We start from the raw sequence: 53,287 nt of genomic DNA, 5'->3' as shown, positions 1-53,287 counted from the left end.
TCTATCTGAGGGAAAATTTACCGCCATAGCGGCTTAGGTTTTGGGGAGGAAACTTATGAAAACGATCAAAGGTCCAGCATTGTTTCTTGCACAATTCGCAGGGGACGAAGCACCGTTCAATTCGTGGGACGCGATTACAAAATGGGCGGCTGACTGTGGATACAAGGGCGTCCAGGTTCCCAGTTGGGATGGCCGGTTGTTCGACCTTGAACAGGCCGCGTCCAGCACCGGTTACTGCGATGACTTCAAAGGCAAAGCCAGGGAAAATGGCGTCGAAGTCACTGAACTGTCAACGCACCTTCAGGGTCAGCTTGTGGCCGTTCACCCGGCCTATGACAGCGCCTTTGATGGCTTTGCCGCCGAGAGCGTCAGAGGAAATCCGAAAGCCCGGCAAGAATGGGCCGTAGACCAGGTCAAAAAAGCATTGTCCGCTTCGAAGAACCTGGGCATTTCGGCGCATGCGACATTCTCGGGCGCGTTGGCGTGGCCCTACGTCTATCCCTGGCCACAGCGCCCTGCCGGCTTGATTGAGACGGCATTTGATGAGCTTGCGCGTCGTTGGGTGCCGATCTTGAATCACGCCGAGGAATGCGGCGTCGATGTCTGCTACGAAATTCACCCCGGAGAGGACCTCCACGACGGCGTGACCTACGAGATGTTCCTCGAACGGACAGGCAATCATCCAAGGGCTTGCATGTTGTACGACCCATCGCACTACGTGCTGCAATGCCTCGACTATTTGGACAATATTGACATCTACAAGGATCGGATCCGGATGTTCCATGTCAAAGATGCCGAGTTCAACCCGACCGGGCGGCAAGGGGTTTATTCAGGATACCAAAGCTGGGTGGATCGTGCCGGCCGGTTCCGGTCGCTTGGTGATGGCCAGGTGGATTTCGGGGCAGTCTTCTCAAAAATGGCGGCGAACGACTTTGATGGCTGGGCTGTGGTCGAATGGGAATGCTGTCTCAAACACCCCGAGGATGGAGCGCGTGAGGGCGCTCAGTTTGTGTCGGATCACATCATCCGTGTGACCGAGAAAGCCTTTGATGATTTCGCGGACGGTGGTGCTGACGAAGCCGCCAATCGCAAAATGCTGGGGATCGAATAATGGTTACTGGACGCAGTGAAGAAGCCTCGGGTCGCATTCGGCTTGGCATGGTCGGCGGCGGAAATGACGCCTTCATAGGCGGCGTTCATCGCATAGCAGCACGATTGGACGACAGGTTCGAGCTGGTTGCAGGCGCTTTGTCTTCGACGCCTGAAAAATCCATTGAAAGCGGCCGGGCATTGGGTCTCGAACGGGTCTATGAAGACTTCAAACAAATGGCGATCCGGGAAGCCCGGCTCAAAACCGGGATCGAGGCGGTCTCAATCGTCACGCCAAATCACGTCCACTATACCGCCGCGCGTGAATTCCTGAAACGCGGGATTCACGTCATTTGCGACAAACCACTCACCTCGACCCTTGCCGATGCAAAAAAACTGGTCAAAGCGGCGGAAAGCGCGAATGCCCTGTTCATACTGACCCACAATTACACAGGCTACCCGATGGTTCGGCAGGCGCGTGAAATGGTTGCCAACGGCGATATCGGCAAAATCCGCGTCGTCCAGGTTGAATACCCGCAGGACTGGCTGACCGAGCAGCAGGATTTCAAACAGGCGGAGTGGCGAACCGATCCCGAACGCTCGGGCGCGGGCGGATCAACCGGTGACATCGGAACCCATGCCTACAACCTCGCTTGTTTTGTGACCGGGCTGAGGGCGGAAAGCCTTGCGGCGGATCTGCAAGCCTTCGTCCCGGGGCGCCAAGTCGATGACAACGCCCACGTATTGCTTCGCTTCGAGGGCGGCGCGCGGGGTATGCTGTGGTCCTCTCAGGTGGCTCCCGGCAACGAAAACGCACTTCGGTTGCGGGTCTACGGCGAAAAAGGTGGGCTGGAGTGGGCTCAGGAAGACCCGAACTATCTCTGGTTCACGCCCTACAACGAACCAAAGCGTCTGATCACCCGCAATGGCGCTGGAGCTGGTGACGCTGCCAATCGCTTGAGCAGAGTTCCTCCGGGCCATCCCGAAGGATATCTTGAAGGGTTCGCCAATATTTACGGAGAGGCTGCTGAGGCGATCCAGGCTTTCCGAAATGGGATTTCACCTGAGGCGTCCGTTGTTTACCCAACCGTGCACGACGGGCTAGACGGCGTCAAATTTGTAGCCGCTTGTGTGCAAAGCTCGTCCAGAAACGCGGCTTGGGTCAAGTTGGAGTAAGTCTGGCTGTGGGCATCGGGTAGGCACCGGATACTGAGCCAGCCAACCCTTCCCTGCCCCTCGGCTCGTCCAACCACCAGTTCGCCGCATCGTCCACCAATGGCCGCTCTACGGACGAAGCCGCCAACGCGGCCAGCAAGTACAAGAGGCCGCGAACCGGCCCACAAAGGAACCATCTGTATGAGCGTCTGTTCAGCACAGCGTCTTAGATATCTCAGCGACCGCTATACAGAGAAATTGCCGCAACAGGAGGCGATCACGGCAAAACTGGATGGGTACGAATAGCCTCCAACCACCACGTATCCACTGCCGGATTTTGAGGTCTCGGTTTGCGCCTCCAGGCCAAGCAACCGAGCGCGCAAGCCCCCTCGATTTGACGACCCCGTATTTTTTCTGATAGACCGCGCGCCCTTTCCCAAAAATAGGAGGACCTGCAGATGTGGGTAGCATTCTCGACGCCCGAGGGTTCGGGCTTTTTCTCAGCCGTTGCCAAGGAGGAGGACGGCAACACCAGCGGGCCGCACATGGGATCCCGCGTCTGCCTGCGGTTTCGCCGCGCACAGGACGCCGAATTGCTGCGCGACTATGGCATGGACGGTCACGTGATCGAAACACCGGGCGGCGACTACCGTTTCCGGGCATTCATACCGCGCAACCACCTCGTGACCGTGCTGATGAACTTGGGCAACCATATGTCTTACCCCAATTTCAAGGCCAGCATCCCAAAAGATGATGTGGCGTTCGAACGCGCCTGCCACGAGGTTTGGGCGGCATTCGGCGAACTACAGGAAGGCGGACCATATGGAATGGGGTGAAACACCCCATTAAACCCAGCGCGGTGGCCTCGAAGTTGTCTTGAGACAGAACACCTCGGTTTCAACACATGGGCCAAACTGACAAAAACACTGTTTTTTGGGATTTACCAGTGGCGGACCGAGGAGGATTCGAACCCCCGACCCCTTGATTCGTAGTCAAGTACTCTATCCAGCTGAGCTATCGGTCCGCGTTGGTGAGGCGGTATTTAGACCCGGCGTTCGGAACGTGCAACCCGATTCTTCAAAAATAATTCAAAAACCCATCTCCCCCCGTGGGAGCCTTATTTCAAAGACCGTGCCCTCGGGGCCGGTGCTGGTCAGCACCAATTCTCCCCCGTGGCCGCGCACCAGTTCCTGCGAAATCGCCAGCCCCAGGCCCGAGCCACCTTTGCGCACACCACCCTGAAACGGCGTGAACAGATTCTCCTGCGCTCGTGGCGGCAAACCGGGGCCGGTATCCCGAACCTCGATGACCCATGCGTCCTGATCTTCGGAGGCCGAGATCGTGATTTTTCCCGGTTGGCCGGATGTCATAAGTGCTTGGCGTGCGTTGCGCACAAGGTTCATGATGACCCGGAACATCTGTTCCGGATCGGCCCGAACGACCAGGTCTTCGGGAACGTCGTTGGCAATTTCGATGCAGCCGCCGTCTACGGCCAAAGCCTCGCTGGACGCTACGTCGGCAGCGATATCGCGCAACCGCACCATGGTCAGGGTGGGCGCGGGCTCTTCCGCCCGCCCGAAGGCCAGCGTACTTTCGCACAGGGACACCGCCCGGGTGATCGAGTTGACCAGCTTGGGCGCCATCCGTCGGACCAACGGGTCGTCGCTGGCCTCGATCCGGTCAGTGAACAGCTGGGCCGAGGTCAGGATGTTGCGCAGATCGTGGCTGACCTTGGCCACCGCGCCACCCAGCTGAGCCAGCCTCTCGCGCTGTTTCAGGGCCTGGGTCAGGTCGGTCTGCAGCATCTGCAGGGCTTCTTCAGCCTCGCGCAGTTCGGTCACCTTGGATTGGGGGGAGATGATGCCGCGCGCATCCTCGGGTGCACGGGCGTAACGCTGCATGTAGCCCACTACGCTTTTGATCGGGCGCACCAGAACCACCCGCACCGCAAGGAACAGGAAAAACGCGGTGATGATCGAGATGACAAAGGACAGGCCGAGGATGCGCAGGCCATAGTCGATCATCGCCATACGCAGGGGCGCGCTGTCCATGGTAACTTCGATAAGCAGGCCCGCATCCCGGACAGGCTGCCCGATGACGCGAATGACCTGGTTCTCGGGCGTAAAGAAACGGATCATCGCGTCCCGAATGAGAACCCAAGGCCCGGCGCCTCGCAGATCATAGGTCTTGGCGACCTGGTCTGGGATAGGGGAAGACAGCATCAGCTGGCGCACCTCGTCCCGGCGCAGCACCACGTTGTAGACCCCGGCATTGGCCAGAAGCTCGGCCTCCAGCTCGTCGGCCAGCATGTCGTCTGCCAGCAGCGCGAGCGAGGCGATCTGGGCGCGTTCCAGCCGGTTCAGAAGAAAATCCTCGCGGAAGCGCGCGATCGACGGCACGAAGATCAGTACCTCGGCCAACATCACGAAGACCGTCGTCAAGATCAGGAAACGACCCGACAGCGAGTTCAAGTGGCGCTCCTTTCCCGATCAGGGGATCCAGCGCTGGACCAGCCTGACCACTCGTTCAACCATCTGATTCTCAAACAGTCTTGGCGAGAAATAGGCGCCCGCCACCCGTTTGTTAAGCTCTCCGATCGTGGGATAGGGCGACACCATCGCCGCGATCTGGCTCATCTTCAGGTTATTGGCCAGCGCCAGAGACCACAAGTTGATCAGTTCGCCCGCCTGATGCCCCACGATTGTGGCCCCCACCGGGCGCCCCTTGACGACCATGACCTTGATGAACCCGGTCGTTTTGCGTTCGGCCACGGCGCGATCGTTGTGGGCATAGTCGAACCGGGCGATCTCGACCCTGTCGCCATGGCGGTCGCGCGCCTGCGCCTCGGTCAGGCCGACCTGGGCCAATTCCGGGTCGGTATAGGTTGCCCAGGGGATATGAGCCGTCTTGGCCTTGGACCGCAGCCCGAACAGGGCCGAACGGATGATGACCCCGGCGTGAAACCCCGCCACATGGGTGAACTGCAGCCCGCCCGCGACGTCGCCGATCGCATAGACCTTTCGGTTGGTGGTGCGCAGGCTGTCATCCACCTTGATGCCCGTGTGCGTCCGGTCGATCCCGGCAGCCTGCAGGTTCAGGCGGTCGGTGTTGGCCTTGCGGCCCACCGCCAGCAGCAGGTGCGTGCCTGCATGGACCACGCCGTCCTCGGTGACGACCTCGACCGCCCCGGCCTTCCCGCGCACCCGGGCCACCATTGCATGTTCCAGAATTTCGACCCCTTCGGCGCGCAGAGCCTCCAATACCACTGCGGCCGCCTCGGGGTCATCCTTGCCCAGCGCCCGCGCGCCTTCGATCACCGTCACCTTGCAGCCCAGCCGGACATGGGCTTGCGCCATTTCCATGCCGATGGGTCCCCCGCCGATGATCAGCAGGTGGTCGGGCTTGTCGCGCAGGTCGAAGATGGTCTCGTTAGTCTCAAACGGCACGCCATCCAGCCCCGGGATCGGCGGAACCAGCGGGGACGAGCCCGTGGCCAGCACCACGCGGCGGGGGGTGATGACGAAATCGCCGGCCTGAACCTGCGTGGGCGACAGAAACGTCCCCCAGTCGCGAATGACGCGCACGCCGAAACCTTCGAACCGTTCCTGGCTGTCCATGGGCTCAATCTGCGCGATCACGTGCCGCACATGATCCTTGGCGGCGGCATAGTCCACCTGCGGCGCGTGGTCGGCAACGCCGAATGGCGCGGCATGGCTCTGTGCATGGGCCAGCTTGGCGCTGGCCAGCAGGGCCTTGGACGGGACGCAGCCATAGTTCAGGCAGTCGCCACCCATCTTGTGCCCTTCCAGCAGGATCACGTCGGCGCCCATCTGGCTGGCCCCGGCAGCCACCGACAGGCCGCCCGACCCGGCCCCGATCACCAGGATGTCGGTCTTGAGTTCTTGCATGGATCAAAGGCCCCTTCGGCCGCGAATGAGTTTGAGAAGAATGGGCAGAGCCGCCAGCGCGCACAGCCCCAGTATCGGGCCGATCACGAACGGCTCGGTCAGCAGCGACAGGTCTGGCGTCTCGCCCCGGTCGAACACGCCGCCCAGGCCGACGCCGATCCAAGTATAGACGATGCCGCCCGGAATGATGCCCAGCGCCGTGGTCAGCAGAAAGTTCCGGAACTTTACCCCCACCAGCGCCGGCACCAGATTGGCGACGAAGAACGGCACCACCGGCACCAGCCGCATCAGGAACAGCACCGGGATCTCGTTCTCGCGCAACCCGTCCTTGATTCGCTTGACGGTGCCTTCCGAAGCCTCCAGCCGCGCCGTCAACGTCTCACCCAACCCCCAACGGGCCGCCAGAAAGATCGCCGAGGCCCCCACGGTTGCGGCAAATACGTTGAACACGGTGCCCGCGAACAGCCCGAACAGGAACCCGCCCGTCATCGAGGCCACGGCCGCACCGGGCAAAGAAAAGGTGACGATCAGGACGTAAACCAGGATGAAAACGCCCGCCAACGACCAGTAATTGGCATCGCGCCAGGCCAACAACGCCTCGCGATTGTCGCGTAGGGTTTCAAAGGTCAGGTAGTCGCCCAGCGCAAAAAAGCCGACGACGGCAACCGTCAGGATCACGATCAGGGGAATATGTCGTGCCAGCCCGCTGCGCGGCACCTGGGTGGTTTCGGTCATTTCGTCGTCCGGGTTCGAATGCTTCATCTGCCCCACAAGATGCGCACTTGACCCTCTGTGCAACAGGGTCCTCACGCCGGGTTGAACACGCACCGGTTCAATGTGAGAAATCCGCCATCCTCGGGCTGATTCTGAAACTTTTGCCCGGTCGCCCGACAGAATTGTTGCAAAAGGCACGAAAACCCATGCGATGGGGTTTGACTTGCCCGCCGGTTCCCAGTAGAGGACGGGCTTCGAACACCACGGGCAGGCGAATCCGCGCCGCACCCGACCGCCAAAGATTGGAGACGGAGCGATGAAACGCACCTATCAGCCTTCGAACCTGGTTCGCAAACGCCGCCACGGTTTCCGCGCGCGCATGGCCACCAAGGCCGGCCGCAAGATCCTGAACGCTCGCCGTGCCCGCGGCCGCAAGTCGCTGAGCGCATAAACCGCGCGACCTTTCAGGTTTTGAACATGACGCCGCCGGAGGCCCCTGTGGATGGCACTGACCACCCCGGGGATATGCCCCCGGCGGCGTCCGTTTGCGCGCCTGCCCTGTCGGTACTGCGCAAGCGCAGCGATTTCCTCAGGGCCGCTCGAGCGCGCAGACAGGGCACGCCTTCCATGATGGTGCAGGCCCGCAAGCGCGCCCCGGATGAGGCCGAGGGCATTCGCGTCGGTTTCACCTGCTCGAAAAAGGTCGGCAATGCCGTGGCCCGCAACCGGGCCAAGCGCCGCCTGCGCGAGGCGGCCCGCGCCGTTCTGCCGGACCATGGCCGGGACGGATGGGATTACGTCCTGATCGGACGGGCCGAGGTGACCGCCGCCCGCCCCTTTGACGCTTTGCTGGACGATCTGCGCCAAGCCCTGCGCAAGATCCACAGCCCAAGCAAATGACCCTGCTTGCTCATATCCTCGCGCTGCCCATTCAGGCCTACCGGCTGATCTTCAGCCCGTGGGTGGGGTTCAACTGTCGCTATCAGCCGACCTGCTCGGCCTATGCGCTGGAAGCGCTGGAAAAGCACGGCCCGATCAAGGGCGCATGGCTGGCCGCGCGCCGCATCGGGCGCTGCCACCCCTGGGGCGGCGACGGCTATGACCCGGTGCCCGACGACAAACCCGACGCGCCCTGATCTGACACCCCGTCACGCTTGACCCCAGGGGGGTGCGCCGCTGAACATCGGTGTCAGCAACAACCGTCCGAGGCGCCCATGTCCAGATCCAACGCCCGCCAATCTCTGCCCACGCATGAAGTGACGAACCAACCGCCCGAGCGCAACGACGTTGACCTGTGGACCTCGGACCCGGTTCTGAGGGACTGCGCCACGCGCGCCGGGGCGCGGGCGGCCTCGCTGGCCGCCTATGGGGCCGCTCTGGGCCGGGCCGAGACGCGCGACGCCGGGCGCGACGCCAACCTGCACCCGCCCGAACTCTGCCTCTTCGACCGGGGCGGCCGCCGTCTGGACGAGGTGCGGTTCCACCCGGCCTATCATCACATGATGGATCTGAGCCAATCGGCAGGCTATGCCGCACTTGCCTGGGACGGAGCGCCGGGCGGTCACGCGACCCATGCCGCGATGGTCTATCTGGCCAGCCAGGTCGAGCCGGGCCATTGCTGCCCGCTGACCATGACCTATGCCGCCGTGCCGGCGCTGGCCGCCAACCCCGAACTGGCCGAAATCTGGCGCCCGAAACTGACCGCCGACACTTATGACCCAGCCCCCCGCCCGATCAGAGAAAAACGCTCGGCGACCTTGGGCATGGCGATGACCGAAAAACAGGGCGGCTCGGACGTGCGCGCCAATACCACCACGGCCACCCGCGACGGCGATGCCTGGCGGCTGCGCGGCCACAAATGGTTCTGCTCGGCCCCGATGTCCGACGGGTTCCTCACGCTGGCGCAGGCGCCGGGCGGCCTGACCTGTTTTCTGCTGCCCCGATGGCTGGAAGGCGAGCGCAACGCCATCCATCTGATGCGCCTCAAGGACAAGCTGGGCAACCGCGCCAATGCCTCGTCCGAGGTCGAGTTCCATGACGCGCTGGCCTATCAGCTGGGGGATGAGGGGGCCGGCGTGCGCACGATCATCGAGATGGTGCATCACACCCGGCTCGACACCGCGATGGCCCCCGCCGGCCTGATGCGCGCAGCCCTGTCCGAAGCACATCACTGGGTCAGCCATCGCAGCGCCTTTCAGCGCCGCCTGATCGACCAGCCACTGATGCGCGCCGTTCTGGCCGATCTGGTACTGGACTGGGAAGGCGCGCTGACCCTCGGCCTGCGCGTGGCCCGCGCCTTTGACGGGGACACTGCCGAAGACCGCGCCTTTGCCCGGATCGGGGTGGCGCTTGCCAAGTTCCTGTCGAACAAGCGCTGCCCCGTCGTTGCGGTCGAGGCGATGGAGGTGCTGGGCGGCATGGGCTATGTCGACGACACGCCGATGCCGATGATCTATCGCGAAGCGCCCCTGAACGGCATCTGGGAGGGGTCTGGCAACGTGATCTGCCTGGACATTCTGCGCAGCCTTGCGCGCGACCCGCTGGCCGCCCAGACCGTGCAGGCCGAACTGGACGCGGCAACCGGAGCCGACCGCCGCTATGACGCCGCGCTGAAGGCGCATCGCGACCGTTGGCCGACCCTGCCCCCCGAGGCCGAGGCCCGCTGGTTCGCCGAGGCCACCGCGCATCTGCTCACCGCCGCACTGCTGCTGCGCCACGCGCCCGGTGCGGTGGCCGATGGATACGTCGCCACCCGGGTTCTGGGCGAAAGCGGGCGCGTACCCGGATCGGTCTCGGGGCTGGACACTGACGCCCTGCTGGGCCGGCTGTCCGGCTAGGCGGGCCTTGCCCGGTCGGCGCATCTGCGGTAGGGGCTGCGCATGTTCGACGAAGCCGACGATATCCATCCGCTGTTTGCCGGTGCGCCCTCGACCACCGAGTTCAAGAAGCTGCGCAAACGCATCGTGCGCCAGACGCGCGAGGCGATCGAGCAATACGGCATGGTTGACCCGTCGGCCCACGACAAGGACGGCAAGCCGCCGCGCTGGCTGGTCTGCCTGTCGGGCGGCAAGGACAGCTATACCCTGCTGGCCGTTCTGTACGAGTTGAAATGGCGCGGCCTGCTGCCCGTGGACCTGCTGGCCTGCAATCTGGATCAGGGGCAGCCGGGCTTTCCGGCCACCGTGCTGCCCGAGTTTCTGGAACGCATGGGCGTGCCGCTCCGGATCGAGTATCAGGACACCTACTCCATCGTGGTCGACAAGGTACCGCAGGGCCGCACCTATTGCGCACTGTGCTCGCGCCTGCGCCGTGGCAACCTGTACCGGATCGCGCGCGAGGAAGGGTGCTCGGCCGTGGTGCTGGGGCATCACCGCGATGACATCCTGGAAACCTTCTTCATGAACCTGTTCCACGGCGGCCGTCTGGCGACCATGCCTCCGAAACTGGTGAACGAAGAAGGCGACCTGTTCGTCTATCGCCCGCTGGCCCATGTGGCCGAGGCCGATTGCGAGAAATTCGCCAAGGCGATGAACTATCCGATCATCCCTTGCGACCTGTGCGGCAGTCAGGACGGCCTGCAACGACAGCAGGTCAAACAGATTCTGGACCAATGGGAAAAGAACAGCCCCGGCCGCCGGCAAGTGATGTTCCGTGCGCTGACAAATGCCCGGCCTTCGCACCTACTGGACTCGAAACTTTTCGATTTTGCTGGCCTGATGCTGGACCCCGACAAAAACGGCGAAAATTCGGAAGAAATTCCGCTTCTGCGTTAACGTCTGACTCAGAATGATTTCCTAGCCTCCGATTGGACGCAGTTCGCCCAATTGGAAGGCCGGAATCGATGCTGAAAAGGTTCTCACCCCAGAGTTTTCAGAATGCTCTGCTGACCGTTCTGGCAATGCCGCAAGTTCTGGCATTCGTGCCCGCATTGTGCTTGGCTGCTTTCTGGCTGGGCGGCGACACGGCATTGGTCGTTGTCGCCCTGGGGCTGCCCTTGTTGTTTTCGGCTGCCCAACGGCTTCAACCGGGTGCAGGTCTTGGTTCGGCGACGCACATGCGGCCCAGGGGACTGTTGCCACGTGATGCCTTCTACGCCGAGATGGAGTACCTGCACAGCACATCGCGGGCAACCGGAGAGGATTCAGCCTGCATCGTTGTGTCACTTGATGATTTCGACGATGTCGAAGAGCTGCACGGCACTGCGGCAGCCGACTATGTGGCAGGGCGCTTCTGCGACCGCATTCTGGCGGTGATCCGAAGCGAGGATATTGCAACACGCCTATCTAGAAACACGTTCCTGATCGGGTTGCGCCCCTCACGGCATCTGGACCTGGAAAGCTGCATCCAAACCTCGGGACGCATACAAAGCACGGTGGAGGAACCGATCCCTTTGGACAATGCCAGCCTCTATCTGTCCTGCTCTGCTGGATTTTGCCTGCACTCTGCCGTTGCCGATGAAGCGCCGGACAGCTGGATCGAGGCCGCTCGGGCCGCGCTGGCCGAAGCACAGCGGAACGGGCCTTCCACGATCCGCGCCTACTCCGAGGCCACGCGACGCAGATCAGTCGTCCATATCAATTTTCGCAAGGAGTTGGAGACCGCGCTGGAAACCGGTCAGATTCGCCCTTGGTTTCAGCCACAGGTTTCAACGGACACCGGCGACATCACCGGGTTTGAGGCCCTTGCTCGATGGGAACACCCTTCCAAGGGAGTTGTCGGGCCGCAGGTGTTTCTGCCTTTTGCCGAACAGGCCAAGCTGATGCCCAAGCTGGGCCAGACGATCCGCCACCAAGCCTTTCGCGCGATGCGTGACTGGGACTGCGCTGGTGCCGTCATTCCTCGGATCGGCATCAACTTTTCGTCGGACGAATTGCGGGACCCCTCACTTGTTGACCGGGTGCGATGGGAGTTGGACCAGTTCGACCTTTCGCCGGACCGGCTGGCCGTGGAAATCCTTGAAACCGTTTTTTCGCGCCGCCCCGATGATGTCATCACCCGCAACGTGACCCAGTTGTCCAAGCTCGGCTGTTGCATCGATCTGGACGATTTCGGCACTGGTCACGCATCATTTTCGTCGATCAAACGCTTTGATGTCTCCCGCATCAAGATCGACCGGTCTTTCGTGTCCAACGCGGACCGGGATCCGTCCCAGCAGAAAATGGTCAGCGCCATTCTGATGATGGCCGAGAGGTTGAACCTTGAAACCCTGGCCGAGGGGGTGGAAACCCCCGGCGAGCACGCGCTGATGGCGCAATTGGGGTGTCACCATGTCCAGGGGTTTGGGATCGGCAAGCCGATGCCGGTCGAGCATACGCTCGACTGGATCAAGGACCGCCGCGCGAAACTGGAAGGCGCACCGCGGATTGGCCGCGAAATGGGCCGGAAATCCTGATTTCGGGGACTGGATTGCCCTACACTCACGATTTCCGGGGCGATTCCGCTTGACCTTTTGGGCTGCACTCTGTTGAACCCTGCGGTGTCTTTCACTGCTCAAGGTGGCTGTCCCAGATGGACGATCAGAACAAGAATCTCATCCTTGCAACCGCGCTTAGTTTCCTTGTGATCCTGGTCTGGTTTGTGCTGTTCCCCCCACCGGAACCGACCACAACGCCTGAGCAGGCTGAAATCAGCGCCTCGGAGGGGGAAGAGGTTCAGACGCCCAGCGCCGGAAGCACGACTGTCGGCGAGGCAACCGCCACCGCAGAGGAAACCCTGCCGGAAGCCACCGCGCCGCGGATCCAAATCGACACGCCGCGTCTGTCGGGTAGCCTGTCGCTTTCGGGTGGACGGATCGACGAACTGTATCTGAAAGACTACAAGGTCTCGATCGACGAAGGCGCTCCGATCGTCGAACTGCTGTCGCCCGTTGGGTCCAATTCGGCCTATTACGCCCTCTACGGGTGGGCGCCCGGTGCCGGATTGGCTGGCTCGGACGTGCCGGGCCCGAATACCATCTGGACGCTGGAACAGGGCGAGACCCTGTCGGTAGACAGCCCCATAACCCTGAAATGGGAAAATGGCGCGGGCCTGACATTCCGCCGCACGATCGGTGTGGATGCGGATTACATGTTCACCGTGACCCAATCCGTCGAAAACGGCACCGGAGCCGAGGTCGGAATGGCCCCATACGGCATTCTGGCCCGCCACGGCATCGGCGAGGATGGCGATCTGCCGGGGTTGAAGAACTTCTTCATCCTGCATGAAGGTGTGATCGGCATGGCCGACGGGACCCTGTCCGAGGTCGACTATGGCGATGTCCGCGATTTTGACATCGACCCCAACGAACGGGCACAGGCCGAGGTCTATCAGGTCAAGGAAAACGGCTGGATCGGCTTTACCGACCATTATTGGATGACCACGCTGATCCCCGATCCGGGGTCGGCTTTCAAGGCGGCCGCGAAATATGACGCGCGTCGGAAGATCTACCAGGCCGAAACGGTGTTGCCGACGATGACGGTTGCCCCTGGCGAATCCGCCGAGGTTACCACCCGGCTGTTTGCCGGGGCCAAGGAATGGGAGACCATCCGCGAATATCAGGCCCAGGGCGTTCAGAAGTTTATCGACAGCATTGACTGGGGTTGGTTCTTCTTCCTGACCAAGCCGATCTTCTGGCTGCTGCACAACATCAACGCCCTGATCGGCAACATGGGTTGGTCGATCATCGGGCTGACCCTGATCATCAAGGCAATCCTGTTCCCGCTGGCGTTCAAATCCTACGTCTCGATGGCGAAGATGAAGGAATTGCAGCCACAGATGGAAGCCCTGAAAGAAGCTGCCGGCGACGACCGTCAGAAGATGCAGCAGGGCATGATGGAGCTGTACAAAAAGGAAAAGGTCAACCCGGCCGCCGGCTGTCTACCGATCCTGCTGCAGATCCCGATCTTCTTTTCTCTCTACAAGGTGATTTTCGTCACCATCGAACTTCGGCAAGCCCCCTGGTTCGGTCCTTTCCGGGACCTGAGTGCGCCGGATCCGACCTCGATCATCAACTTCTTCGGCTGGCTGCCGTGGGCCGGACCTGAGCCGGGCACGCTGATGGCGACGATTTTCATCGGCATCCTACCGCTGCTGCTGGGGATCTCGATGTGGCTGCAGCAAAAGCTGAACCCGGCGCCCACCGACGCGACCCAGGCCATGATCTTTGCCTGGATGCCATGGGTATTCATGTTCATGCTGGGCAGCTTTGCCAGCGGGCTGGTCGTTTACTGGATCGCAAACAACACCATCACGTTCACCCAGCAATACCTGATCATGCGCAGCCAGGGCTATACGCCGGATGTGTTTGGCAACATCAAGTCGGGGTTCAAGAAAACCCCCAAGACGGACAAGAAATGACCGGGCAAGTCACGCAGATCTGGCGCCATCCGATCAAAAGCCATGGCAGAGAATCCCTGCAGGAAGTCACCGTTATCCCCGGGCAGACCATGCCCGGGGATCGCGTTTGGGCGGTGGCGCATGAGATGTCCAAGGCCGACGGATCCGAGTGGGCGCCCTGCGCCAATTTCAGCCGCGGCTCGAAGGCGCCCCAGCTGATGGCGATATCGGCCGTTCTGGACGGGGATCGCGTGACCCTCAGCCACCCGGATCGGCCCGAACTGATCTTTCGCCCGGACACAGAACAAGACCTGTTTCTGGAGTGGGTCCGCCCGCTGATGCCCACCGACCGCGCCGCATCTGCACGGATCGTCCGGGTTCCCGGCCGTGGTATGACCGACAGTGACTATCCCTCGGTCAGCCTGTGCAACATAGCCTCGCACCGGGCGGTCGAGCAGCGTCTGGGCCGCGAACTGTCGATTTGCCGCTGGCGTGGCAACATCTGGTTCGATGGCCTTCCTCTTTGGGAAGAATTCGATTGGCTGGATAAGGATGTGCAGATCGGCGAGGCCGTATTTCACGTGCGCGAACGGATTACGCGCTGCATGGCAACGACTGCGAACCCCGACACCGGAGTGCGGGACGCGGATACGCTAGGCGCTCTGCGCAGCTGGGACCATCAGGATTTCGGAGTATACGCCGAAGTCATTCGCCAAGGCACGATCCGCCCCGGAGACAAGGTGCAGGTTCTATGACAGCTCTGCCATTTCCCCTGGCGGCCGATCCCGACGAGCAGGCAAAAGAGGCCGGCCGCAAGCTGTTTGCCGGACCGTCCGAGTTCGTCAAGGGCGTGGTGGCGATGAACGGCCTGCCCGCCCCCGACCGGCTTGAGGTCTGTTTCGCCGGCCGGTCGAACGTGGGTAAATCCAGCCTGATCAACGCTCTGACCGGCACCAAGGGGTTGGCCCGCGCCTCGAACACGCCGGGCCGCACGCAAGAGATCAACTTCTTCACCCAGGGCCCCGACCTGTATCTGGTTGACCTGCCCGGCTATGGCTATGCCAATGCGCCGGTCAAGGTGGTCGAGAAATGGCAACGCCTTCTGAAACAGTATCTGAGCGGGCGGCAGACCCTGCGCCGGGCCTTCGTGCTGATCGATTCCCGCCACGGCGTGAAACCCGTGGATGACGAGATCATGAAGCTGCTGGACACCAGCGCCGTGACCTTTCAATGCGTGATGACCAAGGCCGACAAGGTCAAGGCCAAGGACCGCGAAAAGATTCTGGAACAGGTGCGGGGCGCCCTGTCCAAACACCCCGCTGCCTATCCCGAGATCGTGCTGACCTCGTCCGAGAAGGGCGACGGCATCCCGACGCTGCGTTCGATCATCGCCAATCTGGAATGATGCTGCTGATGCGCGTCATTTCGGTGCTGACGCTGGTTGCCGTGATGGTATCCGGTGCAATCCCGATGGGCTGGATGCCCACGCGCAACTCGGACGGGGCGATTCTGATGGTGATCTGCACCGGCGACGGCCCGGTCGAGCGCTGGATCGACCCGGGCGAGGACGCCCCGGACCACAACGACACAGACGAACGCAGCGCCTGCCCCTATGGCGGGATTGTTCTGGCAGGCCAATTGGCCGAAGTGGGAACGGTACTGCCTGCCGACTGGCCGATTGCCGCGCGTTGGGCGCATGTGGATTTCACTCATCGCAGCGCCGGGTTCCACGCCCGGTATGATGCCCGGGGTCCGCCCCACGTCTCCTGAATCCGCGAACAAGACCTGAAACCTCGGCCGCCCGGCCGGGGATGTTCCGAATTTCTGGAGACTGAAATGGCACAAGACCGCCAAACCGGGGTCGCGCAGGCGGCCCGGCGCGAGCACGCGCAAAAATTCTATAGGGCCGCCTGGCGGTGGCACTTCTATGCGGGGCTTTTTGTTGTCCCCTTCCTGATCATCCTGGCAGTGACCGGCCTGATGATGATGTTCATTACCCAAGCCGATGGCCGCGACGGAGAAAAGATCGCAGTCGAGATCACGGGCCAGGCGATGCCCGCATCCGAACTGGCCGATCTAGTGCAGGCCCGCGTTCCGGGCCGCGTAGTCGAATGGATCGGCCCCAAAGCGCCGGATCTGGCAACCGTGTTCCGAGTCAAGGCCGAAACCGGCCAGCGCATGGTGGCGATCGACCAGTATTCCGGCGAGGTGATCCAGGTCTGGGACCGTCGCGCGGGGTGGTACGATCTGGCCGACAACATCCACTCCACCCTGCTGATGGGCGATACCGGCGATCGCATTCTGGAAATCGCGGCCGGGATGGCGCTGCTGCTGGTGTTCACCGGCCTTTACATGTGGTGGCCGCGCGGCAACGTGGTGTCGGCCCTGGTGCCCGAACTGCGGGCGCGGGGCCGGGCCCTGTGGAAATCGCTGCACGCGGTCACCGGGTTCTGGATGTCGCTTCTGCTGGTCGGGTTCCTGATTTCGGGCATGTCTTGGACCGGGATCTGGGGCGGCAAGTTCGTGCAGGCCTGGAGCAGCTTTCCGGCCGAGAAATGGGACAATGTCCCACTGTCGGACGATTTGCATGCCAGCATGAACCACGGCAGCCAGAACGACGTGCCCTGGGCACTGGAACAGACACCGATGCCGGCTTCGGGTTCGGAGGCAGGCGTTGCCGGCGTACCTGCGGGCGTTGCGGTCAATATTGATGCGATGGTTGCGCTGGGTGAGTCCCTGGGCACGCAGAACCGGTTCCGCGTCGCCTATCCCAACGGCGACACGGGCGTCTGGACCCTGAACCGCGACAGCATGAGCGGCGATTCGACCGACGCCACCGAAGACCGCACCGTCCATGTCGACCAGTACACCGGCAAGATCCTGGCCGACGTGCGGTTTCAGGACTACTCGCTGATAGGCAAGGCAATGGCGGTGGGCATTCCGCTGCATATGGGTCTGGCGGGTCTGTGGAACTTTGTCCTGAACGTGGTGTTCTGCCTGTCGGTGATCTTTGTCTGCGTGTCCGGCGTGGTCATGTGGATCAAGCGGCGGCCCTCCGGCGCCAGCCGTCTGGCGGCGCCGCCGATGCCGTCTGAGATGCCCCTGTGGAAGGGCGCGGTGCTGGTCGGGCTGTTCACGGCCATGGCCTTTCCGCTGGTCGGGCTGACGCTGCTTGCGGTGCTGGCCGTCGACCTGCTGGTGGTCAGCAACATCCCCGCGGTTCGGCGCGCATTCAGTTGACCGGTTCGGGCGGTGCCCCTGTGGTCCGCCCGTCTGCGTGGCGCGACAGCGTCCCCCTTTTGGCGCGCCACGCAACAAAACCTGCGGCCTACCCGTTCCGGGCTTGGCAGGTCCGGCCAAAGGCCCTAACAGGGAAGGCCAGAGGGACGACAGCCATGAAGAAACAGGACATGAACCGGGATTGGATAGCCACCGCCGCCACGCTCAACAGCGCCCTGCCCTATCTGCAGCGCTATGACGGGGCAATCGTCGTGATCAAGCTGGGCGGGCACGCCATGGGCAGCGACGAAGCGATGGAGAGCTTTGCCCGCGACGTGGTGCTGATGCGTCAGGTCGGCGTGAACCCGGTGGTCGTGCATGGCGGCGGGCCGATGATCAACGCGATGCTGGACAAGCTGGACATCCAGTCGGACTTCGTGAACGGCAAGCGCGTCACCGATGCCGCCACGGTCGAAGTGGTCGAGATGGTTTTGTCCGGCGTGGTCAACAAGCGCATCGTGCAGGCCATCAATGCCCAGGGTGGAACGGCCGTCGGCCTGTCGGGCAAGGATGCCAACCTGATGACCTGTGAGCAGACCGATGCGTCGCTGGGCTATGTCGGCACGCCCGCCGAAATGAACCCCAAGATCCTGCATGATCTGTTCTCGCATGACGTGATCCCGGTGATCGCCCCGCTGGGGGCGGGCCGCAATGGCGAGACGTTCAACGTGAACGGTGATACCGCTGCCGGAGCGATTGCCTCGGCGCTGAAGGCCGACCGCCTGCTGCTGCTGACCGACGTATCGGGCGTCAAGAACGCCGCCGGAGAGGTCGTGACCGAACTGAAGGCGGGCCAGATCCGGGAAATGACCCGCGACGGCACCATTGCCGGCGGTATGATCCCTAAGACCGAAACCGCGCTGGACGCGCTGCACAGCGGCGTGCGCGCCGTGGTCATTCTAGACGGCCGTGCCCCCAATGCCGTGCTACTGGAATTGTTCACCGAACATGGTGCGGGGTCTCTGATCCGCCCCGACTGAAGCGAGCAAGCCCGCCCTTGCAGTTCACATTCACATGCTTAAATTTGAATGCATGGAGCGTGAACTCATCATCCGCTTGGGCATCTTTCTGACGCTGTTTCTGGCCTTCGCATTGGCCGAAAGGCTTGCCCCGCGCCGCCCGCTACGCGTGCCTCGATCGCGCCGCTGGCTGACCAACCTGTCGGTCACCCTTTTGAACACACTGACACTGCGGGCGATGGCGATCGGGTTCCCTTTGCTGGCCGTCGGGGCCGCCTTGGATGCCGGCCGGTTGGGCGTCGGAGTTTTCAACGCTCTGGACTGGCCCAAATGGGTCGAGGTCACCCTTTGTGTCCTGGTGCTGGATTTCGCCATCTGGGCGCAACATCTGATCACCCACAAGGTGCCGATCCTGTGGCGTCTTCATCGTGTGCACCATGCCGACCGGGATATGGATGTCACTACGGCCGTTCGCTTTCATCCGGTCGAGATCGCCTTGTCGATGGGTTTGAAGATCGGTCTCGTCTACCTGCTGGGGCCCAGCACGCTGGCGGTCATCCTGTTCGAAGTCCTGCTGAACGGCACGGCTTTGTTCAACCATTCGAACATCCGTCTGCCCGCCGCCGTGGATGCCGCCATGCGCCGAATACTGGTCACACCGGACATGCACCGGGTCCACCATTCGGTGCTGCGCAGGGAACATGACAGCAATTATGGCTTTGCATTATCCATCTGGGATCGTTTGATGGGGACGTATGTGGCACAGCCCGAGGCCGGCCACGACGACATGACGGTGGGGCTTGAATGGCAGGACGATCGACCGACGAAGCTGGGGTGGAGCCTCGCTCTGCCGTTTCGACGCAAGTGACCTATGATCAAGTGGTGCCCACATCCGAGGCCGCGGGCCTGATCGTCATGGGCGCGCAACACCCGCGGGTGAGTGGCGCCAAACAGTTGGATAGTGGCACGCTTATTCTGCTCGGGGCAGGCAGCAGCTTTTGGCCGGTCCTTACCGCTTCGGCCGAGTGGTTGGACGGCAAGCCGGACCCGGTCGACCGTTGGTCGCTCCGAGTGGTCGGCACCCTTGCGGAAAACCTGGGCGCCCAGGCGTGGTATCCGTTCGGCGGCCCCCCGTATTCGCCATTCATAGATTGGGCGTTGAAATCGGGACGTACGTTTCAAAGCCCGGTGGGCGCGCTGGTGCACGACACGGTGGGAATGATGATTTCATTCCGTGGGGCCCTGCATTTTGATCACGAGTTCGACATTCCCGTCGCAGTCAACCCGTCACCATGTATCAATTGCCCTGCGCCCTGCGCATCGGCCTGCCCGGTCGGGGCCTTGAACGCCAAGACGTTCTACGACGTCGACGCCTGCCACGGCTACTTGAGAACTCCGCCTGGTCAGGCCTGCAAGACACAGGGATGCGCGGCCCGGCTGGCCTGTCCGCTCAGCGCGGGGGCCGGACGTCGGGTCGAGCAATCCGCCCATCACATGAAAGCCTTTCACCCGGAATGACCTGCACGCTTATCCTGACCCGCCACGCAAAATCCAGTTGGGACCATCCCGGCCTGCCCGATCATGACCGACCGTTGAACAAGCGCGGCCGAGCTTCGGCATCTGCCATCGGCGATTGGCTGCGGCGCAAGGGGTACTTGCCAGACGAGGTCCTGAGTTCTTCATCCGAACGCACGCGCGAGACCTGGCTTCGGATGGGGCTGAGTGCGTCCAACATCCGGTTCCTCTCCGAACTCTATCATGCCTCGCCCGATCAGATCCGGCAGGCGCTGTACAGAGCAACGGGTCAAACGGTCCTGCTGCTGGGCCACAATCCGGGGATCGCGGAATTCGCGGAACGTATTGCTCAGTTTGCACCGAAGCACCCGCGGTTCCTCGACTATCCGACCTGTGCGACCACGGTTCTTCGTTTTGATCTGTCGGACTGGTCCGGAATAGGTTGGCACGGCGGCCAGGTGATCGAATTCGTCACGCCGCGCGCGTTGCTGGAATGAAAAAAGGGCGGGGTGATCCCGCCCTTTCCAACGTCGCTTTCAACCCGCCTCAGTGACCCAGAATCTGGCTGAGGAACAGCTTGGTGCGTTCGCTCTGCGGGTTGTTGAAGAACTCTTCCGGCTCGTTCTGTTCAACGATCTGACCGGCATCCATGAAGATCACCCGGTTCGCCACCTGGCGGGCAAAGCCCATCTCGTGCGTCACGCAGAGCATGGTCATGCCTTCCTCGGCCAGCTCGATCATCGTGTCGAGCACCTCTTTGATCATCTCGGGGTCCAACGCCGATGTCGGCTCGTCGAACAACATGATCCGCGGCATCATGCACAGCGAGCGGGCAATCGCCACACGCTGTTGCTGACCACCGGACAGCTGTCCCGGATACTTCAACGCCTGATCGGGGATCTTCACCTTCTCAAGGAAATGCATCGCGCGCTCTTCGGCCTCTTTCTTGGGCGTTTTACGCACCCAGATCGGGGCCAGCGTGCAGTTCTCCAGAATGGTCAGATGCGGGAACAGGTTGAAGTGCTGGAACACCATGCCAACCTCGGACCGGATCTTGTCGATGTTCTTCAGATCGTTCGACAACTCGGTGCCGTCCACCACGATCTTGCCCTGCTGGTGTTCTTCCAGCGCGTTCAGGCAGCGGATCAGAGTGGATTTGCCCGACCCCGACGGCCCCGCGATCACGATCCGCTCGCCCTGATTGACGGTCAGATTGATGTCGCGCAGCACGTGGAAGGACCCGTACCACTTGTTCATGTTGGTGATTTCGATGGCGACCTCGTCGCTCACCTGCATTTTAGAGCGGTCAATTTCGCGGTCGATTGCAAGTTCAGACATGTGTTGAACTCCTTAGTGATGGTCCGTGGCAAGGCGACGCTCGAGCCACTGGGAATATTGAGAGATGCCGTAGCAGACGACGAAGAACAGAAGCGCGGCAAAACCCAGAAGCTCCCAATAGACGCCGTTCCATTCGGTCGACGCCAGGATGGGACCCCGGATCATGCCCACCAGATCGAACATCGAGATGACCGAAACCAGCGTTGTATCTTTGAACAGACCAACGGCCACGTTCACGATACCAGGGATTGAGATCTTCAAGGCCTGCGGCAGGATGATCAGACGCATCGCCTGCGGGTAGTCCAGACCCAGACTGTCTGCTGCCTCATACTGACCGCGCGGAAGCGCCGCCAGACCGCCGCGGATCACCTCGGCGATGTAGGCGGCAGAGAACATGGTGATCATGATCACGACGCGCAGGAACAGGTCGACCGTGCTGTCAGGCGGGAAGAAATAAGCCAGCATCACCGAAGCCACGAACAGCAGCGTGATCAAAGGCACGCCACGGATGAATTCGATGAAGATGACGCAAACCCACTTGATCAGCGGCATATCGGACTGACGACCCAGAGCCAGTGCAATACCTAGGGGCAAGGACAGTGACACACAGGTCACGCCCAGCATCAGGTTCAGCATAAAACCACCCAGGTCACGGCTGGGCACCGCAGTCAGCAGCGCACCTTCGTTGGCGTCTTCGGGAATTAGTGCCCCGCCGACATTCCACACGACCAGCGCCACGACAATGGCCCCAAAGAACCCGGCTGCAAAGCTGTTGCGGCCAAATTTCTGGAACACCACGCCTGCCGCGACACAGCCCAGCAGAGCCACGATGGGCACCATGATGGTTCCACCCCAAATCAGCCAGAAAGCGATAAACGGGTAGAGCGCTGTAAACAGCAGCAACTTACGAGGCAGGTCGAAGAACAGAACAGGTGCCACAGCGACCAGCATCAGCACAAACGCCAAGTTCGGGCGCCAATACGCTTCTACTGGATATTTGAAACCGTAGATCAGTTGATGCCAGCGCTCGGTCAGAACTGCGAAACAGGCCCCGGTCTTGCCGTCCAGAATCTCGCGGCATTGCGCCAGCGAGTCCGCATTCCAAACGCCGTTCAGAATCCACGGCAAGGTGTTCTTGAGAAGCACATAGATCAGCAGAATCGACAGAAGGGTGAGGATCGTGTTTGTGACGCCCGAGAACAGGTTCTCGCGCAGCCATTTGACGATACCCGTCTGGTTTGCCGGCGGAGGCGACGGAGGAATGGTGCCGTCGGCCACAAATGCGATCGGATTTGTTGTTTGATCAGCCATGGCTCAGCGCTCCTTCAACTTGACGGATGCGTTGTAGATGTTCATCGCCATCGAAATCAGCAGCGAGGCTGTCAGATAGAACAGCATCAGCAGCAAGACGCACTCGATCGCGCGACCGGTTTGGTTCAGCGTGATGCCACCCAGCGTTGCGGTGATATCCGCATAGCCGACTGCAATCGCCAGAGACGAGTTCTTGGTGATGTTCAGATATTGCGAGATCAACGGCGGGATGATGACCCGCAGCGCCTGAGGCAGGATCACAAGATTCATGATCCGACCGGGACGCAGGCCCAGCGCGGCCGCAGCCTCGGTCTGACCTTTTGAAATCGCCTGAATACCCGCACGTACGTTTTCTGCGATGAAGGCGCCGGTATAGATCGACAAAGCGAACCACAATGCGATCAGCGGACCGCCGACCTTGATACCACCGCTGAAGTTGAAACCTTTCAGCGCGGGGACATCCCAGGTCAGGCCCATCAAAATCATCAGCAGCGCAAAAGGCACAAGCCAAACTGCAAGCTTCACAAGGCCAGTCTTTGGACGCTCGCCCGTCTGTTCCTGTTTGAGCGTGGCGCGTTTCTCAATTTCACGAGACGCAAACCAGGAAGCGACCAAAACCGCGATGACCAGCAGCCAATTCAGAAAGGTCGAACCGAACAGCCCATTCGCAAACTCGGGGCGCGGGACATAGACGCCACGGTTGGTAAAGGCGAACAGGTCGAACAGCATGCTGGATGTTGGGTTATCGCCGCGGAACTCCCTCGGTCCCGGCAGCACGGCTGTCATGATCGTGAAGATGATGATGATCCAGATCAGAACCGGAATATTCCGGAAGATTTCCACGTAGACCGCCATCAGCTTGGATACGAGCCAGTTGTTTGACAGGCGCAAAACGCCTGCGATCACGCCAAACACCGTCGCAGTGATACAAGCCAGGAATGCAACCAAAAGCGTGTTGAGAATGCCGACGACAGCCGCACGCCCATGCGAGGACTGGCTGTCATATTCGATCAAACGTTGGTTGATGTCATACCCGGACGGATCGCCCAGGAAAGAATAAGAAATGTTGAGCCCTGCGGCCCTAAGGTTCTGGATCAGGTTGTTACCAAGATACCAGATGCTGAGCGCAATAACGATTGCCGCGATCACCTGAAATGTAAGAGAGCGATAGCGTGTATCGTTTATGAGCATCGACAACCGAAAGTCAGCCTTCGGTGGGTCAGTCATAGTCGACATATTTTGGGATCCCCGTGCTTTTCGGACGCTTCCTTCCCGGCAGGGTTTTCCCCGCTCCCGAGCAGCCCGTAGCATTCTGTTTTGCAAAAAAGGGCGCAGGTTGCCCTGCGCCCTTTTCCGTGGATTTTAGCGGAACGGCGGCGAGTACAGCAGGCCACCATCGGTCCACTGTGCGTTCAGACCGCGTGCCAGACCGATCGGGGTTTCCTCACCGATGTTCTTGGCAAACACTTCGCCGTAGTTACCACCCGCCTTGACGGCGCGCATGGCCCACTGTGCGTCCAGGCCCAGCATCTCGCCCAGGGTGCCTTCGCTACCCAGCAGACGGTTGATTTCCGGGTTCTCGGTACCTGCAGCCATCTCGTCGATGTTCGCCGAGGTGATGCCCAGCTCTTCGGCCGAGATCAGAGCGTTCAGGGTCCAGCGAACGATGTCGCCCCACTCGTTGTCGCCGTGACGGACCAGCGGACCCAGCGGCTCTTTCGAGATGATTTCGGGCAGCAGAACGTGATCACCGGGGTTTTCGAACGTGGCGCGGGTTGCGGCCAGGCCCGAAGCGTCGGTGGTGTAAACGTCACAGGCACCTGCCAGGTACTGCTGCTGCGCTTCGGCGTTGGTTTCGATCGGAACCGGCTCGTAGCTGATGTTGTTCGAGCGGAAGAAGTCCGCCAGGTTCAGCTCGGTGGTGGTGCCGGTCTGGATGCAGACAGTGGCGCCGTCCAGTTCCTTGGCCGAGCTGACGCCCAGTGCCTTGGGAACCATGAAGCCCTGACCGTCGTAGTAGTTCACACCCACGAATTCGAACTTCAGGTCGACGTCGCGGCTGAAGGTCCAGGTGGTGTTACGGGCCAGCATGTCAACTTCGCCCGAAGCCAGAGCGGTGAAGCGGGTCTTGCCGGTGGTGGGAACGAATTCAACAGCGTTCGCGTCACCCAGAACGGCGGCGGCTACTGCGCGGCATACAGCAACGTCAAAGCCCTGCCATTCGCCATTCGCGTCAGGTGCAGCAAAGCCAACCAGACCGGTGGTCACACCGCAGTTAAGCTTGCCGCGCGCTTTGACGTCGTCCATGGTTCCTGCCGCGGCCGCGCCGGCAGCAAGACCGGCAATCGTCGCCGCGCCCAAGATTACGGATTTTTTCATTTTTACCTCTTCCTGATTTCCCGCCCCATCCCGGGACGGATCTTGTCCGACACACAAAGGTAGCCGGATAGGTTACCCCAAAGGTGTCTCCCCTTTAGTGCGCCCGAGTTTGGGCGCATTCATAAACAAACGTCAAGGGTCGGATCAGTGAAAACGATATGTTCCCGGCAAGGCAACTGCCCAAGCCTCTCAAATCAGGACCAGAAAGGCTCAAACCGATAGATCGTAGAAGGTTTTCGCGTGCAAAAAGGCGATCTTCTTCAGTTCGGCGGCTTGGACCGCCTCGTCGTCATCCCCCCATTGCTCGGCCTGCCACGATTCATCCAGCCGAGAAATGCGCCATATCTCCTCCGGGTTGCGCCAGTTTTGGGCAGCGGCAAAACCCAGAATCAACGAACCCGACAGACTCACAAGGTCGTGAAACGCCGCCAGACGGAACGCGTCCAGGTCGTGAACCTGCCGACGCAGCCGATCCAGCGCCTCGGGGGCCTGAGGCTGATGCCGGACGCCTTCGACCGGGATCAGTCTGGCGCCCAGCGTTTCCGCGGCCCAGTCCAGCGCGGGATCCCATTCGCGGCGCTGACGTTCGATCAGGGCTTCGGGGTGGGTTGCGCGATAGCAGAGCAGGTCCGAATCGCCATAGTCCGACAACATGTCGGCCACTTCCGCGTGCTGATGCTGCACCTTGTCGATTGCCGCGTTGGCCGAGCGGGTGAAGGGCATCGCCGCCGGATCGATTTCCTTTTCCTGCGCGTCCCATTCGCGGGCCACCGCCTCGGCCATGGCCCGGGTGGGCAGGACCAGAGCAGCCTTGGCCGGTGTCCGTACCCGGCGGCCGTCCAACTCGACGGTATAGCCGCCATCGGTCGCGACCACGGCACTGGCTGTCCAAAAGCGTTTCGGTTTCCACTCACTCATGTCGTTATCCCCAGACTTCGGTCAGGACGCCAGGCAACTGCTCGAACCGGTCGATCACCGCGGACGCCGCAGCCAGCTGCGACCGATCATGATAGCCCCAGCCCACACCGATCCCCGCAACCCCGGCGGCCCGCGCCATTTCCATGTCAAAGCTGGTGTCGCCGATCATCACCGCATCACCGGCCGAAACCCCTGTTTCTAAAAGCGCCGTTTCGATCATCGAGGGATGCGGCTTGGATGGATGATAGTCCGCCACCTGACGGGTAACGAAGACCGAATCCAAACCGTGCGCCTCGAGCAAGGCATCCAACCCCCGCTGCGATTTACCCGTCGCCACGCCAAGAAGGATCTCGGGCACGGCCTGCAACGATCCGATAACCTCGCGCGCGCCGGGATAGAGCGGAGAACTTGCCGCCCCCATCTCAAGCCGATGAGCGTGATACGCCTCTTTGTAACCCTCGACCAACCGGTGTTGAGTTGCCTGCGACTGATCCGGCGCGAGGCGTGCGATTGCAATCGGCAAGGACAGCCCCACGATCGACAGGATCGCCGCGCGATCTGGCACCGGAAGGGACAGAGCCTGAAAACTGGCGGTCATGGCTGACACGATGCTGGCCTGGCTGTCCACCAGCGTCCCGTCGACATCGAACAGAACCAGGCGCAGAGGCGCGGTCATTGCAACTCCTCGAACGGGTCCTCGGCGGCCAGATCTTCGGTCCAGCCCAAAGTATCCCAGCTGTCCTTCATGTGCGGAGGCAACGGAGCGTTGATCGTGACCTGCTTGCCGATCATCGGATGCTTGAACGACGCGGTTCGGGCGTGCAGATGCAGCTTTTTGCTGATGACCCCGCCCAACTGTGCGCCCCAGCCGTCGCCCAGGTTTTCCTGACCCGAGCCGCCATATTTACCATCGCCGACGATCGGGTGCCCGATGGCCGCCATATGCGCGCGCAGCTGGTGCGTGCGGCCGGTGACAGGCTCCATCGCGACCCAAGATGCGCGCCCCGCCACCCGATACAGCGTGGCATAAAGCGTATGGGCCCGTTTGGCACCCGGCGTGCTGTCGATCTCGTTCAGGTGGACGGCGATCATCTTTTCGCCCTCGCCCTGCTTGCCATGGCCCGGGGCCTTGACCAGCCCGGTCTTGATCTCGCCCAGATACGGGGTCGGCACACCAGCCACCAGCGCCCAATAGATCTTGCGCGTGTTGCGATGCCGGAAGGCCGCGGTCAGCCCCTTGGCCGCTTCGCGCGTACGCGCCATCAGCAGAACGCCCGAGGTGTCCTTGTCGAGCCGGTGCACCAGCCGCGGGTTCTCGTCATAGCCAAAACGCAGCGCCTCGGCGAGGCCGTCCACATGCCGGGCCTGGCCGCTGCCGCCCTGAACGGGCAGGCCATGGGGCTTGTTCAGTGCCAGCACGTGGTCGTCGCGATAGATCACGCAGGACTGGATCATTTTCGCATCGGCATCCGTCACGCGGGGGCGGGCCGGGGCCGGTTTGTGATCCGGGTCCGGCAGGGGCGGCACGCGCACCACCTGCCCCGCCTGCAAGCGGGTCGAGCCCTTGACCCGGCCGCCGTCCACGCGCAGTTCACCCTTGCGGCACATCTTTTCGATCCGGCCCTGGCTGACATGCGGGAACAGGCGCCGCAACCAGCGGTCCAACCGCTGGTCGCCGTCGCCCGGCTCGACCGTGATCATCTGTACGCCGCTCATGCCAATACCCCTTGCGACCGGATGCTGCGCGCCCGGAAAATCGCCCGTGTCAGTGCCTCAGAAAACATCCGCGTCTGTCGCGCGCCGCAAGGCAAGAGTCAAGCAGGCTGACGGGTTCGGGGGCCAAGGCCGCTCAGATATCAGTGAAATCCCCGTGCCGCCCGGCCCCATCGCGGAACCGAGCCGCGCCGGATGTGCCCTCGCGGCGGATGGCGTCCAGCCCGTTGGCCCATTCGACCTTCAACGCCTCGTGCATCGGCATCCCCCGGGTTTCGATGATCGAGCGGCGGTCGGCGCGGACGGCCTCCTGCGGGAACCGGGCAATCTCTTGCGCCATCGCTTCAGCCGCCATTCGGGTTTCACCCTGCGGCACGATTTTCTCGGCAAGTCCGATCCGTTCGCACTCGTCAGCCTTGACCTTGCGCCCTGTCAGCGCGATCTCGAGCGCCTTGCCCTGCCCGACCAGCCGCGGCAGCCGCACCGAACCGCCATCCATCAGCGTGATCCCCCAGCGGCGGCAATAGACGCCCATATAGGCGTCCTCGGCCATCACCCGGATGTCGCACCACAGGGCCAGTTCCATGCCGCCGGCCACTGCGGCACCCTCGATTGCGCCGATGACCGGCTTTGACAGCTCCAGCCGCGATGGGCCCATCGGCCCCAGCAACGACGGCGCCGCGCCGATCGGAAAGGCGTGCTTGTCGAAATACGGCTCGCGCAGGTCCGGGTCAGACAGCGTGGCCGCCATCTTGAGATCCCAGCCCGCGCAGAAATTACCGCCTTTGCCCCAGAACACGGCGGCTTTGGCCGCGCTGTCCTCGAAGGCAATGAAGGCCTCGGCCAAGGCGGCTGCATGTTCGGCATCCACGGCGTTTCTGGCCTGGGACCGGTCGTGGATGATGGTCCACACATCGTCTGTCTTGTCGATGGAAACGGTCATCTGCGCTCCTCCCTGGCGGCATGTTACCTCAGGGAAACCCGGGCCCGCCTTGAGTGTCGCGCAAAACGCGACGGCACGGCCTGATCTGACCTTGCGTCACGACCCCTTGCGTTGACTGCGCAGTTTCGAAAAGTAGTCCAGACGCTTTTTCAACTCGCGCTCGAACCCGCGTTCGACCGGCTGGTACAGGACCGGGCGTTTCATGGTCTCGGGAAAGTAGTTCTGCCCCGAGAACCCGTCCTCGGCATCGTGGTCATAGGCATAGCCCGCGCCGTAGCCCTGATCCTTCATCAACCCGGTCGGCGCGTTCAGGATGTGTTTGGGCGGCGGCTCGCTGCCCGATTGCTTGGCCAAGCGCATCGCGGCCTTGTAGCCCACATAGGCCCCGTTGGATTTGGGCGCCAGCGCCAGATACACGACCGCCTGCGCCAGCGCCAACTCACCCTCGGGCGACCCGAGCCGCTCGTAAACTTCCCACGCATGCAGGCAGATCGACTGGGCCTGCGGATCGGCCAGGCCGATATCCTCGACCGCCATTCGGGTGATGCGGCGGGCCAAGTATCGCGGATCTTCGCCCCCAGTCAGCATCCGGGCGAACCAGTACAGCGCCGCATCCGGGTCGGACCCGCGCACCGATTTGTGCAGCGCCGAGATCAGATTGTAGTGTTCGTCCCCCGACTTGTCGTATTTCGCGGCGCGGCGCATCAGGCGCTTGGCCAGCGCGTCGGGGTCCAGCGGCGCGTCCACCGACCAGGCCGCGATCTGTTCGATCAGGTTCAACAGCGCCCGGCCGTCTCCATCCGCCATTTCCTGCAACGCGTCCCGCGCCGCGGGTGTCAGGGGCAACGCCTTGCCCAGCTCTTTTTCGGCACGCTGTGTCAGGCGTTCCAGATCGGCCAGATCCAGCCGTTCCAGCACCAGCACCTGCGCGCGGCTGAGCACGGCGGCGTTCAACTCGAACGAGGGGTTTTCGGTGGTCGCGCCCACCAGAAGGATCGTCCCGTCCTCCATATGCGGCAGGAACCCGTCTTGCTGGGCCTTGTTGAAGCGATGGATCTCGTCCACGAACAACAGCGTCCCCTTGCCGTTCCGCCGCCGCAACTTGGCGGCCTCGAACACCTTCTTGAGGTCAGGAACACCGGTGAAGATCGCGCTGATCTGTTCGAAATGCAGGTCGGTTTCCTTGGCCAGCAGTCGCGCGATGGTGGTTTTGCCCACCCCCGGTGGCCCCCAGAAGATCAGGCTGGACAGGCTGCCCGACGCCAGCATCACCCCCAGCGGCGCCTCGGGGCCCAGAACCTGTTGCTGCCCGATCACCTCGGACAGCGCCTGGGGCCGCAGGCGGTCGGCCAGCGGGCGGTTCGGGGCCGGTTCCGAGGCCTGGTCTTCGGTGTCGAACAGGTCACTCATGCCGTCATAGCCTGAACCGCAACGACACGGGTTTGCCGCCGCGCACCAGGTCGATCTGCACCCGCCGACCCGGATCGCGCAGCGCCCGAACGACGTCACGCGGGCGTTCAGCCTTTCGCCCGTTCACGGCATTGATGACATCGCCGGGCCGCAACCCGGCCCGCGCGCCATAGGGGCCGGGGTCGACCACGACCACACCGGTCTGCGACAGCAGCAGACCCATCTTGGCAATCATTGCCGGGTTGATGCGCGCAACCGTCATTCCCGGAAGAACCGTGCGATCGTCCAGAGTGGTTTCCTCGGCCGGAGGCGTCTCGGGCGCTGGCACCAGATCGACGGCGACCTCAGCACGTTCGCTGCCGCGGAGCCGGGTCAGAACGGATGTCCCACCAACACCCGCCACAGACATGCGGAACTTCATCTCAGCCGGAGAATTCACCTCCTCGCCATCCACATGGGTCACGATATCGCCAACCCGCAACCCGGCCTCGGCCAACGGGCTGAGCGGATGGAGGTCCGAGATCACAACTCCCTGCGGCAACGAAAGCCCAAGGGATTCGGCGATGTCGGCGCTCATGGTCTGTCCGGCCATACCTGCCCAAGGGCTGACGAAACCTTCGTTTCCTTCCTGGGCCTGCCGCAGAAACTCTGCGACCAGATTGGCCGGAATGGCGAAGCCAATCCCATTGGACCCACCCGACCGCGTCAGGATCGAGGTGTTGATGCCGATCAGGTCACCATTCACGTCGATCAGGGCGCCACCGGAATTGCCCGGGTTGATGGGCGCGTCTGTCTGGATGAAATAGCCCCGTGCATTGCCGGTGGCGGTGCCAGACCGCGCCAACCCCGAGATGATGCCAGACGACACGGTCTGCCCGACGCCGAACGGGTTGCCGATGGCCAGAGCCAGTTCCCCCACCTCGACATGGTCAGAATCCCGCAGACGCAGAAACGGCAGTCCTTGGGCATCCTGCAGGCGCAGGATGGCGATGTCGCTTTCCTCGTCGCCCAGAACGACCTCGGCCTGGAACTCGCGACGATCCGTGGTCACGACCCGGATCTCGGTCGCGGTCCCGACAACGTGATAGTTCGAGACGACATAGCCGTCCTCGGTCAGGATGACGCCCGACCCCAGCGAGTTTTGAACCCGCGGCCGCGGTGCACCGAACCCACCGCCGAAAAAGTCGCGAAAGAACGGATCCGTGAAAATCGGGCTGCTGCGCCCAGGCCGGACGATCTTGGCATAGATGTTCACCACCGCCGGGGCAGCCTTTTTGACCACCGGGGCAAAACCCATGGAAATCTCGACCTGTGACTGAGGAACCCGTGTCTCGGCACCGGCATGGGTGGCCAGTGTCATCAGGCATACGGCCAGGATCGTGCGTATCATGACAGCTCCGTTCATCATCCGCCGAAGATATGCGGAGGTCGGCACGCGAATGCAATAGAGCACGCGAAACCTTACCGCTGCCATGTCCGCCGCAAGCGTGGCGATCCATAAGAAAAAGCCCCTGACCGGGATATCCGGACAGGGGCCATGAAACGGCAATGCAGCCGGTTCTTATTCTTCGTCAACGTCCACTTCTTCAGCGGCGACGCGGGCCTTGTCGGCTGCGCCTTTGGCGTCGATGTCACGATCAACGAATTCGATGATCGCCATCGGAGCCATGTCGCCATAGCGGAAGCCAGCTTTCAGGATACGGACATAGCCGCCCTGACGGTCCTTGTAGCGCGGGCCCAGAACCTCGAACAGCTTGGCGACGTCCTTGTCTTCCTTCAGCTGAGCTGCGGCCTGACGGCGGGCGTGCAGGTCGCCGCGCTTGCCCAGGGTGATCAGTTTTTCAACGATCGGGCGCAGTTCTTTTGCCTTGGGCAGAGTCGTCTTGATCTGTTCGTGCTCGATCAGTGAGCCGGCCATGTTCGAGAACAGGGCCTTGCGGTGCTCATGAGTACGGTTCAGGCGGCGGTAACCACGTGCGTGACGCATTTTTCAATTCCTTCTTTCGCGTTTTGCTTTGTCTGGCCGGCGATGCGTGTCACCGGCTCTCCTTGGGGCGGAAATGCCCATACGGTCCCCGGCAGCGCGGGCATTGGCGAAGACCCGTTTAGAACGCGTCTTCGAATTTCTTGGCCAGATCTTCGATGTTGTCGGGCGGCCAATCCTCGACATCCATGCCGAGGTGCAGACCCATGCCGGACAACACTTCCTTGATCTCGTTCAGCGACTTGCGGCCGAAGTTCGGGGTGCGCAGCATCTCGGCTTCGGTCTTCTGGATCAGGTCGCCGATGTAGACGATGTTGTCGTTCTTCAGGCAGTTTGCCGAACGGACCGACAGTTCCAGCTCGTCCACTTTCTTCAGCAGCAGCGGGTTGAACTCCAGACCATCGTCCTCGTCCTGGCGACCGGCCGATTCCGGCTCGTCGAAGTTGACGAAGATCGACAGCTGATCCTGCAGGATGCGGGCGGCGAAGGCCAGCGCGTCCTCGGGCGTGATCGAGCCGTCGGTCTCGATCTTCATGGTCAGCTTGTCATAGTCCAGAACCTGGCCTTCACGGGTCGGCTGAACGTCATAGGCGACTTTCTTGACCGGCGAGTAGATCGCGTCGATCGGGATCAGGCCGATGGGTGCATCTTCGGGCTTGTTCTTCTCGGCCGAGACATAGCCTTTGCCGGTGTTGACGGTCAGTTCCATGAACAGCTCGGCGCCATCGTCCAGGTGGCAGATGACGTGATCACGGTTCAGAACCTCGATGCCGGCGCTTTCGCTGATATCACCGGCGGTGACAACTGCGGGGCCTTTGGCATTGATCGACAGGCGCTTGGGCCCTTCGACTTCCATGCGCAGAGCGACCTGCTTGAGGTTCAGGATGATGTCGGTGACGTCTTCACGAACGCCTGCCACCGAGCTGAACTCGTGCAGGACGTTGTCGATTTGGACGCTGGTGATGGCCGCGCCTTGCAGCGAGCTCATCAGAACACGGCGCAGCGCGTTGCCCAGGGTCAGACCAAAGCCACGCTCAAGCGGCTCCGCAACCAGGGTTGCCTGCCGCGCGGGATCGTTGCCCGGCTTGCCTTCCAGTTGGGTCGGCTTGATCAATTCTGCCCAATTCTTGTGGATCATGTAATCCCTCCATTCCTGTCTGCGCCCCATGACCAATCAGGTGCAGACGCCCGAGGTTTCAAAACGGCGAACCGGGGCCGTGTAAAAACACGGCCCCAGCCTGGTAATTCGATCGGTTAGACGCGGCGGCGCTTCGGCGGGCGGCAGCCATTGTGGGCGATCGGGGTCACATCGCGGATCGACGTGATGTTGAAGCCCACGGCAGCCAGCGCACGCAGAGCCGATTCACGACCCGAACCGGGGCCTTGAACTTCGACTTCCAGCGTCTTGACGCCATGTTCCTGCGCCTTCTTGCCTGCGTCTTCCGCAGCCATCTGAGCGGCGTAGGGGGTCGATTTCCGCGATCCCTTGAAGCCCATGGTACCGGCCGACGACCACGAAATGGCGTTGCCCTGCACGTCCGAGATCAGGATCTTGGTGTTGTTGAAGGTCGAATTCACATGGGCGACGCCCGATGCGATGTTCTTACGCTCTTTGCGCTTAACGCGAGTCTTGTCACGTGCCATCAGTCAGACCCTCCCTTATTTCTTCTTACCAGCAATGGCCTTTGCGGGGCCTTTGCGGGTACGAGCGTTGGTGTGGGTACGCTGACCGCGAACCGGCAGGTTGCGGCGGTGACGCAGACCGCGATAGCAGCCCAGGTCCATCAGACGCTTGATGTTCATCTGAACTTCGCGACGCAGGTCACCTTCGACGGTGAAGTTGGCGTCGATGTATTCGCGGATGGCCAGAACTTCGGCATCCGACAGTTCATTGACGCGACGGGTCGTGTCGATGCCAACGGCTTCGCAGATCGCTTTGGCCGAGGTGTTGCCGATACCGGTGATATATGTGAGGGCGATTGGTACCCGCTTTGCAGTCGGGATGTTTACGCCGGCAATACGTGCCACGTGTCACTTTCCTTTCGTTGCGGTTCCGTAGTTCCAGAACCTTTTTTCACAACGCCTAACCGTGGCAGTGTGGCCAGAGGGTTCAGCATTATTCGAGGTGGTCTATACATGCGGAACGAATCCCGCGTGCGCGATTGATTCCCCAAAGGGATGGGGGTCGATATGGGCTTTTGGGCTTGGCGTCAAGCCCTTTGCAAGCTTAACCCAATATGGCTGCGATCGAGGCCCGGACTTCCTTGATGTCCGCCAGCCCGTTCACCGGTCGAAGATCGCCCTTGGCATAGTAATAGCCAATCAACGGCGAGGTCTTCTTGTAATACTCCATAAGCCGGGTCCGGAGGCTTTCCTCGTTGTCGTCGGCACGACGGACGAAATCGTTTTCCTTGCCGCAATTAGTACATTTACCATCGGCCGGGATCGGTTTGGTCTTGTCATTGTAGACCTCGCCGCAACCGCCACAGGTCGACCGGGCAGTGATCCGATCAACCAAGGCCTCGTCATCCACGCGCATTTCGATCACGGTGTGCAGCGACTGGCCCAGCTTGGTCAGAAGGGCCGACAAGGCGTCAGCCTGGGCCAGGGTGCGCGGGAAGCCGTCGAAGATGAAGCCAGCGCCCTTTTCGGTGGTCAGTTTCTCTTCGATCAGGCCAATCACGATCTCGTCGGTGACAAGCTTGCCCGCGTCCATGATCGCGGCCACCTTCTTGCCCATCTCGGTTCCCGAGCTGCGGGCCTCGCGCAGCATGTCACCGGTGCTGAGCTGAATCATGCCCCGCGTTTCAACCAGGTGACGTGCTTGCGTACCCTTGCCTGCCCCCGGGGGGCCCAGAAGAATGATATTCATCGACGAGCGGGTCCCTTCCTGCCGCGTTTCTTGCCTTTACCGCGCAACTGAGACTTTTCGATCAGCCCTTCGTATTGATGCGCCAGCAGGTGGCTCTGAACCTGTTGGATCGTGTCCATGGTCACAGAGACGATGATCAGAACCGAGGTGCCGCCGAAATAGAATGGAATGGCGAACTGGCCGCGCAGAATTTCAGGAAGCAGGCAGACCGCCGCAAGATAGGCCGAACCCAGCACCAGCACGCGGTTGACGACGTATTCCAGATATTCGGCGGTCTTTTTGCCAGGGCGAATGCCGGGCACAAAGCCGTTCTGTTTTTTCAGGTTGTCCGCCACGTCATCCGGTTTGAACGACACGTTGAACGTGTAGAAGTAGGCAAAGAACACGATCATCGACGCAAAGAACAGCAGATAAAGCGGCTGTCCCGGTCCGAAATTGGCCAGCAGCCACGACATGATCGGTCCGTTTGCAGCGCCCGACGAAAAGGTCGAGATCGTGACCGGCAGCAACAGCAGCGAACTGGCGAAGATCGCCGGAATCACGCCCGCCGGGTTGACCTTGACCGGCAGGTGGCTCGAACCGCCTTCATAGACTTTCATGCCGACATTGCGGCGCGGGTACTGGATGTGGATCTTGCGCAGCGCGCGTTCCATGAACACCACGAAGGTGATAACGGCGATCACCATCACGATCACGCCGACGATCACGGCCGGGCTGATCGCGCCCGAACGGCCCGAGGCAAGGAACTGGGCCAGCGCGGCCGGAACCTCGGCGATGATGCCGACGAAAATGATCAGCGAGATGCCGTTGCCGATGCCGCGCGCGGTGATCTGTTCACCCAGCCACATCAGGAACATGGTGCCACCGACCAGAGTGATCATCGTGGACAGGCGGAAATACAGACCCGGATCGGTAGCCAAATCGCCCGATTCCAGCGAAACCGCCAAGCCATAGGCCTGAACGGTGGCCAGCGCGACGGTTCCGAAACGGGTGTACTGGTTGATCTTCTTGCGGCCCTGCTCGCCCTCTTTCTTGAGCTGTTCGAGCGCGGGCACCATCGAGGTCAGCAGCTGTACGATGATCGATGCCGAGATATAGGGCATGATGCCGAGGGCAAAGATACCCATCCGCCCAAGCGCCCCGCCGGTGAACATCGAAACCATCCCACCGATGCCCTGCCCCGCTTGTTCCATGAACTCGCGCAGCGCCTGACCGTCGATCCCCGGCACCGGAATGAAGGTGCCCAGACGATAGACGATCAGCAAACCCAGCGTGAACAGGATGCGGTTGCGCAGATCGGTGGCCTTGCCCAGAGCAGCCCAGCTTGTGTTGGCTGCCATTTGTTCTGCTGCTGATACCATAAATCGGTCTCTCTTATGAAAACGCCGCCCGGAACCGTTTTCCGGCTCGGGCGGCGTCTTGGAAAACTCTGAGGTCTATGTAAGCGGGTCGGCGCCCGCTCACAAGCGCTTACTCTGCCGCAGCGGCTTTTGTGACCTTCAGTGAACCGCCCGCTTTTTCCACGGCTTCGATCGCCGCTTTCGAGGCGCCGGTCACTTCCAGGTTCAGCTTGGCGCTGATTTCGCCTTTGGCCAGAACGCGGATACCGTCCAGCTTGCGGCGCACCAGACCCGAGGCGACCAATGCGTCCTCGGTGATGGCCGATTTAACGTCCAGTTTGCCGGCGTCGACGAATTTCTGGATCAGGCCCAGGTTGATGACGGCAAATTCCTTGCGGTTCGGCTTGTTGAAGCCGCGCTTGGGCAGGCGCTGATACAGCGGCATCTGGCCGCCTTCGTAGCCGTTGATGGCCACACCCGAACGAGATTTCTGGCCTTTGATACCGCGGCCACCCATTTTACCCTTGCCAGAGCCGGGACCACGGCCAACGCGGGTGCGTTTCTTGACGGCGCCGGGATTGTCGCGCAATTCGTGCAGTTTCATGTCGCTTCTCCTAAGCCGGATATGACCCCGAAGCGTGATGGGCCAAACACGGCATTTCTTGGTTTTGATTCTCGTGGCAAACACGCCACCGGAGCGCAGTACAGCCTCGCGCCCCGAGTTGCAAGTTTTGATTGCCCGGCAGCAGCGGCTCAGTCGTCGCGGCCAGCAATGGGCGCATCTTGGGGCACAATTCCATGTTTGGCCACAAGTCGCCCGACCAGGCTGTCGGGATGTGGTATTCCACCGTGGTTCTTGCGCATGATCGCCCGCATCCGGCGCCCGTATAGATGGATCGAGACGGTATCCTCGTGAAAAAACCGGTCAAGATTTTCGTTCGGCCGGGCAAGGGCCCGGCGCCGCGAAAAGTTGATCGGGTAAAAAACATGCTCTGGCAGGGCGTATTTTATCTCGCCTGTTTCCTTCAGCGCCCAGGTGAATGCCTTTGGCCCCCACACGCCCCACAACACCTCGGGAACGTTGGTCGGGTTCCCGGCGTCCCGCGCCTCTTCCAGCGGTCGGCGGTGGCGCGGCGGTAACCAAGGAGGAATAAGGTAGGGATCATTCGTGTACTCGATCAGCTTGGCCAGAGTTTCACTGTCCTGCGGCAGGCCCAGAACCCCAATCGCCACCTCACCCTCGAGATACCCATAGTAATGACCATTCGCCGTTGAATAGGGTTTCAGGCAATAGGCATCGGTGTCGGCCCAGATCAGGTCGGGCTCCTGAGCCAGCATCCGGTAGCGGAACTTGTCGGAATGCGGCGCGGGGCTATTGGTACGCTCATGAGTGATAAATTCGGAATCCGGCAGGATCTCGCGGGCATCACGGTGCTCGACACCCTCGGGGATGTTCGTCACATTGCTATAGGTATAAAGCCGCACGCTGTGGCCCATATCCAAGTAAGACTGGATGCACAACAGTTCCAAAAAGCTGAGCGGCCCCTCGACCCACAGCATTGCAATCTGGAAGTCCCGTGCCATGTTCTGCCCTCTCTGCCCAATGTGTTCATGCCTTGACGGCTTGCCTGCATTGGAGTGACCCAATTCCCGGCGCCGCGCAACGTCGCAGTTGTGGTAGCAACTATTTTCCTGCCCGTGTGGGATCCGTAAACACAAAAGAGGCGCCACTTGGGCGCCTCTGCTTCATATGTTTTCGTCCCGTATCTTACGAGCAGTAGGCGTGCTCGCGGGCGATGTCGGCGATGTCGCACCGGCGGATGCCGATGTCGTTCAACTCGCGGTCGCTCAGACGCTGTAGCTCGGTATACGTGCGGGTGTATTCGCTGGCCCGGGCGCGGTTTTCTTTCACGCGCTCGATCAGGTTTGCGATACGGGCGGTCAGGTTGAAGCCGCCATGTGACAGAGTCGCTGTGTGTGCCATTATCTCATTTCCTTTCGAATGTCGGGGCGTATTCCCCGATGTCACTTACTTGGTTCCTGTCTTGGACAGGGTTGAGATAGGGAGTTCAGTTATCGCTAACAACGATGGTTTTGGACTGGCCGCTATGCATTTTTGGCATAGCGGCGCAAATCAGGAGTGACCGCTACCGGCCGCAAGCCGGGACAGGTTGTCCAAAGCAGCAGACCAGCCACCTTTGTAGTCCTGAAATAGTTCTGGCCCGGCCAGGCTTGTGATCTGCAACGTGACGCGCAGCGTACTGCCTTGGCCATTCGGCATGATTTCGTGTCCGCACAGCGAGACCGAGACCAACTCTCCCTGAATGACCAGTGTTTCGGTCAATGAAAGAAACTCCGGCGAGACCACGTGGAACAGGCTGGTCGTATTGAACTCTGGCGCCTCTTTCGGTCCACACCGCGTTTCCTCACGGCCTCCGGGTCGACAGTCAAAAACATCAATCAGAACTACGCTTTCATCGTCTGGTGCGGCCCATTTCTGGCGTAACTCGCGGTCGGTCAACACCTGAAACAGCCGGTCGGGAGCGCAGGCAATCTCGCGTTCCAGGATCAAAGTTTCGTAATCAGCCATCATCGGATTCCTTCTCAATTTGCTCGGCAAGTGCAGACAGGCGATCCAGCCGGCCTTCCCAGAGGTGACGTTGTTGTTTCAACCAACCTTCCGCCTCGGCGATCGGGGCGGCTTCGATATGCAACATGCGAACCCGACCGATCTTCTCCGAACGGATCATTCCCGCGGATTCCAGTTTGCCGAGATGCTTCAGAAACGAAGGAAGAGCCATGTCGTGCGCTTCGTGCAGCTCTGACACGGCCGCTGGGCCAGTGATCAGCCGTTCGATCACAGCACGCCGGGTCGGATCGGCCAGCGCAGAAAAAAATGTATCGAGTTTGTTAGCCATAAGGCTAAGTATTTCAACGCACCGCCCACGTCAAGAAAAAGTTAGCCGTTTGGCTATGTTTTAATTTTTTAGGTCAGGACAGAGGGCAAAAAGGTGTCTACCTGCGAGTTCCTGACCAGGCCTTGGCCAAGTTCACCGCAAAAGGCGGTCTTCCGAAATTCCGCACAAGCGACGGCCAAAAATGAAAACGCCCCCGATCAGATCGGAGGCGTTCATTAGGCTTTCGAAGTTGGCGCTTAGCCGCGCTCTTCGATGATCTCAACCAGATGCGGGATCTTGTTGACCATGCCGCGGATCGACGGAGTGTCTTCCAATTCGCGGGTCTTGTGCATCTTGTTCAGGCCCAGACCGATCAGGGTTGCGCGCTGTTCGGCGGGGCGACGGATCGGGGAACCGATCTGCTTGACGACGATGGTTTTTGCCATTGCTCGCTCTCCTTACGCTTCGGCTTCAGCCGGTGCTTCATCCCGCTTGGGCAGGATATCGGCGACCTTCTTGCCACGACGCGCGGCAACCGAACGCGGGCTCTGTTCTTTCTTCAGGCCGTCGATGGTGGCGCGGATCATGTTGTACGGGTTCTGCGAGCCCAGCGACTTGGACACAACGTCCTTCACGCCCAGCATTTCGAACACAGCACGCATCGGACCACCGGCGATGATACCGGTACCTTCCGGCGCGGTGCGCATGACCACTTTACCGGCGCCGTGACGGCCCTCGATGTCGTGGTGCAGGGTCCGGCCTTCGCGCAGCTGCACGCGGATCATCTGACGCTTCGCTTGCTCGGTCGCCTTGCGGATGGCTTCAGGTACTTCTTTCGCTTTACCTTTGCCAAAGCCCACGCGGCCTTTCTGATCGCCAACAACCACCAGAGCGGCGAAGCCAAAGCGCTTACCACCTTTTACGGTTTTCGACACGCGGTTGATTGCGACCAGACGATCGGCAAATTCCGGTGCTTCTTCACGGTCGCGGCCACGGCCTCGACGGTTTTCACGTTCTGCCATTTGGCATCCCTTTTCTCATGTGGCGCTTGGCGCCGTTTTCTTCAATCCAAGTGAGCCTCGACTGACGCCGAGGCCCCCGGATCATCGGGGCGGATCGAAACCCGCCCACAGGTCTTAGATTTTCAGGCCACCTTCACGCGCGGCGTCGGCAACTGCCTTCACCCTGCCGTGGAACAGGAAGCCACCACGATCGAAATAAGCCTCTTCGACGCCGGCCTTCTTGGCCCGCTCGGCGATGGCTGCGCCCACTTTGGTGGCCGCTTCGATGTTGTTCTTGCCGACAACGCCCAGATCCTTTTCCAGGGTCGAGGCCGAGGCCAGGGTCACGCCACGTACGTCGTCGATCAGCTGAACAGAGATGTTCTTGTTCGAACGGTGTACGGACAGACGCGGACGACCCGCGTTGACCTTGCGAAGTTTGTTCCGAACGCGCAGGCGGCGCTTCAGAAACAGGGTTCTTTTGCTGTTTGCCATTGTGTTCGTCCTTACTTCTTCTTGCCTTCCTTGCGGAAGATGAACTCGCCCTTGTAGCGGATGCCTTTGCCTTTGTACGGCTCGGGACGGCGCCACTCGCGGATTTTCGCCGCGGTTTCGCCCACCAGCTGCTGGTCGATGCCTTCCACAACGATCTCGGTCTGCTTTGGCGCGGTGATGGTGACACCTTCCGGAGCAACGAAATCAACATCGTGGCTGTAGCCCAGGTTCAGCTTCAGGGTGTTGCCCTGCATCTGAGCGCGGTAACCCACACCCTGGATTTCCAGTTCCTTCTTGAAGCCTTCGGTCACACCGGTCACCAAGTTGGCGACCATGGTGCGGCTCATGCCCCACTGCTGACGAGCACGCTTGGACGAACCACGCGGGTCGATTTTGACCACGTTGTCTTCGACCGTCAGGGTGACGTCATCGGTTGCGGTGAAGCTGCGGGTGCCTTTCGGACCTTTGACTTCGATGGTCTGACCCGACACAGAGGCGGTAACGCCGCTGGGCAGCTCGACCGGTTTCTTACCAATACGAGACATTGCAGACCTCCTTAGAAGACGGTGCAGAGCACTTCGCCGCCAACATTGTTGGAGCGAGCGTTTGCGTCCGACATCACACCTTTCGGAGTGCTGACAATCGACACGCCCAGGCCCTGACGAACCTGCGGGATGTCATTGACGCCCATGTATACGCGACGGCCGGGCTTCGAGACCCGCTTCAGTTCGCGAATGACAGGGGTGCCTTCGTAGTATTTCAGGCTGATTTCCAGAGCCGGATGACCGTTTTCACCGGTCGTCTTTTCATAGCCGCGGATATAGCCTTCGTCCGCCAGCACGTCCAGAACCCAGGCGCGCAGTTTCGACGCCGGAGTGATCACGGTGGACTTGCCGCGCATTTGCGCGTTGCGGATGCGGGTGAGCATATCGCCGATAGGATCGTTCATATCTGTCTCTCCCTTACCAGCTCGATTTCACCATGCCGGGGATCTGACCAGCAGAACCCAGCTCGCGCAGCGCGATACGGCTGACCTTCAGCTTACGGTAGTAAGCGTGGGGACGACCGGTCAGCTGACAACGGTTGTGCAGACGGGTAGCCGAGCTGTTGCGCGGCAGTTTCGCCAGTTTCAGACGCGCTTTGAAGCGCTCTTCCATCGGCTTGCTCTCGTCATTCGCGATCTCTTTCAGAGCCGCACGCTTTTCGGCATACTGTGCCACCAGGCGTGCGCGCTTCTTCTCGCGTTCGATCATTGCTTTTTTAGCCATGTCTCAATCCTCCCGGCGCTTACGCGTTGAACGGCATGTTGAAAGCTTTCAACAGTGCCTTTGCTTCAGCGTCGGTTTTCGCTGTGGTGGCAATTACGATGTCCATGCCCCAGACCTCGTCGACCTTGTCGAAGTCGATTTCCGGGAACACGATGTGCTCTTTCATGCCCATGGCAAAGTTGCCACGGCCATCGAAGGACGGTTTCACACCGCGGAAGTCACGTACGCGAGGCATCGCGATGGTGATCAGACGGTCCAGGAATTCGTACATCCGGTCGCCGCGCAGGGTCACCTTGGCGCCCAGCGGCATGTCTTCACGGACGCGGAAACCCGCGATCGACTTCTTCGCCTTGGTCGAAACGGCCTTCTGACCGGCGATCGCCGTCAGATCCTCGACCGCGGCTTTCGCCTTCTTCGAGTCCTTCACCGCCTCGGCACCACAGCCGATGTTCAGAACGATCTTCTCCAGCTTGGGGATCTGCATATCGTTCTTGTAGCCGAACTCTTCTTTCAGAGCGGCACGGATGGTTTCAGCGTACTGAGCTTTCAGACGCGGGGTGTAGGTTGCAGCATCAAGCATCGATCACGTCCCCCGTGGTCTTGGCGTAACGAACCTTCTTGTCACCTTCCATGCGGAAGCCGACGCGGGTTGCCTTGCCGTTCTTGTCCAGCAGGGCCAGGTTCGACAGGTCGATCGGCAGAGCTTTGGGCAGGCGGCCACCTTGCGACGTTTGCGACTGGCGGGTGTGGCGAATGGCGATGTTCACGCCATCAACGACAGCTTTGCCGGCTTTGGGGTCGACCGAGGTGATAGTCCCCTCTTTGCCCTTGTCCTTGCCGGCCAGCACGACGACCTTGTCGCCTTTGCGGAGTTTAGCAGCCATGATTACAGCACCTCCGGAGCCAGCGAGATGATCTTCATGAAGTTCTTCGCGCGCAGTTCACGAACAACGGGGCCGAAGATACGGGTACCGACGGGCTCGTTGTTGTTGTTCAGGATGACGGCGGCGTTGCGATCGAAGCGGATCGCGGTGCCGTCTTCGCGACGGACTTCTTTGGCGGTGCGCACGACGACGGCCTTGCGGACATCACCTTTCTTCACGCGGCCGCGCGGGATGGCTTCCTTCACCGAGACGACAATGATGTCGCCGACGGAGGCGTATTTACGCTTGGAACCACCCAGGACCTTGATGCACTGAACTCGGCGGGCGCCGGAGTTGTCAGCGACATCCAGATTGGTCTGCATCTGGATCATGTGGTTTCTCCCGACCTGTGGGGGCTGGTCTTGTTAAATCCCCCAGGGTTTCGACAAATGGAAAAATCCCGGAGGCTTAGGCCTCCAGAACCTCCCAACGTTTCGTCTTCGATTTCGGCGCGCATTCGATGATGCGCACGGTGTCGCCGACCTTGAAGGCGTTCTTTTCGTCGTGAGCCCGGTATTTCTTGGACTTACGAACGGTTTTCTGCAGTAGTGGGTGCTTGAAACGGCGCTCGACCAGAACGGTAATGGTCTGTTCGTTGGCGTCGCTGGTCACGGTGCCTTGCAGGATACGCTTGGGCATCTGATTACTCCTCGGATGCCGCGGCAGCGGCCTTTTCGTTCAGAATGGTTTTGACGCGGGCAGCATTGCGGCGGGCCGCTTTGATACCAGCAGTGTTTTCCAGCTGACCGGTGGCCTGTTGAAAGCGCAGGTTGAAGCTTTCTTTCTTCAGGTTGGCCAGTTCCTCGCGGAGCTGGTCCGGGGTCTTTTCACGCAGTTCTTGGGCGTTCATCGCCTTTTCCTTTGCTCAAAACACCAGAAGGCCCCGTACACGGGTCACCTTGGACCTGGTGGATGAATGATAGACATGCGAATCGCCCGACAACGCCGGGAGACCGCAGGATGCCGCCGTATAAGGGTTTGGTGGGTTGGTGGCAAGAGGAAGTTTTGCAACCAGAACCGGGCAACCAACGGGTCACGTCAGAACCTGACCACTTGCGCGTTGTCTTCTGTGGAAACGGGTTTGGCCGAAACTCAAAAGACACGTGAAACCCTTGAAGTATCTTTATCCCGCTGACTTAGGAACGGTGGAAAAAAATGGAACTGGTTGTCCTAATTGGGTTTGCGGCACTTCTAGTTGTTTTAATATCAAGAAAGCCACGCCTTGTCGCCCGTCATAGAGGCCATCAAAAACCTCCGCAAGCCTCCACACGGAACCGCGCAATCCCGCGACAACAGCCGAGTGTTGTTCCCTCCAACCGCGTTCTGACGGGGCGCGCTTATGTGATCGATGGCGACACAATCATTGTCCGTGGAACAAAGATCCGTCTAGCCGGCATTGATGCGCCCGAGCTGGACATGCCATGGGGCCTAAAGGCAAAGTGGACGATGGTCGAAATCTGCAAGGGTCAGGAGATTACCGTCAAGCTGAACGGCGAAACATCCTATGACCGGTTAGTTGGAATTGCATACCTACCCAATGGGCAGGACATCGGCGCGGAGCTGATCAAAAGGGGGCTTGCGCTGGACCTGCCTTTCTTTTCACAGGGAAGGTATAGGCATCTCGAACCGACCGGCGCCAGAGAACGACTGCGGAATGGGGCTTTCGGTCACGCATCGATTTCGGTTCGCAGGACGACGACAGTCGTCGCCTATGGGCGCAGATCAAACCGGCACAATGCCGGCAGTTGAATACGACCCAAGGAGTTCACTCCCACTTATAGTTAAAACTCACCGAAATCCGTTCTTCTTCGGCCATGTTCATGGGCACCTCGTGGCGCAGCCAGCTTTCCCACAGCAGAACGTCGCCGACCTTCGGCTTCATATAAATGAAGGGCTGCAATTCGCGTCGGGCGCCCTTGTGGCGCACCGGCGCGGCCATCATGCGGCCTGAGCGGGGGTCCTCCAGCTTCAGCGCGCTGGCGCCTTCCGGCATTGACACATAGGTCGTTCCAGAAATCACACTGTGCGGATGGATGTGGCTGGCATGCATTCCACCCTCGGGCAGGATGTTGATCCAAAGATCCTCCAGCTTCAATTCCCGGTCATCGAGATCAAACTCAAGGTCTTTCGCGAATGCAGCCACGTGCTGATCCAAAGTCTTCACCAAGTCCTGAAAGATCGGAAACCGCCAGGGCAGGTCAGTCAACGAGGCATAGCTGGTGTAACCCGGATAGCCGTTTTTTTCGCACCACTCCTGCCCGGCCTCGTCATCCTCAGCGATGACAAGGCACGAGTTCTCCAGCTCCTCCGGATCGATCCTTGGATCGAACTCAGACAGAGCGGCGCGGTAGAGACGGGTAACGAAGAGTGATTCAATCTGTGCCATGGGCGTCCATTACCCTATTCGACGCCCAGGCGCGATAGAGGAACTTTCTTCGAATTTGGAAAACCCCTGCTGCTGTCACAAGTCAATATAGAGCAACGGGTCGCTGTGATGCGCGATCAGCTTCCACGCTCCACCTTCAAGGCGATAGACATTCGTGCCGCGCATCCGGATACCGGCCCCATCGCCCTGCCCCGATGCCTCGGCGACATGGTGCACAGTGGCAAGCGTATCCCCAACCACAACATGCCGGTTCAGCACTTTGATCGACCCGCCCAGATGCGCCCGACCCTGCGCGACCCAATCCTGATCCGTGACTTTCCACCCGACGTGGAACAGATCGGGTGACGGCCCCATATAGATGACATCGTCCGCATGCGACCACAGCGCCTCCATCGTTACAACGTCACCCTCGAACATAGCGTTCAGTGCGGCAAAGAAGCCGTCGTCAATCTTTTCAATCTCTGACGTCGAAACCATTTGAGGCCCCCTTGTTCTAGGCTTTTCCGAAGTATCAAAAGCTGAAGCTGAGCCTAACCCAAACCATCCGAAAAACAAAAAACCCCGCCGGTTCGGCGGGGTTTTCTGAAGTCTTGGCAAGACCGGTTTACCAGTCCTCGCGGACCACCACACGGGTCTTGATCGGCAGCTTCATCGCCGCCAGGCGCAGAGCCTCGCGCGCGATTTCATCGTTGACGCCGTCGATCTCGAACATCACGCGACCGGGCTTCACTTTGGCTGCCCAATAGTCGACCGAGCCTTTACCTTTACCCATACGGACTTCGGTAGGCTTCGAGGTCACGGGGGTATCCGGGAAGATCCGGATCCAGACGCGACCTTGACGCTTCATGTGACGGGTCATGGCACGACGAGCAGCTTCGATCTGGCGTGCAGTGACGCGCTCGGGCTGCAGGGCCTTCAGACCGTAGGTGCCAAAGTTCAGATCAGAGCCGCCTTTGGCTTCGCCCTTGATCCGACCTTTGTGCATCTTGCGGAATTTTGTACGCTTTGGTTGAAGCATATCTTTCCCTCCTTAGCGACGACCGCCACCAGCACCACGAGGTGCAGGGCCGTCCTGGAGTTCCTGTGCTTTACGGTCACGTGCCTGCGGATCGTGCTCCATGATCTCACCTTTGAAGATCCAGACCTTGATCCCGATGATCCCGTAGGGGGTCATCGCTTCGGCATGTGCGTAATCGATGTCGGCACGCAGGGTGTGCAGAGGCACGCGGCCTTCGCGGTACCATTCGGTCCGTGCGATTTCGGCGCCGCCCAGACGTCCAGCGACGTTCACCCGGATACCCAGGGCGCCCATGCGCATGGCGTTCTGAACCGACCGCTTCATCGCGCGGCGGAACGAAACGCGGCGCTCCAGCTGCTGAGCGATCGACTCGGCAACCAGCTGCGCGTCGAGTTCCGGCTTGCGCACTTCGACGATGTTCAGGTGCAGTTCGCTGTCGGTCATCTGCGCGATTTTCTTGCGCAGAACTTCGATGTCCGCGCCTTTCTTGCCGATGATGACACCGGGACGCGCGGTGTGGATCGTGACGCGGCACTTCTTGTGCGGACGTTCGATGATCACACGGGCGATGCCGGCTTGCTTGCACTCTTTCTTGATGAACTCACGGATCTTGAGGTCTTCCAGCAGAAGATCACCGTAGTCCTTGGTATCTGCGTACCAACGGCTGTCCCAGGTACGGTTGACCTGAAGGCGCATGCCGATCGGATTGACTTTATGTCCCATTAGGCTTGCTCCTCAACTTGACGCACCTTGATGGTGATCTCCGAGAACGGCTTCATGATCTTGCCGAAACGGCCACGGGCACGCGGACGGCCGCGCTTCATGACCAGGTTCTTACCAACCCATGCTTCGGCGACGATCAGCTCGTCCACGTCCAGGTTGTGGTTGTTTTCGGCGTTCGCGATTGCGGACTGCAGGCACTTTTTGACGTCCTGCGCGACACGCTTGTTCGAGAAAGTCAGGTCGGTCAGAGCCTTCTCGACTTTCTTGCCGCGGATCATTTGCGCAACCAGGTTCAGTTTCTGCGGGCTGGTGCGAAGCATACGGGTTTTTGCCATTGCTTCGTTTTCAGCCACGCGGCGGGGGTTCTTTTCCTTGCCCATGACTTACTTCCGCTTCGCTTTTTTGTCTGCGGCATGGCCATAATAGGTCCGGGTCGGCGAGTACTCACCGAACTTCTGACCGATCATGTCTTCCGAGACGTTTACCGGGATATGCTTCTGGCCGTTGTACACACCAAAGGTCAGACCCACGAACTGGGGCAGAATGGTGGAACGACGCGACCAGATCTTGATGACTTCGTTGCGGCCCGACTCGCGCGCAGCTTCGGCTTTTTTCAGCACGTAAGCGTCGACGAAAGGACCCTTCCAAACAGAGCGAGACATGTCTTAACGCCCTTTCTTCTTGGCGTGCCGCGAGCGGATGATCAGCTTCTGGGACGCTTTGTTCTTGTTGCGGGTACGCTTACCCTTGGTGTCCTTACCCCAAGGCGTAACCGGCGTACGGCCACCCGAGGTCCGGCCTTCACCACCACCGTGGGGGTGATCGATCGGGTTCATGGCAACACCACGGACCGACGGACGCACGCCCTTGTGGCGCATACGACCGGCTTTGCCGAGGTTCTGGTTGCTGTTGTCGGGGTTCGACACGGCACCGACGGTGGCCATGCATTCCTGGCGCACCATACGCAGCTCGCCCGAGCTCAGACGGATCTGGGCGTAGCCGCCATCGCGACCAACGAACTGAGCGTAGGTGCCCGCGGCACGTGCGATCTGACCGCCCTTGCCGGGCTTCATCTCGATGTTGTGCACGATGGTACCGATCGGCATACCCGAGAACGGCATCGCGTTGCCGGGCTTGATGTCGGCCTTGGCCGAAGCGATGACCTTGTCGCCAACCGCCAGACGCTGCGGCGCCAGGATATAGGCCTGCTCGCCATCGTCATATTTGATCAGTGCGATGAACGCGGTCCGGTTCGGGTCGTATTCGATCCGCTCGACGGTTGCCGCCACATCCAGTTTGTTCCGTTTGAAGTCAACGATCCGGTAGAGACGCTTTGCGCCACCGCCACGGCGGCGTGAAGTGATCCGTCCGGTGTTGTTCCGGCCGCCCGATTTGGTCAAACCCTCAGTGAGAGACTTGACCGGACGTCCTTTCCAAAGCTCCGAACGGTCGATCAGCACCAGCCCGCGCTGGCCCGGCGTCGTCGGTTTGTACGACTTGAGTGCCATGCTTTCTGTCTTCCGTTTAGCAAGCGCGAGGATCAATCCCCGCTATGTGAGAGGCCCCCGTAGGTGCCCAGGTTATAGGGCCCCGAAGGTCCCCGGTTTCAAATATCAGAGGCCCCGGAACGAATCCGAGGCCGCAAGATTGGGTGCGTTTAGCAGGGTTGGGGGTGGCGAGCAATACAAAGAAACATTTTTTTCTTCTCTTCTGAAGGCAAAGCCTCGGTTGGACACGTGCACTCATCATCTTGACTTGCAGTTTCTTAGCCATTCCATTCACTGCAGCTTGCAACAACACACAAGGAGCTTCCGCCATTTCGCCAGAATTTGCGGGATACATTCTTCAACTAACGGAGAACGCTCTGAAACCCGAGAACATTGTCTGCGGGAGATGTTTTCTGTGCGGGAGTGTTGCCACCAGTGGAAAGGGAGAGCATGTGTTCCCGCGGTGGCTGCAACGGCAATTTAACCTGTGGGACTGCAGACTACAGCTGTTGAACGGTTCATTGATGCCGTATCGAAGTGTTCGCGTTCCAGCGTGCAAACACTGCAACAACTTGGTGTTGGGAAAAACCGAACATTATGTGTCTAAGCTCGATGGTAAATCGGTTTCAAATTGGACACTGGCCGATAGTTTTGAAGTTGGGCGGTGGCTAGCCAAAATCTTTGTTGGAATTCTTATGAAAGAGGCAACTGTATCGCTAGATAGAAGGAAGCCGGAATTCGGCTCAATTTTCCCTGTTGAAGCGACTGGCGAGCTATATCTTCTGCATCTGTTAATTCAGTCTTGGCGCAAAGTAATCTTGTTCCGAGCGGTACACACCGAACATCCGTTCACGTTGTATGTCTACGAAATCGAAGAGGACACTGATTTTGGGTCCTTCAATTTCTCGACAAATATTCCCGGAAAATCTGTGTGCATACGGTTTGGAACTCTGGGCTTCGCATTTGTTGGTGACGGGGGGTTGCAACATGAAGCCGGAAATGGTGGCCCTTTCCGGCTAGCTTTCCAAAAAATACATCCGGTCCAATTTGATGAAATCGCCGCAAGGGTCCACTACAAAGCGTCGTTGCGTAATGCTACACACTCGTACTTCCACGCAGAAGACGCTACCTCTTTGAGATTTCAGCAAATGGAAGTAATTCCGTATTCAAAGAATAAACTTGCAGATGGTAGCGATCGGATCTTTCGAGATTGGTCTGACAAAGATTTGGCTCATTTTTTCAAACTGTATAACGTGCCGCGATGGGATGTACTGGTCGACCCCAGTGGATCAGCCTCGTTCACCAGGCTTGTCGACTCAACCGGGCGCAAAATCGACTTTTTCTGAGGAACTTAACTGCCCAATACAACACCAAAAAATTGCCCCTCAGTTCGGCGTCTGTCTTACTAACCCCAACAAAAAACCCCCGCCTTTCGGCGGGGGCCTTTATCTCCTTCCAAAGACGGGTCCGATCAGAGACCGGTGGTCACGTCGATGGTGTTGCCCTCTTCCAGGGTCACATAGGCCTTTTTGACGTCTTTCCGCTTGCCCAGCTGGCCGCGGAACCGCTTGACCTTGCCTTTGGTCACGGTGGTGTTCACCGCCTTGACCTTCACACCAAACAGCGCCTCGACGGCCTCTTTGATCTGCGGCTTGTTGCTGTCGATCGCCACTTCAAAGACAACCGCGCCGTTCTCAGAGGCCATGGTCGTTTTCTCGGTGATGATCGGCTTGCGGATCACGTCGTAGTGTTCTGCCTTCGCGCTCATTTCAGTCGAGCCTCCAGTGCTTCGACACCCGCCTTGGTGAGCACCAGGGTGTCACGCTTGAGGATGTCATAGACGTTTGCGCCCATCGACGGCAGGATATCCAGACCTTCGATGTTGCGGGCTGCGCGGGCGAACCCTTCGTTCACGGTGGCGCCGTCGATGACCAGAGCGCGCTTCCAGCCCAGGTTTGCAACCTGTTTGGCCAGTGCGGCGGTCTTGCCTTCGGCTTCGGCGCTTTCGATCACGACCAGCTCACCGGCTTTGGCCTTGGCCGACAGTGCGTGGCGCAGGCCCAGCTTGCGGAACTTCTTCGGCAGGTCGTGGCCGTGCGAACGCGGGGTCGGACCCTTGTAGATGCCACCCTTGCGGAAGATCGGCGCGTTGCGGTCACCGTGACGTGCGCCACCGGTGCCCTTCTGGCGATAGATCTTCTTGGTCGAGTAGCTGGTTTCCGAGCGGGTCTTCACCTTGTGGGTTCCAGCCTGCGCGTTGTTGCGCTGCCAACGGACCACACGGTGCAGGATGTCCGCGCGCGGCTCCAGACCGAACAGGTCCGCATCCAGCTCGATGTTGCCGGCTTTCTTGCCGTCCAGTTTGATTACATCAAGTTTCATGCTTCACCACCTTCCGCGGGTGCTTCTTCCGCAGGTGCTTCGGTTGCAGCCGATTTCACAGCAGCCGGGAAAGGCAGGCCTTCCGGTGCTTTCTTCTTGACGGCGTCCTTGACGGTAACCCAGCCCGATTTCGGTCCGGGAACGGCGCCTTTGATGAAGACCAGACCACGGTCGGCGTCGGTTTTGACGACCTCCAGGTTCTGGGTGGTAACACGGGCAGCACCCATGTGACCGGCCATCTTCTTGCCTTTGAACACCTTGCCCGGGTCCTGACACTGACCGGTCGAACCGTGCGAACGGTGGCTGATCGAAACACCGTGCGAGGCGCGCAGACCACCGAAGTTGTGGCGCTTCATTGCACCGGCAAAGCCTTTACCGATCGAGGTGCCCGAAACGTCAACTTTCTGACCAGCCAGGAAGTGATCTGCCGAGATCTCGGCGCCCACTTCGATCAGCGCGTCTTCAGACACGCGGAACTCGGCCAGCTTGCGCTTGGGCTCGACCTTGGCGGCGGCGAAGTGGCCGCGCATGGCCTTCGAGGTGCGTTTTGCCTTGGCGGCACCGGCGCCCAGCTGAACGGCGGTGTAGCCGTCTTTGTCAGCTGTGCGCTGTGCAACGACCTGCAGGTTGTCCAGGTGAAGAACGGTCACAGGGATCTGCTTGCCGTCTTCCATGAACAGGCGGGTCATGCCGACTTTTTTTGCGATAATACCAGAGCGCATCATCAATACCCTCCGATCTTACGACTGCAGCTTGATCTCGACGTCCACACCAGCGGCCAGGTCGAGCTTCATCAGCGCGTCCACGGTCTGGGGGGTCGGATCTACGATGTCGAGAAGACGCTTGTGCGTACGGATCTCGAACTGATCGCGGGATTTCTTGTCAACGTGAGGGCCACGGAGAACCGTGAACTTCTCGATCTTGTTCGGCAGCGGGATCGGGCCGCGCACGTTCGCGCCGGTCCGCTTTGCAGTGTTGACGATCTCTTGCGTGCTGGCATCCAGGACGCGATAGTCAAATGCCTTCAGCCGAATACGGATGTTTTGGCTTTGCATATTAACAGCCTTTTTTCAGGCGTTGGAGTTGAGAGGAGGACGGGCGCTCATCGCCAACCCTCATCGAACCCAAAAGGCGGGAATCACCCCGCCTTCACGTTCTCACCGAGAACTCGCGCGGTTTAGTGGGGTTGGCGCTGTTTGGCAAGGGGGAAATGCCACCAAGCCCCAAATGCGGATTGTCCAACAAGTGATAGGCCGCCGCGCTGAATCTTGAAGACCCTACCCGGCTTCAGGATCCATTTGGGATTGCCCCAATTCCGCCAGCTCTGTCCAGACCGCACCCGGGATAGACCAGTCGGCCCATTCGAATGTCTGGTCCACGTGCTGCGGCCATGTCGCGCCGCAGATTGTCGAAGCTATATCTGCGTTTTTGACCGAGAATTGCAACGCAAGCGCCCCCAACGGGACATCGTAGCGGGAACAGATACTCTCGACCGCACGAACCGGACCCAGAACAGCTTCGGTCGCCGGCTGATAGACATAGAAATGATGCGCGGAACTTCCCTTGGCCAATATTCCTCCGGAATAGGGCGCCGCATTCAGAACGGTCACTCCCTTGGAACGCGCGAGTTCAATCAGCGGAGCGGAATTCACGTTGACGACTGTATGCCTGTTGTGCGTCAGAAGGACGTCGAACTCACGATCGCGTAGCATAGGCATCAGGACGTCAATTCGACCACCGGCAAGCCCCACAGCTTTGGCCAGGCCTTCTTCCTTCATCCGAAACAGCTCATCAAGCGCGCCGCCCGTGCCGGTCACTTTGGAAAGATCTGCGGCGTATTCAGGGTCATGAAGGTGAAGAATATCCACCTGGTCAACGCCAAGGGCTTCAAGGCTTGCTTCAAGCGACCTTCGCGCTTGTGTCGCATCAAACCTGTTGCTCTCCATATCCCGGTCCAGTTTCGTGGACAGAACCCTACCCTCGGGCCACCCGCCCAATTCGCGAATGACTTGCCCGATACGTTCTTCGCTTCGGCCCAACGCATACCCGCGCGCTGTATCAATGAAGCCGTCCGGACGCTGTAGAATTGCCCTGATGGTATCCAGTGCACGGCTTTCGTCTACTTCGTATCCATATATCTGTGGAATGCTTCCCAGCCCTGTTGAACCGAACCCTATTTGCGGCAACCTGACCCCAGTCCGGCCGATTTCAACATGCTTGGTCATCCCACCATCCTCCCCTACTGGACAATTCTGACTGCAATTGTGTCGAGGGGCGCCGCTCAACGCAAGCTTGGCGTATTCGCGTGCAACACCAAGATCGGCGCAACCAATGTTTTGGGAACTTAACGAAAAAGGCCGCCCCGGTTTGGGACGGCCTTCTTTGGTTTCTCACCAAGTTGCTTTCAGCTGGCTTCGCTTTGGAAAACCGCCTGCCGCAACCGGGCGCGACAAGCGCGCCTTACTCGATGATTTTGGACACGACGCCTGCGCCGACGGTGCGGCCGCCTTCGCGGATGGCGAAGCGCAGACCGTTTTCCATGGCGATCGGGGCGATCAGCTCAACG

Annotated in this window: 69 protein-coding genes and 1 tRNA gene (1 of these 70 cut by a window edge); 21 read left to right on the top strand and 49 right to left on the bottom strand. The window is 60.4% G+C overall.

Annotation, left to right across the window (positions count from 1 at the left end; all coding sequences use genetic code 11):
- From AC2FML_RS18170 to AC2FML_RS18155, 4 genes are all read left to right on the top strand, one after another.
- On the top strand, positions 1-29 hold the 3' portion of the coding sequence (locus AC2FML_RS18170) for a LacI family DNA-binding transcriptional regulator (RefSeq protein ID WP_170366378.1). 1,030 nt of this gene lie to the left of the window's left edge; 29 of the gene's 1,059 nt are visible here — the last part of the coding sequence; the start codon falls outside the window, past its left edge; the stop codon is at positions 27-29.
- 26 nt (positions 30-55) lie between these two features.
- The gene (locus AC2FML_RS18165) at positions 56-1,111 is read left to right on the top strand and encodes a sugar phosphate isomerase/epimerase family protein (RefSeq protein ID WP_496735478.1); all 1,056 of its coding nucleotides are present in this window, start codon (positions 56-58) and stop codon (positions 1,109-1,111) included.
- On the top strand, positions 1,111-2,265 hold the full coding sequence (locus AC2FML_RS18160) for a Gfo/Idh/MocA family protein (protein ID WP_496784013.1): 1,155 nt from the start codon (positions 1,111-1,113) through the stop codon (positions 2,263-2,265). The genes AC2FML_RS18165 and AC2FML_RS18160 overlap by 1 nt, the downstream gene beginning before the upstream one ends.
- A gap of 437 nt (positions 2,266-2,702) precedes the next feature.
- Complete coding sequence (locus AC2FML_RS18155; protein WP_496784012.1) at positions 2,703-3,080, top strand: hypothetical protein; 378 nt, start codon at positions 2,703-2,705, stop codon at positions 3,078-3,080.
- Between the two features lie 111 nt (positions 3,081-3,191).
- Here the strand turns inward: AC2FML_RS18155 and AC2FML_RS18150 are convergent.
- The 4 genes from AC2FML_RS18150 to AC2FML_RS18135 form a co-directional block, all read right to left on the bottom strand.
- Positions 3,192-3,268: transfer RNA gene (locus AC2FML_RS18150), tRNA-Arg, on the bottom strand.
- Between the two features lie 64 nt (positions 3,269-3,332).
- Positions 3,333-4,715 (bottom strand): sensor histidine kinase, encoded by a 1,383-nt coding sequence (locus AC2FML_RS18145; protein ID WP_244952489.1) that lies wholly within the window; start codon positions 4,713-4,715, stop codon positions 3,333-3,335.
- 18 nt (positions 4,716-4,733) lie between these two features.
- Positions 4,734-6,152, bottom strand: coding sequence for a dihydrolipoyl dehydrogenase family protein (locus tag AC2FML_RS18140; RefSeq protein ID WP_496784011.1), 1,419 nt, complete (start codon positions 6,150-6,152; stop codon positions 4,734-4,736).
- A 3-nt stretch (positions 6,153-6,155) separates the two neighbouring features.
- A complete protein-coding gene (locus tag AC2FML_RS18135) occupies positions 6,156-6,887 on the bottom strand; it encodes a TVP38/TMEM64 family protein (protein ID WP_170436567.1) in 732 nt (243 codons plus the stop codon).
- A 295-nt stretch (positions 6,888-7,182) separates the two neighbouring features.
- On the opposite strand from AC2FML_RS18135, the gene rpmH reads away from it, so the two are divergent.
- The 15 genes from rpmH (at position 7,183) to AC2FML_RS18060 (ending at position 20,430) form a co-directional block, all read left to right on the top strand.
- Positions 7,183-7,317 (top strand): 50S ribosomal protein L34, encoded by a 135-nt coding sequence (gene rpmH, locus AC2FML_RS18130; RefSeq protein WP_005980833.1) that lies wholly within the window; start codon positions 7,183-7,185, stop codon positions 7,315-7,317.
- A 26-nt stretch (positions 7,318-7,343) separates the two neighbouring features.
- Entirely contained in the window at positions 7,344-7,766 is a 423-nt protein-coding gene (gene rnpA, locus AC2FML_RS18125; RefSeq protein ID WP_496735487.1) for a ribonuclease P protein component, read from the top strand.
- A complete protein-coding gene (gene yidD / locus AC2FML_RS18120; protein ID WP_496735488.1) occupies positions 7,763-8,002 on the top strand; it encodes a membrane protein insertion efficiency factor YidD in 240 nt (79 codons plus the stop codon). Before rnpA ends, yidD begins: the two co-directional genes overlap by 4 nt.
- 78 nt (positions 8,003-8,080) lie before the next feature.
- A complete protein-coding gene (locus AC2FML_RS18115) occupies positions 8,081-9,703 on the top strand; it encodes an acyl-CoA dehydrogenase family protein (RefSeq protein ID WP_496784010.1) in 1,623 nt (540 codons plus the stop codon).
- 42 nt (positions 9,704-9,745) lie between these two features.
- The gene (gene ttcA, locus AC2FML_RS18110; protein WP_496784009.1) at positions 9,746-10,639 is read left to right on the top strand and encodes a tRNA 2-thiocytidine(32) synthetase TtcA; all 894 of its coding nucleotides are present in this window, start codon (positions 9,746-9,748) and stop codon (positions 10,637-10,639) included.
- Positions 10,640-10,707: 68 nt separating this feature from the next.
- Complete coding sequence (locus tag AC2FML_RS18105) at positions 10,708-12,258, top strand: putative bifunctional diguanylate cyclase/phosphodiesterase (RefSeq protein ID WP_496784008.1); 1,551 nt, start codon at positions 10,708-10,710, stop codon at positions 12,256-12,258.
- 116 nt (positions 12,259-12,374) lie between these two features.
- Positions 12,375-14,201 carry a membrane protein insertase YidC gene (yidC, locus tag AC2FML_RS18100; protein ID WP_496784007.1) on the top strand — a complete coding sequence of 609 codons (1,827 nt, stop codon included), beginning with the start codon at positions 12,375-12,377 and terminating at the stop codon, positions 14,199-14,201.
- Positions 14,198-14,935, top strand: coding sequence for an MOSC domain-containing protein (locus tag AC2FML_RS18095; protein ID WP_170368027.1), 738 nt, complete (start codon positions 14,198-14,200; stop codon positions 14,933-14,935). Before yidC ends, AC2FML_RS18095 begins: the two co-directional genes overlap by 4 nt.
- Positions 14,932-15,585, top strand: a complete 654-nt coding sequence (gene yihA / locus AC2FML_RS18090) for a ribosome biogenesis GTP-binding protein YihA/YsxC (protein WP_480729226.1) — start codon at positions 14,932-14,934, stop codon at positions 15,583-15,585. Before AC2FML_RS18095 ends, yihA begins: the two co-directional genes overlap by 4 nt.
- A gap of 8 nt (positions 15,586-15,593) precedes the next feature.
- Positions 15,594-15,950, top strand: coding sequence for a DUF2946 family protein (locus AC2FML_RS18085; RefSeq protein WP_254437162.1), 357 nt, complete (start codon positions 15,594-15,596; stop codon positions 15,948-15,950).
- 66 nt (positions 15,951-16,016) lie between these two features.
- Positions 16,017-17,420 (top strand): PepSY-associated TM helix domain-containing protein, encoded by a 1,404-nt coding sequence (locus AC2FML_RS18080; protein ID WP_496784006.1) that lies wholly within the window; start codon positions 16,017-16,019, stop codon positions 17,418-17,420.
- Positions 17,421-17,575: 155 nt separating this feature from the next.
- Positions 17,576-18,439, top strand: coding sequence for an acetylglutamate kinase (gene argB, locus AC2FML_RS18075; protein WP_170361663.1), 864 nt, complete (start codon positions 17,576-17,578; stop codon positions 18,437-18,439).
- 52 nt (positions 18,440-18,491) lie between these two features.
- Positions 18,492-19,286, top strand: a complete 795-nt coding sequence (locus tag AC2FML_RS18070; RefSeq protein ID WP_496784030.1) for a sterol desaturase family protein — start codon at positions 18,492-18,494, stop codon at positions 19,284-19,286.
- A complete protein-coding gene (locus tag AC2FML_RS18065; RefSeq protein ID WP_496784005.1) occupies positions 19,223-19,936 on the top strand; it encodes a ferredoxin in 714 nt (237 codons plus the stop codon). Before AC2FML_RS18070 ends, AC2FML_RS18065 begins: the two co-directional genes overlap by 64 nt.
- Positions 19,933-20,430, top strand: a complete 498-nt coding sequence (locus tag AC2FML_RS18060; protein WP_170361664.1) for a SixA phosphatase family protein — start codon at positions 19,933-19,935, stop codon at positions 20,428-20,430. Before AC2FML_RS18065 ends, AC2FML_RS18060 begins: the two co-directional genes overlap by 4 nt.
- A 49-nt stretch (positions 20,431-20,479) precedes the next feature.
- Here the strand turns inward: AC2FML_RS18060 and AC2FML_RS18055 are convergent, their stop codons facing one another.
- From AC2FML_RS18055 to rpmC, 32 genes are all read right to left on the bottom strand, one after another.
- Positions 20,480-21,271: an amino acid ABC transporter ATP-binding protein gene (locus AC2FML_RS18055; protein WP_170361666.1), complete on the bottom strand. Its 792-nt coding sequence runs from the start codon at positions 21,269-21,271 to the stop codon at positions 20,480-20,482.
- Positions 21,272-21,283: 12 nt separating this feature from the next.
- On the bottom strand, positions 21,284-22,582 hold the full coding sequence (locus tag AC2FML_RS18050) for an amino acid ABC transporter permease (RefSeq protein WP_170342939.1): 1,299 nt from the start codon (positions 22,580-22,582) through the stop codon (positions 21,284-21,286).
- A 3-nt stretch (positions 22,583-22,585) separates the two neighbouring features.
- Positions 22,586-23,818, bottom strand: a complete 1,233-nt coding sequence (locus AC2FML_RS18045) for an amino acid ABC transporter permease (protein ID WP_170361668.1) — start codon at positions 23,816-23,818, stop codon at positions 22,586-22,588.
- Between the two features lie 126 nt (positions 23,819-23,944).
- A complete protein-coding gene (locus AC2FML_RS18040) occupies positions 23,945-24,961 on the bottom strand; it encodes an amino acid ABC transporter substrate-binding protein (RefSeq protein ID WP_093965393.1) in 1,017 nt (338 codons plus the stop codon).
- A gap of 210 nt (positions 24,962-25,171) precedes the next feature.
- Entirely contained in the window at positions 25,172-25,879 is a 708-nt protein-coding gene (locus AC2FML_RS18035) for an ATP12 family chaperone protein (RefSeq protein ID WP_496784004.1), read from the bottom strand.
- A gap of 4 nt (positions 25,880-25,883) precedes the next feature.
- The gene (locus AC2FML_RS18030) at positions 25,884-26,555 is read right to left on the bottom strand and encodes an HAD-IA family hydrolase (RefSeq protein ID WP_496784003.1); all 672 of its coding nucleotides are present in this window, start codon (positions 26,553-26,555) and stop codon (positions 25,884-25,886) included.
- Positions 26,552-27,595 (bottom strand): RluA family pseudouridine synthase, encoded by a 1,044-nt coding sequence (locus AC2FML_RS18025; protein WP_170421968.1) that lies wholly within the window; start codon positions 27,593-27,595, stop codon positions 26,552-26,554. Before AC2FML_RS18025 ends, AC2FML_RS18030 begins: the two co-directional genes overlap by 4 nt.
- Positions 27,596-27,728: 133 nt before the next feature.
- On the bottom strand, positions 27,729-28,535 hold the full coding sequence (locus AC2FML_RS18020; RefSeq protein WP_496784002.1) for a crotonase/enoyl-CoA hydratase family protein: 807 nt from the start codon (positions 28,533-28,535) through the stop codon (positions 27,729-27,731).
- Between the two features lie 96 nt (positions 28,536-28,631).
- Complete coding sequence (locus AC2FML_RS18015) at positions 28,632-29,945, bottom strand: replication-associated recombination protein A (protein ID WP_496784001.1); 1,314 nt, start codon at positions 29,943-29,945, stop codon at positions 28,632-28,634.
- 4 nt (positions 29,946-29,949) lie between these two features.
- Positions 29,950-31,335 carry a trypsin-like peptidase domain-containing protein gene (locus tag AC2FML_RS18010; RefSeq protein ID WP_170368008.1) on the bottom strand — a complete coding sequence of 462 codons (1,386 nt, stop codon included), beginning with the start codon at positions 31,333-31,335 and terminating at the stop codon, positions 29,950-29,952.
- 171 nt (positions 31,336-31,506) lie between these two features.
- A complete protein-coding gene (gene rplQ, locus AC2FML_RS18005; RefSeq protein ID WP_093965383.1) occupies positions 31,507-31,932 on the bottom strand; it encodes a 50S ribosomal protein L17 in 426 nt (141 codons plus the stop codon).
- A 118-nt stretch (positions 31,933-32,050) separates the two neighbouring features.
- Positions 32,051-33,067, bottom strand: coding sequence for a DNA-directed RNA polymerase subunit alpha (locus tag AC2FML_RS18000; protein WP_170342951.1), 1,017 nt, complete (start codon positions 33,065-33,067; stop codon positions 32,051-32,053).
- A 116-nt stretch (positions 33,068-33,183) separates the two neighbouring features.
- Positions 33,184-33,573 carry a 30S ribosomal protein S11 gene (gene rpsK, locus AC2FML_RS17995; RefSeq protein WP_008757289.1) on the bottom strand — a complete coding sequence of 130 codons (390 nt, stop codon included), beginning with the start codon at positions 33,571-33,573 and terminating at the stop codon, positions 33,184-33,186.
- A gap of 15 nt (positions 33,574-33,588) precedes the next feature.
- Positions 33,589-33,957 (bottom strand): 30S ribosomal protein S13, encoded by a 369-nt coding sequence (gene rpsM, locus AC2FML_RS17990; protein ID WP_093965378.1) that lies wholly within the window; start codon positions 33,955-33,957, stop codon positions 33,589-33,591.
- A 199-nt stretch (positions 33,958-34,156) separates the two neighbouring features.
- Complete coding sequence (locus AC2FML_RS17985) at positions 34,157-34,801, bottom strand: adenylate kinase (protein WP_170343464.1); 645 nt, start codon at positions 34,799-34,801, stop codon at positions 34,157-34,159.
- The gene (gene secY / locus AC2FML_RS17980; protein ID WP_093965375.1) at positions 34,798-36,162 is read right to left on the bottom strand and encodes a preprotein translocase subunit SecY; all 1,365 of its coding nucleotides are present in this window, start codon (positions 36,160-36,162) and stop codon (positions 34,798-34,800) included. The genes AC2FML_RS17985 and secY overlap by 4 nt, the downstream gene beginning before the upstream one ends.
- A gap of 109 nt (positions 36,163-36,271) precedes the next feature.
- Complete coding sequence (gene rplO, locus AC2FML_RS17975; protein ID WP_170342955.1) at positions 36,272-36,745, bottom strand: 50S ribosomal protein L15; 474 nt, start codon at positions 36,743-36,745, stop codon at positions 36,272-36,274.
- 149 nt (positions 36,746-36,894) lie between these two features.
- On the bottom strand, positions 36,895-37,725 hold the full coding sequence (locus AC2FML_RS17970) for a hypothetical protein (protein ID WP_244952485.1): 831 nt from the start codon (positions 37,723-37,725) through the stop codon (positions 36,895-36,897).
- Positions 37,726-37,909: 184 nt separating this feature from the next.
- Positions 37,910-38,125 carry a DUF1127 domain-containing protein gene (locus tag AC2FML_RS17965; RefSeq protein ID WP_496736690.1) on the bottom strand — a complete coding sequence of 72 codons (216 nt, stop codon included), beginning with the start codon at positions 38,123-38,125 and terminating at the stop codon, positions 37,910-37,912.
- Positions 38,126-38,275: 150 nt separating this feature from the next.
- On the bottom strand, positions 38,276-38,731 hold the full coding sequence (locus tag AC2FML_RS17960; protein WP_170361684.1) for an SRPBCC domain-containing protein: 456 nt from the start codon (positions 38,729-38,731) through the stop codon (positions 38,276-38,278).
- Positions 38,724-39,059, bottom strand: a complete 336-nt coding sequence (locus AC2FML_RS17955; protein WP_170342961.1) for an ArsR/SmtB family transcription factor — start codon at positions 39,057-39,059, stop codon at positions 38,724-38,726. The genes AC2FML_RS17960 and AC2FML_RS17955 overlap by 8 nt, the downstream gene beginning before the upstream one ends.
- Positions 39,060-39,295: 236 nt before the next feature.
- Positions 39,296-39,484: a 50S ribosomal protein L30 gene (rpmD, locus tag AC2FML_RS17950; protein ID WP_093965366.1), complete on the bottom strand. Its 189-nt coding sequence runs from the start codon at positions 39,482-39,484 to the stop codon at positions 39,296-39,298.
- Positions 39,485-39,496: 12 nt separating this feature from the next.
- Positions 39,497-40,060, bottom strand: a complete 564-nt coding sequence (gene rpsE, locus AC2FML_RS17945; RefSeq protein WP_093965365.1) for a 30S ribosomal protein S5 — start codon at positions 40,058-40,060, stop codon at positions 39,497-39,499.
- A gap of 114 nt (positions 40,061-40,174) precedes the next feature.
- Positions 40,175-40,534, bottom strand: a complete 360-nt coding sequence (rplR, locus tag AC2FML_RS17940; RefSeq protein WP_170361687.1) for a 50S ribosomal protein L18 — start codon at positions 40,532-40,534, stop codon at positions 40,175-40,177.
- A gap of 11 nt (positions 40,535-40,545) precedes the next feature.
- Positions 40,546-41,079 carry a 50S ribosomal protein L6 gene (gene rplF / locus AC2FML_RS17935; protein ID WP_093965363.1) on the bottom strand — a complete coding sequence of 178 codons (534 nt, stop codon included), beginning with the start codon at positions 41,077-41,079 and terminating at the stop codon, positions 40,546-40,548.
- Between the two features lie 11 nt (positions 41,080-41,090).
- The gene (gene rpsH / locus AC2FML_RS17930; RefSeq protein WP_093965361.1) at positions 41,091-41,483 is read right to left on the bottom strand and encodes a 30S ribosomal protein S8; all 393 of its coding nucleotides are present in this window, start codon (positions 41,481-41,483) and stop codon (positions 41,091-41,093) included.
- Positions 41,484-41,496: 13 nt separating this feature from the next.
- Positions 41,497-41,802 carry a 30S ribosomal protein S14 gene (gene rpsN / locus AC2FML_RS17925; RefSeq protein ID WP_093965360.1) on the bottom strand — a complete coding sequence of 102 codons (306 nt, stop codon included), beginning with the start codon at positions 41,800-41,802 and terminating at the stop codon, positions 41,497-41,499.
- 19 nt (positions 41,803-41,821) lie between these two features.
- A complete protein-coding gene (rplE, locus tag AC2FML_RS17920) occupies positions 41,822-42,382 on the bottom strand; it encodes a 50S ribosomal protein L5 (protein WP_093965358.1) in 561 nt (186 codons plus the stop codon).
- Positions 42,375-42,686 carry a 50S ribosomal protein L24 gene (gene rplX, locus AC2FML_RS17915; protein WP_093965356.1) on the bottom strand — a complete coding sequence of 104 codons (312 nt, stop codon included), beginning with the start codon at positions 42,684-42,686 and terminating at the stop codon, positions 42,375-42,377. Before rplX ends, rplE begins: the two co-directional genes overlap by 8 nt.
- A 2-nt stretch (positions 42,687-42,688) precedes the next feature.
- The gene (rplN, locus tag AC2FML_RS17910) at positions 42,689-43,057 is read right to left on the bottom strand and encodes a 50S ribosomal protein L14 (RefSeq protein WP_005621870.1); all 369 of its coding nucleotides are present in this window, start codon (positions 43,055-43,057) and stop codon (positions 42,689-42,691) included.
- A gap of 76 nt (positions 43,058-43,133) precedes the next feature.
- Positions 43,134-43,364 (bottom strand): 30S ribosomal protein S17, encoded by a 231-nt coding sequence (gene rpsQ, locus AC2FML_RS17905; protein ID WP_170342963.1) that lies wholly within the window; start codon positions 43,362-43,364, stop codon positions 43,134-43,136.
- Between the two features lie 4 nt (positions 43,365-43,368).
- Entirely contained in the window at positions 43,369-43,575 is a 207-nt protein-coding gene (gene rpmC, locus AC2FML_RS17900) for a 50S ribosomal protein L29 (RefSeq protein WP_093965352.1), read from the bottom strand.
- Positions 43,576-44,066: 491 nt separating this feature from the next.
- On the opposite strand from rpmC, the gene AC2FML_RS17895 reads away from it, so the two are divergent.
- Positions 44,067-44,474, top strand: coding sequence for a thermonuclease family protein (locus AC2FML_RS17895; RefSeq protein WP_496784000.1), 408 nt, complete (start codon positions 44,067-44,069; stop codon positions 44,472-44,474).
- Positions 44,475-44,490: 16 nt separating this feature from the next.
- On the opposite strand, the gene AC2FML_RS17890 is transcribed toward AC2FML_RS17895, so the two are convergent.
- The 7 genes from AC2FML_RS17890 to rplB form a co-directional block, all read right to left on the bottom strand.
- Positions 44,491-45,111 carry a 2OG-Fe(II) oxygenase family protein gene (locus AC2FML_RS17890; protein WP_170445966.1) on the bottom strand — a complete coding sequence of 207 codons (621 nt, stop codon included), beginning with the start codon at positions 45,109-45,111 and terminating at the stop codon, positions 44,491-44,493.
- A 75-nt stretch (positions 45,112-45,186) separates the two neighbouring features.
- Entirely contained in the window at positions 45,187-45,588 is a 402-nt protein-coding gene (locus AC2FML_RS17885) for a YybH family protein (protein WP_496783999.1), read from the bottom strand.
- A gap of 127 nt (positions 45,589-45,715) precedes the next feature.
- Positions 45,716-46,129: a 50S ribosomal protein L16 gene (gene rplP, locus AC2FML_RS17880; protein WP_005980704.1), complete on the bottom strand. Its 414-nt coding sequence runs from the start codon at positions 46,127-46,129 to the stop codon at positions 45,716-45,718.
- 12 nt (positions 46,130-46,141) lie between these two features.
- Positions 46,142-46,852 (bottom strand): 30S ribosomal protein S3, encoded by a 711-nt coding sequence (gene rpsC, locus AC2FML_RS17875; RefSeq protein ID WP_093965346.1) that lies wholly within the window; start codon positions 46,850-46,852, stop codon positions 46,142-46,144.
- Positions 46,852-47,232 (bottom strand): 50S ribosomal protein L22, encoded by a 381-nt coding sequence (gene rplV / locus AC2FML_RS17870; RefSeq protein WP_039538267.1) that lies wholly within the window; start codon positions 47,230-47,232, stop codon positions 46,852-46,854. The genes rpsC and rplV overlap by 1 nt, the downstream gene beginning before the upstream one ends.
- A 3-nt stretch (positions 47,233-47,235) precedes the next feature.
- A complete protein-coding gene (rpsS, locus tag AC2FML_RS17865) occupies positions 47,236-47,514 on the bottom strand; it encodes a 30S ribosomal protein S19 (RefSeq protein WP_005980699.1) in 279 nt (92 codons plus the stop codon).
- 3 nt (positions 47,515-47,517) lie between these two features.
- Positions 47,518-48,360 (bottom strand): 50S ribosomal protein L2, encoded by an 843-nt coding sequence (gene rplB, locus AC2FML_RS17860; protein WP_093965344.1) that lies wholly within the window; start codon positions 48,358-48,360, stop codon positions 47,518-47,520.
- 554 nt (positions 48,361-48,914) lie between these two features.
- On the opposite strand from rplB, the gene AC2FML_RS17855 reads away from it, so the two are divergent.
- Positions 48,915-49,685 carry a hypothetical protein gene (locus AC2FML_RS17855; RefSeq protein ID WP_496783998.1) on the top strand — a complete coding sequence of 257 codons (771 nt, stop codon included), beginning with the start codon at positions 48,915-48,917 and terminating at the stop codon, positions 49,683-49,685.
- Positions 49,686-49,810: 125 nt separating this feature from the next.
- Here AC2FML_RS17855 and AC2FML_RS17850 read toward each other — a convergent pair whose 3' ends face one another.
- The 6 genes from AC2FML_RS17850 to AC2FML_RS17825 all read right to left on the bottom strand — a co-directional run.
- A complete protein-coding gene (locus AC2FML_RS17850; protein ID WP_093965341.1) occupies positions 49,811-50,107 on the bottom strand; it encodes a 50S ribosomal protein L23 in 297 nt (98 codons plus the stop codon).
- Positions 50,104-50,721: a 50S ribosomal protein L4 gene (gene rplD / locus AC2FML_RS17845; RefSeq protein ID WP_170342972.1), complete on the bottom strand. Its 618-nt coding sequence runs from the start codon at positions 50,719-50,721 to the stop codon at positions 50,104-50,106. The genes AC2FML_RS17850 and rplD overlap by 4 nt, the downstream gene beginning before the upstream one ends.
- Complete coding sequence (gene rplC / locus AC2FML_RS17840) at positions 50,718-51,443, bottom strand: 50S ribosomal protein L3 (RefSeq protein ID WP_170343454.1); 726 nt, start codon at positions 51,441-51,443, stop codon at positions 50,718-50,720. The genes rplD and rplC overlap by 4 nt, the downstream gene beginning before the upstream one ends.
- Positions 51,444-51,461: 18 nt before the next feature.
- Entirely contained in the window at positions 51,462-51,776 is a 315-nt protein-coding gene (gene rpsJ / locus AC2FML_RS17835) for a 30S ribosomal protein S10 (protein WP_008756422.1), read from the bottom strand.
- A 222-nt stretch (positions 51,777-51,998) separates the two neighbouring features.
- Positions 51,999-52,946, bottom strand: coding sequence for an aldo/keto reductase (locus tag AC2FML_RS17830; RefSeq protein ID WP_496783997.1), 948 nt, complete (start codon positions 52,944-52,946; stop codon positions 51,999-52,001).
- A 235-nt stretch (positions 52,947-53,181) separates the two neighbouring features.
- Positions 53,182-53,287: EF-Tu C-terminal domain-related protein (locus tag AC2FML_RS17825; RefSeq protein WP_143030536.1), on the bottom strand; the 106-nt coding region annotated here is incomplete at its 5' end.

The sequence above is a fragment of the Ruegeria sp. BHSC029 genome (genome assembly GCF_059613085.1).
This window is presented reverse-complemented; position numbering and strand designations above follow the sequence as displayed.

What these genes read in the sequence shown, in the direction of transcription:
- rpsQ (WP_170342963.1), bottom strand. Translation starts at nt 43,364, where the DNA reads ATGCCCAAGCGTATCCTGCAAGGCACCGTGACCAGCGACGCCAACGAA.
- AC2FML_RS17955 (WP_170342961.1), bottom strand. Translation starts at nt 39,059, where the DNA reads ATGGCTAACAAACTCGATACATTTTTTTCTGCGCTGGCCGATCCGACC.
- AC2FML_RS18155 (WP_496784012.1), top strand. Translation starts at nt 2,703, where the DNA reads ATGTGGGTAGCATTCTCGACGCCCGAGGGTTCGGGCTTTTTCTCAGCC.
- rpsH (WP_093965361.1), bottom strand. Translation starts at nt 41,483, where the DNA reads ATGAACGATCCTATCGGCGATATGCTCACCCGCATCCGCAACGCGCAA.
- rplR (WP_170361687.1), bottom strand. Translation starts at nt 40,534, where the DNA reads ATGGCAAACAGCAAAAGAACCCTGTTTCTGAAGCGCCGCCTGCGCGTT.
- AC2FML_RS18035 (WP_496784004.1), bottom strand. Translation starts at nt 25,879, where the DNA reads ATGAGTGAGTGGAAACCGAAACGCTTTTGGACAGCCAGTGCCGTGGTC.
- AC2FML_RS18140 (WP_496784011.1), bottom strand. Translation starts at nt 6,152, where the DNA reads ATGCAAGAACTCAAGACCGACATCCTGGTGATCGGGGCCGGGTCGGGC.
- AC2FML_RS18025 (WP_170421968.1), bottom strand. Translation starts at nt 27,595, where the DNA reads ATGAGCGGCGTACAGATGATCACGGTCGAGCCGGGCGACGGCGACCAG.
- rpmC (WP_093965352.1), bottom strand. Translation starts at nt 43,575, where the DNA reads ATGAACGCCCAAGAACTGCGTGAAAAGACCCCGGACCAGCTCCGCGAG.
- AC2FML_RS17850 (WP_093965341.1), bottom strand. Translation starts at nt 50,107, where the DNA reads ATGAGCGCGAAGGCAGAACACTACGACGTGATCCGCAAGCCGATCATC.
- AC2FML_RS17890 (WP_170445966.1), bottom strand. Translation starts at nt 45,111, where the DNA reads ATGGCACAGATTGAATCACTCTTCGTTACCCGTCTCTACCGCGCCGCT.
- ttcA (WP_496784009.1), top strand. Translation starts at nt 9,746, where the DNA reads ATGTTCGACGAAGCCGACGATATCCATCCGCTGTTTGCCGGTGCGCCC.
- AC2FML_RS18010 (WP_170368008.1), bottom strand. Translation starts at nt 31,335, where the DNA reads ATGATACGCACGATCCTGGCCGTATGCCTGATGACACTGGCCACCCAT.
- AC2FML_RS17960 (WP_170361684.1), bottom strand. Translation starts at nt 38,731, where the DNA reads ATGGCTGATTACGAAACTTTGATCCTGGAACGCGAGATTGCCTGCGCT.
- rplF (WP_093965363.1), bottom strand. Translation starts at nt 41,079, where the DNA reads ATGTCTCGTATTGGTAAGAAACCGGTCGAGCTGCCCAGCGGCGTTACC.
- rpsC (WP_093965346.1), bottom strand. Translation starts at nt 46,852, where the DNA reads ATGGGACATAAAGTCAATCCGATCGGCATGCGCCTTCAGGTCAACCGT.
- AC2FML_RS18080 (WP_496784006.1), top strand. Translation starts at nt 16,017, where the DNA reads ATGGCACAAGACCGCCAAACCGGGGTCGCGCAGGCGGCCCGGCGCGAG.
- rplN (WP_005621870.1), bottom strand. Translation starts at nt 43,057, where the DNA reads ATGATCCAGATGCAGACCAATCTGGATGTCGCTGACAACTCCGGCGCC.
- AC2FML_RS18040 (WP_093965393.1), bottom strand. Translation starts at nt 24,961, where the DNA reads ATGAAAAAATCCGTAATCTTGGGCGCGGCGACGATTGCCGGTCTTGCT.
- rplO (WP_170342955.1), bottom strand. Translation starts at nt 36,745, where the DNA reads ATGAAACTGCACGAATTGCGCGACAATCCCGGCGCCGTCAAGAAACGC.
- rpmD (WP_093965366.1), bottom strand. Translation starts at nt 39,484, where the DNA reads ATGGCAAAAACCATCGTCGTCAAGCAGATCGGTTCCCCGATCCGTCGC.
- AC2FML_RS18060 (WP_170361664.1), top strand. Translation starts at nt 19,933, where the DNA reads ATGACCTGCACGCTTATCCTGACCCGCCACGCAAAATCCAGTTGGGAC.
- rpsN (WP_093965360.1), bottom strand. Translation starts at nt 41,802, where the DNA reads ATGGCTAAAAAAGCAATGATCGAACGCGAGAAGAAGCGCGCACGCCTG.
- rplQ (WP_093965383.1), bottom strand. Translation starts at nt 31,932, where the DNA reads ATGCGTCACGCACGTGGTTACCGCCGCCTGAACCGTACTCATGAGCAC.
- AC2FML_RS18105 (WP_496784008.1), top strand. Translation starts at nt 10,708, where the DNA reads ATGCTGAAAAGGTTCTCACCCCAGAGTTTTCAGAATGCTCTGCTGACC.
- AC2FML_RS18055 (WP_170361666.1), bottom strand. Translation starts at nt 21,271, where the DNA reads ATGTCTGAACTTGCAATCGACCGCGAAATTGACCGCTCTAAAATGCAG.
- AC2FML_RS17985 (WP_170343464.1), bottom strand. Translation starts at nt 34,801, where the DNA reads ATGAATATCATTCTTCTGGGCCCCCCGGGGGCAGGCAAGGGTACGCAA.
- AC2FML_RS18165 (WP_496735478.1), top strand. Translation starts at nt 56, where the DNA reads ATGAAAACGATCAAAGGTCCAGCATTGTTTCTTGCACAATTCGCAGGG.
- yihA (WP_480729226.1), top strand. Translation starts at nt 14,932, where the DNA reads ATGACAGCTCTGCCATTTCCCCTGGCGGCCGATCCCGACGAGCAGGCA.
- AC2FML_RS18095 (WP_170368027.1), top strand. Translation starts at nt 14,198, where the DNA reads ATGACCGGGCAAGTCACGCAGATCTGGCGCCATCCGATCAAAAGCCAT.
- AC2FML_RS18020 (WP_496784002.1), bottom strand. Translation starts at nt 28,535, where the DNA reads ATGACCGTTTCCATCGACAAGACAGACGATGTGTGGACCATCATCCAC.
- AC2FML_RS17970 (WP_244952485.1), bottom strand. Translation starts at nt 37,725, where the DNA reads ATGGCACGGGACTTCCAGATTGCAATGCTGTGGGTCGAGGGGCCGCTC.
- yidD (WP_496735488.1), top strand. Translation starts at nt 7,763, where the DNA reads ATGACCCTGCTTGCTCATATCCTCGCGCTGCCCATTCAGGCCTACCGG.
- AC2FML_RS18160 (WP_496784013.1), top strand. Translation starts at nt 1,111, where the DNA reads ATGGTTACTGGACGCAGTGAAGAAGCCTCGGGTCGCATTCGGCTTGGC.
- secY (WP_093965375.1), bottom strand. Translation starts at nt 36,162, where the DNA reads ATGGTATCAGCAGCAGAACAAATGGCAGCCAACACAAGCTGGGCTGCT.
- AC2FML_RS17885 (WP_496783999.1), bottom strand. Translation starts at nt 45,588, where the DNA reads ATGGTTTCGACGTCAGAGATTGAAAAGATTGACGACGGCTTCTTTGCC.
- AC2FML_RS18045 (WP_170361668.1), bottom strand. Translation starts at nt 23,818, where the DNA reads ATGTCGACTATGACTGACCCACCGAAGGCTGACTTTCGGTTGTCGATG.
- rnpA (WP_496735487.1), top strand. Translation starts at nt 7,344, where the DNA reads ATGACGCCGCCGGAGGCCCCTGTGGATGGCACTGACCACCCCGGGGAT.
- AC2FML_RS17965 (WP_496736690.1), bottom strand. Translation starts at nt 38,125, where the DNA reads ATGGCACACACAGCGACTCTGTCACATGGCGGCTTCAACCTGACCGCC.
- rpsK (WP_008757289.1), bottom strand. Translation starts at nt 33,573, where the DNA reads ATGGCACGTGACAAGACTCGCGTTAAGCGCAAAGAGCGTAAGAACATC.
- argB (WP_170361663.1), top strand. Translation starts at nt 17,576, where the DNA reads ATGAAGAAACAGGACATGAACCGGGATTGGATAGCCACCGCCGCCACG.
- rplP (WP_005980704.1), bottom strand. Translation starts at nt 46,129, where the DNA reads ATGCTTCAACCAAAGCGTACAAAATTCCGCAAGATGCACAAAGGTCGG.
- rpmH (WP_005980833.1), top strand. Translation starts at nt 7,183, where the DNA reads ATGAAACGCACCTATCAGCCTTCGAACCTGGTTCGCAAACGCCGCCAC.
- yidC (WP_496784007.1), top strand. Translation starts at nt 12,375, where the DNA reads ATGGACGATCAGAACAAGAATCTCATCCTTGCAACCGCGCTTAGTTTC.
- rplX (WP_093965356.1), bottom strand. Translation starts at nt 42,686, where the DNA reads ATGGCTGCTAAACTCCGCAAAGGCGACAAGGTCGTCGTGCTGGCCGGC.
- AC2FML_RS18070 (WP_496784030.1), top strand. Translation starts at nt 18,492, where the DNA reads ATGGAGCGTGAACTCATCATCCGCTTGGGCATCTTTCTGACGCTGTTT.
- AC2FML_RS18135 (WP_170436567.1), bottom strand. Translation starts at nt 6,887, where the DNA reads ATGACCGAAACCACCCAGGTGCCGCGCAGCGGGCTGGCACGACATATT.
- AC2FML_RS18000 (WP_170342951.1), bottom strand. Translation starts at nt 33,067, where the DNA reads ATGATCCACAAGAATTGGGCAGAATTGATCAAGCCGACCCAACTGGAA.
- AC2FML_RS18050 (WP_170342939.1), bottom strand. Translation starts at nt 22,582, where the DNA reads ATGGCTGATCAAACAACAAATCCGATCGCATTTGTGGCCGACGGCACC.
- rplB (WP_093965344.1), bottom strand. Translation starts at nt 48,360, where the DNA reads ATGGCACTCAAGTCGTACAAACCGACGACGCCGGGCCAGCGCGGGCTG.
- rplC (WP_170343454.1), bottom strand. Translation starts at nt 51,443, where the DNA reads ATGCGCTCTGGTATTATCGCAAAAAAAGTCGGCATGACCCGCCTGTTC.
- AC2FML_RS18115 (WP_496784010.1), top strand. Translation starts at nt 8,081, where the DNA reads ATGTCCAGATCCAACGCCCGCCAATCTCTGCCCACGCATGAAGTGACG.
- AC2FML_RS18030 (WP_496784003.1), bottom strand. Translation starts at nt 26,555, where the DNA reads ATGACCGCGCCTCTGCGCCTGGTTCTGTTCGATGTCGACGGGACGCTG.
- rpsJ (WP_008756422.1), bottom strand. Translation starts at nt 51,776, where the DNA reads ATGCAAAGCCAAAACATCCGTATTCGGCTGAAGGCATTTGACTATCGC.
- AC2FML_RS18065 (WP_496784005.1), top strand. Translation starts at nt 19,223, where the DNA reads ATGGCAGGACGATCGACCGACGAAGCTGGGGTGGAGCCTCGCTCTGCC.
- rplE (WP_093965358.1), bottom strand. Translation starts at nt 42,382, where the DNA reads ATGCTTGATGCTGCAACCTACACCCCGCGTCTGAAAGCTCAGTACGCT.
- AC2FML_RS18085 (WP_254437162.1), top strand. Translation starts at nt 15,594, where the DNA reads ATGCGCGTCATTTCGGTGCTGACGCTGGTTGCCGTGATGGTATCCGGT.
- rplV (WP_039538267.1), bottom strand. Translation starts at nt 47,232, where the DNA reads ATGGGCAAGGAAAAGAACCCCCGCCGCGTGGCTGAAAACGAAGCAATG.
- rpsS (WP_005980699.1), bottom strand. Translation starts at nt 47,514, where the DNA reads ATGTCTCGCTCTGTTTGGAAGGGTCCTTTCGTCGACGCTTACGTGCTG.
- rpsE (WP_093965365.1), bottom strand. Translation starts at nt 40,060, where the DNA reads ATGGCAGAACGTGAAAACCGTCGAGGCCGTGGCCGCGACCGTGAAGAA.
- AC2FML_RS18015 (WP_496784001.1), bottom strand. Translation starts at nt 29,945, where the DNA reads ATGAGTGACCTGTTCGACACCGAAGACCAGGCCTCGGAACCGGCCCCG.
- rplD (WP_170342972.1), bottom strand. Translation starts at nt 50,721, where the DNA reads ATGAAACTTGATGTAATCAAACTGGACGGCAAGAAAGCCGGCAACATC.
- AC2FML_RS17830 (WP_496783997.1), bottom strand. Translation starts at nt 52,946, where the DNA reads ATGACCAAGCATGTTGAAATCGGCCGGACTGGGGTCAGGTTGCCGCAA.